Annotated in this window: 56 protein-coding genes, 1 tRNA gene and 1 pseudogene (1 of these 58 cut by a window edge); 38 read left to right on the forward strand and 20 right to left on the reverse strand. The window is 37.0% G+C overall.

All coding sequences use genetic code 11. The features are described from left to right. The first annotated feature begins 263 nt into the window (after nucleotides 1–263). The gene (gene gltX, locus EXS92_RS00150) at nucleotides 264–1,655 is read left to right on the forward strand and encodes a glutamate--tRNA ligase (protein ID WP_165515056.1); all 1,392 of its coding nucleotides are present in this window, start codon (nucleotides 264–266) and stop codon (nucleotides 1,653–1,655) included. A gap of 163 nt (nucleotides 1,656–1,818) precedes the next feature. On the opposite strand, the gene EXS92_RS00155 is transcribed toward gltX, so the two are convergent. Genes EXS92_RS00155 through modA form a run of 3 tightly spaced genes read right to left on the reverse strand, consistent with a single transcriptional unit; the run spans nucleotide 1,819 to nucleotide 4,049 of the window. Continuing rightward, nucleotides 1,819–2,616 carry an ATP-binding cassette domain-containing protein gene (locus EXS92_RS00155; protein WP_165515058.1) on the reverse strand — a complete coding sequence of 266 codons (798 nt, stop codon included), beginning with the start codon at nucleotides 2,614–2,616 and terminating at the stop codon, nucleotides 1,819–1,821. After that, on the reverse strand, nucleotides 2,613–3,287 hold the full coding sequence (gene modB / locus EXS92_RS00160; RefSeq protein ID WP_000349460.1) for a molybdate ABC transporter permease subunit: 675 nt from the start codon (nucleotides 3,285–3,287) through the stop codon (nucleotides 2,613–2,615). Before modB ends, EXS92_RS00155 begins: the two co-directional genes overlap by 4 nt. Before the next feature lie 21 nt (nucleotides 3,288–3,308). Continuing rightward, the gene (gene modA / locus EXS92_RS00165; RefSeq protein WP_165515060.1) at nucleotides 3,309–4,049 is read right to left on the reverse strand and encodes a molybdate ABC transporter substrate-binding protein; all 741 of its coding nucleotides are present in this window, start codon (nucleotides 4,047–4,049) and stop codon (nucleotides 3,309–3,311) included. A gap of 18 nt (nucleotides 4,050–4,067) precedes the next feature. Here modA and EXS92_RS07910 point away from each other — a divergent pair. From EXS92_RS07910 to EXS92_RS00290, 29 genes and pseudogenes are all read left to right on the forward strand, one after another. Next, a pseudogene (locus EXS92_RS07910) lies at nucleotides 4,068–4,224 on the forward strand (orotate phosphoribosyltransferase). Nucleotides 4,225–4,267: 43 nt separating this feature from the next. Continuing rightward, nucleotides 4,268–4,828 carry an outer membrane beta-barrel protein gene (locus EXS92_RS00170; RefSeq protein WP_000595776.1) on the forward strand — a complete coding sequence of 187 codons (561 nt, stop codon included), beginning with the start codon at nucleotides 4,268–4,270 and terminating at the stop codon, nucleotides 4,826–4,828. Continuing rightward, nucleotides 4,812–4,994, forward strand: coding sequence for a hypothetical protein (locus EXS92_RS07915; RefSeq protein ID WP_231625184.1), 183 nt, complete (start codon nucleotides 4,812–4,814; stop codon nucleotides 4,992–4,994). Before EXS92_RS00170 ends, EXS92_RS07915 begins: the two co-directional genes overlap by 17 nt. Nucleotides 4,995–5,146: 152 nt before the next feature. Next, nucleotides 5,147–6,397, forward strand: a complete 1,251-nt coding sequence (locus tag EXS92_RS00175; protein WP_108327171.1) for a cation:proton antiporter — start codon at nucleotides 5,147–5,149, stop codon at nucleotides 6,395–6,397. Nucleotides 6,398–6,494: 97 nt separating this feature from the next. After that, a complete protein-coding gene (locus EXS92_RS00180; RefSeq protein WP_165515066.1) occupies nucleotides 6,495–8,231 on the forward strand; it encodes a M3 family oligoendopeptidase in 1,737 nt (578 codons plus the stop codon). Then, on the forward strand, nucleotides 8,216–8,704 hold the full coding sequence (locus EXS92_RS00185) for a hypothetical protein (RefSeq protein WP_165515068.1): 489 nt from the start codon (nucleotides 8,216–8,218) through the stop codon (nucleotides 8,702–8,704). Before EXS92_RS00180 ends, EXS92_RS00185 begins: the two co-directional genes overlap by 16 nt. An 11-nt stretch (nucleotides 8,705–8,715) precedes the next feature. Further along, nucleotides 8,716–10,203: a DUF5644 domain-containing protein gene (locus EXS92_RS00190; protein ID WP_165515070.1), complete on the forward strand. Its 1,488-nt coding sequence runs from the start codon at nucleotides 8,716–8,718 to the stop codon at nucleotides 10,201–10,203. Nucleotide 10,204: 1 nt separating this feature from the next. After that, a complete protein-coding gene (locus EXS92_RS00195) occupies nucleotides 10,205–10,519 on the forward strand; it encodes a hypothetical protein (RefSeq protein ID WP_001861281.1) in 315 nt (104 codons plus the stop codon). Nucleotides 10,520–10,528: 9 nt separating this feature from the next. Next, entirely contained in the window at nucleotides 10,529–11,284 is a 756-nt protein-coding gene (locus tag EXS92_RS00200; RefSeq protein ID WP_165515073.1) for a TerB family tellurite resistance protein, read from the forward strand. A 37-nt stretch (nucleotides 11,285–11,321) separates the two neighbouring features. Continuing rightward, entirely contained in the window at nucleotides 11,322–13,217 is a 1,896-nt protein-coding gene (locus EXS92_RS00205; RefSeq protein WP_165515075.1) for a motility associated factor glycosyltransferase family protein, read from the forward strand. Nucleotides 13,218–13,264: 47 nt separating this feature from the next. Continuing rightward, the gene (locus EXS92_RS07920) at nucleotides 13,265–13,966 is read left to right on the forward strand and encodes a type I restriction endonuclease (RefSeq protein WP_242673967.1); all 702 of its coding nucleotides are present in this window, start codon (nucleotides 13,265–13,267) and stop codon (nucleotides 13,964–13,966) included. Nucleotides 13,967–14,139: 173 nt separating this feature from the next. Then, nucleotides 14,140–16,410, forward strand: coding sequence for a DEAD/DEAH box helicase family protein (locus tag EXS92_RS00210; protein WP_242673968.1), 2,271 nt, complete (start codon nucleotides 14,140–14,142; stop codon nucleotides 16,408–16,410). Next, on the forward strand, nucleotides 16,403–18,034 hold the full coding sequence (locus EXS92_RS00215) for an N-6 DNA methylase (RefSeq protein ID WP_165515077.1): 1,632 nt from the start codon (nucleotides 16,403–16,405) through the stop codon (nucleotides 18,032–18,034). The genes EXS92_RS00210 and EXS92_RS00215 overlap by 8 nt, the downstream gene beginning before the upstream one ends. Beyond that, nucleotides 18,027–19,271, forward strand: coding sequence for a restriction endonuclease subunit S (locus tag EXS92_RS00220; protein ID WP_165515079.1), 1,245 nt, complete (start codon nucleotides 18,027–18,029; stop codon nucleotides 19,269–19,271). Before EXS92_RS00215 ends, EXS92_RS00220 begins: the two co-directional genes overlap by 8 nt. Before the next feature lie 382 nt (nucleotides 19,272–19,653). Continuing rightward, nucleotides 19,654–19,731, forward strand: a tRNA-Pro gene (locus EXS92_RS00225). Nucleotides 19,732–19,824: 93 nt separating this feature from the next. Then, nucleotides 19,825–21,852 (forward strand): RNA degradosome polyphosphate kinase, encoded by a 2,028-nt coding sequence (locus tag EXS92_RS00230; RefSeq protein ID WP_165515082.1) that lies wholly within the window; start codon nucleotides 19,825–19,827, stop codon nucleotides 21,850–21,852. A 38-nt stretch (nucleotides 21,853–21,890) separates the two neighbouring features. Next, the gene (locus EXS92_RS00235; RefSeq protein WP_165515084.1) at nucleotides 21,891–22,946 is read left to right on the forward strand and encodes a quinone-dependent dihydroorotate dehydrogenase; all 1,056 of its coding nucleotides are present in this window, start codon (nucleotides 21,891–21,893) and stop codon (nucleotides 22,944–22,946) included. After that, nucleotides 22,943–24,277 (forward strand): zinc protease PqqE, encoded by a 1,335-nt coding sequence (gene pqqE, locus EXS92_RS00240; protein WP_165515086.1) that lies wholly within the window; start codon nucleotides 22,943–22,945, stop codon nucleotides 24,275–24,277. Before EXS92_RS00235 ends, pqqE begins: the two co-directional genes overlap by 4 nt. A gap of 14 nt (nucleotides 24,278–24,291) precedes the next feature. Further along, entirely contained in the window at nucleotides 24,292–25,194 is a 903-nt protein-coding gene (gene dapA / locus EXS92_RS00245) for a 4-hydroxy-tetrahydrodipicolinate synthase (protein WP_165515088.1), read from the forward strand. Beyond that, nucleotides 25,191–25,979, forward strand: a complete 789-nt coding sequence (locus tag EXS92_RS00250) for an enoyl-ACP reductase (RefSeq protein WP_139524182.1) — start codon at nucleotides 25,191–25,193, stop codon at nucleotides 25,977–25,979. The genes dapA and EXS92_RS00250 overlap by 4 nt, the downstream gene beginning before the upstream one ends. 9 nt (nucleotides 25,980–25,988) lie before the next feature. After that, nucleotides 25,989–26,597, forward strand: coding sequence for a hypothetical protein (locus tag EXS92_RS00255; protein WP_165515090.1), 609 nt, complete (start codon nucleotides 25,989–25,991; stop codon nucleotides 26,595–26,597). After that, a complete protein-coding gene (pgsA, locus tag EXS92_RS00260; RefSeq protein ID WP_000866197.1) occupies nucleotides 26,594–27,133 on the forward strand; it encodes a CDP-diacylglycerol--glycerol-3-phosphate 3-phosphatidyltransferase in 540 nt (179 codons plus the stop codon). Before EXS92_RS00255 ends, pgsA begins: the two co-directional genes overlap by 4 nt. Nucleotides 27,134–27,385: 252 nt before the next feature. Next, entirely contained in the window at nucleotides 27,386–28,828 is a 1,443-nt protein-coding gene (locus EXS92_RS00265) for an amino acid permease (protein WP_165515092.1), read from the forward strand. Between the two features lie 43 nt (nucleotides 28,829–28,871). Then, nucleotides 28,872–30,302 (forward strand): DegQ family serine endoprotease, encoded by a 1,431-nt coding sequence (locus EXS92_RS00270; RefSeq protein WP_165515094.1) that lies wholly within the window; start codon nucleotides 28,872–28,874, stop codon nucleotides 30,300–30,302. Nucleotides 30,303–30,323: 21 nt separating this feature from the next. Next, complete coding sequence (locus tag EXS92_RS00275; protein WP_165515096.1) at nucleotides 30,324–31,544, forward strand: bifunctional 2-C-methyl-D-erythritol 4-phosphate cytidylyltransferase/2-C-methyl-D-erythritol 2,4-cyclodiphosphate synthase; 1,221 nt, start codon at nucleotides 30,324–30,326, stop codon at nucleotides 31,542–31,544. Nucleotides 31,545–31,565: 21 nt separating this feature from the next. Next, nucleotides 31,566–32,462 (forward strand): OriC activity response regulator, encoded by an 897-nt coding sequence (locus tag EXS92_RS00280; protein ID WP_033612902.1) that lies wholly within the window; start codon nucleotides 31,566–31,568, stop codon nucleotides 32,460–32,462. A 225-nt stretch (nucleotides 32,463–32,687) separates the two neighbouring features. Then, nucleotides 32,688–32,900, forward strand: coding sequence for a helix-turn-helix domain-containing protein (locus tag EXS92_RS00285; protein WP_000973020.1), 213 nt, complete (start codon nucleotides 32,688–32,690; stop codon nucleotides 32,898–32,900). 48 nt (nucleotides 32,901–32,948) lie between these two features. Continuing rightward, complete coding sequence (locus EXS92_RS07925; protein WP_341848038.1) at nucleotides 32,949–33,368, forward strand: hypothetical protein; 420 nt, start codon at nucleotides 32,949–32,951, stop codon at nucleotides 33,366–33,368. Further along, nucleotides 33,361–34,368, forward strand: a complete 1,008-nt coding sequence (locus EXS92_RS00290; protein WP_242673969.1) for an Alw26I/Eco31I/Esp3I family type II restriction endonuclease — start codon at nucleotides 33,361–33,363, stop codon at nucleotides 34,366–34,368. Before EXS92_RS07925 ends, EXS92_RS00290 begins: the two co-directional genes overlap by 8 nt. A 1-nt stretch (nucleotide 34,369) precedes the next feature. Here EXS92_RS00290 and EXS92_RS00295 read toward each other — a convergent pair whose 3' ends face one another. From EXS92_RS00295 to EXS92_RS00305, 3 genes are all read right to left on the reverse strand, one after another. Further along, nucleotides 34,370–35,689: a DNA (cytosine-5-)-methyltransferase gene (locus EXS92_RS00295; RefSeq protein ID WP_021171622.1), complete on the reverse strand. Its 1,320-nt coding sequence runs from the start codon at nucleotides 35,687–35,689 to the stop codon at nucleotides 34,370–34,372. Between the two features lie 19 nt (nucleotides 35,690–35,708). Then, a complete protein-coding gene (locus EXS92_RS00300; protein WP_001914487.1) occupies nucleotides 35,709–37,304 on the reverse strand; it encodes an Alw26I/Eco31I/Esp3I family type II restriction adenine-specific DNA-methyltransferase in 1,596 nt (531 codons plus the stop codon). A gap of 62 nt (nucleotides 37,305–37,366) precedes the next feature. Continuing rightward, nucleotides 37,367–37,546, reverse strand: coding sequence for a hypothetical protein (locus EXS92_RS00305; protein ID WP_000761854.1), 180 nt, complete (start codon nucleotides 37,544–37,546; stop codon nucleotides 37,367–37,369). Between the two features lie 156 nt (nucleotides 37,547–37,702). On the opposite strand from EXS92_RS00305, the gene EXS92_RS00310 reads away from it, so the two are divergent. Together EXS92_RS00310 and EXS92_RS00315 are read left to right on the forward strand one after the other, a co-directional pair. Continuing rightward, the gene (locus tag EXS92_RS00310) at nucleotides 37,703–38,500 is read left to right on the forward strand and encodes an IS1595 family transposase (protein WP_001874647.1); all 798 of its coding nucleotides are present in this window, start codon (nucleotides 37,703–37,705) and stop codon (nucleotides 38,498–38,500) included. An 819-nt stretch (nucleotides 38,501–39,319) separates the two neighbouring features. Continuing rightward, nucleotides 39,320–40,186: a 5'-3' exonuclease gene (locus EXS92_RS00315; RefSeq protein WP_078262076.1), complete on the forward strand. Its 867-nt coding sequence runs from the start codon at nucleotides 39,320–39,322 to the stop codon at nucleotides 40,184–40,186. A 99-nt stretch (nucleotides 40,187–40,285) separates the two neighbouring features. On the opposite strand, the gene EXS92_RS00320 is transcribed toward EXS92_RS00315, so the two are convergent. After that, on the reverse strand, nucleotides 40,286–41,536 hold the full coding sequence (locus tag EXS92_RS00320; RefSeq protein ID WP_165515098.1) for an outer membrane family protein: 1,251 nt from the start codon (nucleotides 41,534–41,536) through the stop codon (nucleotides 40,286–40,288). Nucleotides 41,537–41,703: 167 nt separating this feature from the next. Here EXS92_RS00320 and EXS92_RS00325 point away from each other — a divergent pair, with 167 nt between their 5' ends. The 4 genes from EXS92_RS00325 (at nucleotide 41,704) to fur (ending at nucleotide 44,735) form a co-directional block, all read left to right on the forward strand. Next, the gene (locus EXS92_RS00325) at nucleotides 41,704–42,570 is read left to right on the forward strand and encodes a DnaJ C-terminal domain-containing protein (protein ID WP_165515100.1); all 867 of its coding nucleotides are present in this window, start codon (nucleotides 41,704–41,706) and stop codon (nucleotides 42,568–42,570) included. A gap of 9 nt (nucleotides 42,571–42,579) precedes the next feature. After that, nucleotides 42,580–42,951: a heat shock protein transcriptional repressor HspR gene (locus EXS92_RS00330; protein ID WP_000332994.1), complete on the forward strand. Its 372-nt coding sequence runs from the start codon at nucleotides 42,580–42,582 to the stop codon at nucleotides 42,949–42,951. Next, a complete protein-coding gene (locus tag EXS92_RS00335) occupies nucleotides 42,948–44,123 on the forward strand; it encodes a replication-associated recombination protein A (protein ID WP_165515102.1) in 1,176 nt (391 codons plus the stop codon). Before EXS92_RS00330 ends, EXS92_RS00335 begins: the two co-directional genes overlap by 4 nt. Before the next feature lie 159 nt (nucleotides 44,124–44,282). Then, nucleotides 44,283–44,735, forward strand: coding sequence for a ferric iron uptake transcriptional regulator (gene fur / locus EXS92_RS00340; protein WP_001253273.1), 453 nt, complete (start codon nucleotides 44,283–44,285; stop codon nucleotides 44,733–44,735). Between the two features lie 20 nt (nucleotides 44,736–44,755). Here the strand turns inward: fur and EXS92_RS00345 are convergent, their stop codons facing one another. The 13 genes from EXS92_RS00345 to rpsO form a co-directional block, all read right to left on the reverse strand. Next, complete coding sequence (locus tag EXS92_RS00345; protein WP_077652644.1) at nucleotides 44,756–45,259, reverse strand: DUF2147 domain-containing protein; 504 nt, start codon at nucleotides 45,257–45,259, stop codon at nucleotides 44,756–44,758. Beyond that, on the reverse strand, nucleotides 45,256–45,792 hold the full coding sequence (locus tag EXS92_RS00350; RefSeq protein ID WP_165515104.1) for a NanQ anomerase/TabA/YiaL family protein: 537 nt from the start codon (nucleotides 45,790–45,792) through the stop codon (nucleotides 45,256–45,258). Before EXS92_RS00350 ends, EXS92_RS00345 begins: the two co-directional genes overlap by 4 nt. Before the next feature lie 28 nt (nucleotides 45,793–45,820). Then, nucleotides 45,821–46,684, reverse strand: a complete 864-nt coding sequence (fliY, locus tag EXS92_RS00355; RefSeq protein WP_165515105.1) for a flagellar motor switch protein FliY — start codon at nucleotides 46,682–46,684, stop codon at nucleotides 45,821–45,823. A gap of 3 nt (nucleotides 46,685–46,687) precedes the next feature. Continuing rightward, nucleotides 46,688–47,752, reverse strand: coding sequence for a flagellar motor switch protein FliM (gene fliM / locus EXS92_RS00360; RefSeq protein ID WP_000763570.1), 1,065 nt, complete (start codon nucleotides 47,750–47,752; stop codon nucleotides 46,688–46,690). Next, entirely contained in the window at nucleotides 47,745–48,512 is a 768-nt protein-coding gene (locus EXS92_RS00365) for an RNA polymerase sigma factor FliA (RefSeq protein ID WP_165515107.1), read from the reverse strand. Before EXS92_RS00365 ends, fliM begins: the two co-directional genes overlap by 8 nt. Beyond that, nucleotides 48,490–48,804 (reverse strand): hypothetical protein, encoded by a 315-nt coding sequence (locus EXS92_RS00370; RefSeq protein ID WP_001265941.1) that lies wholly within the window; start codon nucleotides 48,802–48,804, stop codon nucleotides 48,490–48,492. The genes EXS92_RS00365 and EXS92_RS00370 overlap by 23 nt, the downstream gene beginning before the upstream one ends. A gap of 4 nt (nucleotides 48,805–48,808) precedes the next feature. Next, the gene (gene ylxH / locus EXS92_RS00375) at nucleotides 48,809–49,693 is read right to left on the reverse strand and encodes a flagellum site-determining protein YlxH (RefSeq protein WP_001064473.1); all 885 of its coding nucleotides are present in this window, start codon (nucleotides 49,691–49,693) and stop codon (nucleotides 48,809–48,811) included. Beyond that, nucleotides 49,690–51,066: a flagellar biosynthesis GTPase FlhF gene (flhF, locus tag EXS92_RS00380; protein WP_165515529.1), complete on the reverse strand. Its 1,377-nt coding sequence runs from the start codon at nucleotides 51,064–51,066 to the stop codon at nucleotides 49,690–49,692. Before flhF ends, ylxH begins: the two co-directional genes overlap by 4 nt. Then, the gene (folK, locus tag EXS92_RS00385) at nucleotides 51,063–51,551 is read right to left on the reverse strand and encodes a 2-amino-4-hydroxy-6-hydroxymethyldihydropteridine diphosphokinase (RefSeq protein ID WP_039089665.1); all 489 of its coding nucleotides are present in this window, start codon (nucleotides 51,549–51,551) and stop codon (nucleotides 51,063–51,065) included. The genes flhF and folK overlap by 4 nt, the downstream gene beginning before the upstream one ends. Continuing rightward, nucleotides 51,551–52,630, reverse strand: coding sequence for an aminopeptidase (locus EXS92_RS00390; RefSeq protein ID WP_165515109.1), 1,080 nt, complete (start codon nucleotides 52,628–52,630; stop codon nucleotides 51,551–51,553). Before EXS92_RS00390 ends, folK begins: the two co-directional genes overlap by 1 nt. Nucleotides 52,631–52,642: 12 nt before the next feature. Next, nucleotides 52,643–53,155 (reverse strand): type II 3-dehydroquinate dehydratase, encoded by a 513-nt coding sequence (aroQ, locus tag EXS92_RS00395; protein ID WP_033777360.1) that lies wholly within the window; start codon nucleotides 53,153–53,155, stop codon nucleotides 52,643–52,645. 129 nt (nucleotides 53,156–53,284) lie between these two features. After that, nucleotides 53,285–54,574 carry an O-antigen ligase family protein gene (locus EXS92_RS00400; protein WP_165515111.1) on the reverse strand — a complete coding sequence of 430 codons (1,290 nt, stop codon included), beginning with the start codon at nucleotides 54,572–54,574 and terminating at the stop codon, nucleotides 53,285–53,287. Between the two features lie 40 nt (nucleotides 54,575–54,614). Continuing rightward, nucleotides 54,615–54,887, reverse strand: a complete 273-nt coding sequence (gene rpsO, locus EXS92_RS00405; protein ID WP_001197108.1) for a 30S ribosomal protein S15 — start codon at nucleotides 54,885–54,887, stop codon at nucleotides 54,615–54,617. Nucleotides 54,888–55,021: 134 nt separating this feature from the next. On the opposite strand from rpsO, the gene flhA reads away from it, so the two are divergent. Together flhA and EXS92_RS00415 are read left to right on the forward strand one after the other, a co-directional pair. Beyond that, complete coding sequence (flhA, locus tag EXS92_RS00410) at nucleotides 55,022–57,223, forward strand: flagellar biosynthesis protein FlhA (RefSeq protein WP_001262822.1); 2,202 nt, start codon at nucleotides 55,022–55,024, stop codon at nucleotides 57,221–57,223. A 30-nt stretch (nucleotides 57,224–57,253) separates the two neighbouring features. After that, nucleotides 57,254–57,671, forward strand: the 5' portion of a protein-coding gene (locus tag EXS92_RS00415; protein ID WP_165515114.1) for a 3',5'-cyclic-nucleotide phosphodiesterase. Its footprint extends 626 nt past the window's final position; 418 of the gene's 1,044 nt are visible here — the first part of the coding sequence; its start codon is at nucleotides 57,254–57,256; the stop codon falls past the right edge of the window.

Consider the following 57,671-nt stretch of genomic DNA (forward strand, 5'->3'; position numbering starts at 1 on the left):
CTTGATTCAAAAAGGGGTTATTATGCTCAACGGCATGACTGATGGAATATTCAAACCCCACGCTCGCATACGCCCCATTTTCTTCAGCGATACAAAAAGATAAAAATAAAGACAAAGATAAAAAAGAAAATAAGGTTTTTTGCATGGGTTGATCCTAATCAAAAATAATCTCAATCATACACTAATTTTAATAGAAAAAAGTGAAACCATTTTTAAGCCATTTTTGAATACAATAAGAGTATTTTATTTTTAAGGTTAGAATAATGAGTTTGATCGTTACGCGCTTCGCTCCATCGCCCACTGGCTATCTCCACATAGGAGGCTTAAGAACAGCCATTTTCAATTATCTTTTTGCACGAGCCAATCAAGGAAAATTTTTTTTACGCATTGAAGACACGGATTTGAGCCGTAACTCTATAGAAGCGGCTAACGCCATTATAGAGGCTTTCAAATGGGTAGGGCTAGAATACGATGGAGAAATCCTCTACCAATCCAAACGCTTTGGAATTTATAAGGAATATATCCAAAAACTCTTAGATGAAGACAAAGCCTATTACTGCTACATGAGTAAAGATGAGTTGGACGCTTTGAGAGAAGAACAAAAGGCCAGGAAAGAAAACCCACGCTATGACAATCGTTATCGTGACTTTAAAGGCACGCCCCCTAAAGGCATAGAGCCTGTGGTAAGGATTAAAGTCCCACAAAATGAAATCATTGTTTTTAATGACGGGGTTAAAGGCGAAGTGAAAGTGAATACTAACGAATTAGACGATTTTATTATCGCCAGGAGCGATGGAACGCCCACTTATAACTTTGTGGTTATTATTGATGACGCTTTAATGGGGATTACTGATGTGATTAGAGGCGATGATCACCTTTCTAACACCCCTAAACAAATCGTTCTCTATAAGGCTTTAAATTTTAAAATCCCTAATTTTTTCCATGTGCCGATGATTTTGAATGAAGAAGGGCAAAAATTAAGCAAACGCCATGGGGCCACTAATGTGATGGACTATCAAGAAATGGGCTATCTTAAGGAAGCGTTAGTGAATTTTTTAGCGCGTTTGGGGTGGAGCTATCACGATAAAGAGGTTTTTAGCATGCAAGAATTACTGGAATGGTTTGACCCTAAAGATTTAAATTCTTCGCCCAGTTGCTTTAGCTGGCACAAGCTTAATTGGCTCAACGCTCATTATTTAAAAAACCAAAGCACGCAAGAATTGTTAGAACTTTTAAAGCCTTTTAGTTTTAGCGATCTTTCTCATTTAAACCCCGCTCAATTGGATCGCTTGTTGGACGCTCTCAAAGAGAGATCTCAAACTTTAAAAGAATTAGCGCTTAAAATAGATGAGGTTTTAATCGCTCCTGTGGAGTATGAAGAAAAGGTTTTTAAAAAGATCAATCAAGCGCTCGTTATGCCTTTGTTAGAAAAGTTTAAGCTGGAATTAAATGAAGTCAATTTCAACGATGAAAGTGCACTAGAAAACGCCATGCACAAAATCATTGAAGAAGAAAAGATTAAAGCGGGTAGTTTTATGCAGCCTTTAAGATTGGCCCTTTTGGGTAAGGGGGGCGGGATAGGCCTTAAAGAAGCGCTTTTTATTTTAGGCAAAACAGAGAGCGTCAAAAGAATAGAAGAATTTTTGAAAAACTAAAAGATTGGCTCTGTTTTCATTGGGTATTAGTCATAAAAGAGTTTGATTTTAGCGGTTGTTATGAGAGCGACTCCCTAAAACTTTAGCGTTGTTTCTAATACTAAAATGGGTGCATAAAGTTTAAAAATAAGAGGGTTTTAAGAGAAAAATGAAAAAAATATTTCTAAAATTTTTTGCCTTGATTGAAATCAAGCTTAAAAGTTGGGTTCAGACAATCTTTGGGCAAACTAATCGTTTGAGGAATAACCTCATAATGGCAATAATTTTCATCTTCAAAGAGAGGTTTTATCAATAAGCGGTTTGAAAAAAGCCGATTTTCTTGATTAGAATCAATAACGCCATTGTTTAAAAAGAGGGAAGTTTGCGCGAGTTTGGTGATTTCATTGGGGTTATGGCTTACCAATAACACGCTTAAATTTTCACGCTTGATAAAATCAAGCAAACCTTGTTGCACTTCGTTTTTTAAGGCGTTATCTAGGGCGTTTAAAGGCTCATCTAAAAGCAATAAATTCTTGGCTGCGATCAAAGCTCTTGCTAAAGCGACTCGTTGGGCTTGCCCGCCAGAGAGTTGAAGAATTTTTTGCTGGCTTAGATTTTCTAAACGCATCAAGCGTAACACTTCGTGGATTTTATTTGTATTTTTAGGGTGAGCAAAGGCGATGTTTTGATACACGTTTAAATGAGGGAATAGGGCGTAATCTTGAAACACAAAGCCGATTTTTCGTTGTTGTGGTTTTAAAAAAATCTTTTTTTGAGTGTCTAACCATACTGAATGATTGACTTCAATGTAGCCGCTATCCACCGCTTCAAGCCCCGCTAAAATGCGTAAAATCGTGCTTTTACCCGCTCCCGATTCTCCTAATAAAGCCACAACTTCTGCTTCTTTAATTTCTAAGTCTATATTCAAATCAAACGCGCCCCTAGATCCTAAAAGGCGTTTTTTAAATCGCGCTTTTATCATAAAAACGAGCTTTGTTTTTTATTCAAAAATAGGGTAACAAATAAGAGGCTAAAACTGATAAGCGTGAGCGTTAAGGCGTATTGATGGGCTTTAGAATAATTGAGCGCTTCAGCTTCGTTAAAGATCGCAATGCTAGCCACTCTTGTTTCTCCTAATATATCACCCCCAAGCATCATCACCACGCCAAATTCGCCTATAGTGTGCGTAAAAGTTGTAATGATAGCCATCAACACACTGGGTTTGATGTTGGGGAGTAGGACAAAAAAAAGGGTGTAATATTCCCCCTTACCCAAGCTATAACTGGCTTCTTTTAAAGAAGTTGGCAAGGAAATTAATGCGCTTTTAATAGGGCTTACCATAAAGGGTAAGGAAAAAATCACGCTCCCTAAAATAAGCCCTTGGAAACTAAAAACAAGTTTCACATTTAATACATCTTGTAAAAACGCTCCCAAAAAAGAAGAAGGCGAAAAGATTAAAAGGAGATAAAACCCTAGCACGCTTGGGGGTAAAACTAAAGGCATATACACAAGCGTTTCTGTTAAGCTCGTTAAAAGATTGCGTTTAAGGCTTAAAAAATAGCCTAAAAAAATCCCTATAGGGAGTAAAATAAGGGTGGTAATCAAAGCTAAAGAAAAGCTCAAACGCATGGTAATCAAAAACTCATGATCCATTGTTCGCCTTTTTTATGCGTTTCAATCCACAATATAGCCGTATTCTTTAAAGATAGCTCTAGCTTTAGGGCTGAATAAAAAATCTTTAAAAACTTTGGCTAAAGGGTTATTAGCCCCATTTTTAGTGATGATTAAGGCTTGTTCAATAGGGTTATAAAGGGCTTTATCAATGATGAAATAAGAGAGGTTTTTATCTTTTTTATCCATCAAGGATAACGCTCCAAAGCCTATTTGAGCGTTTTTAGTAGCGATGAATTGATGGGCTTGAGAAATAGAAGCGCCATAAATGATTTTAGATTTAAGACTGGAAGCGAGTTTTAAATTGTCTAATACTTCCATGCTGGCTTTTCCATAAGGGGCTAGTTTAGGATTAGCCATAGCGATATATTTAATTTTAGGGTCTTTAAGAATTTCTAAAGAATGTATTTTTAGATTTTCGCTCCATAAAACCAACACGCCTTTAGCATAGACTTCTTCTTTAAAAGGGGTTATTTTTTCATCATAAAGCTTTTTGGGTCTAATCATATCCGCTGAAATGAATAAATCAAAAGGGGCGTTTTGAGCGATTTGAGCGTAGAGTTTGCCTGAAGAATTAAAGCTAATCTTAACAGCATCTTTGGGGTGTTCTTTTTGAAATTCTTTAACAAGGGCTTTTAAAACGCGTGTGAGATTAGTAGCAGCAGCGATTTTTAAATCCTGTGCCAACAGAGCGCTTGAAAAAAATACGATTAAAAAGGCAAACGCTTTGAAAGTATTTTTCATAGAACTCCCTTTGATTAAATGATTGAAGTTGGTGATTATACCTATTTGTATCTTAAAAATTTGTATTTTAAAAGTTTGAGGTGGTTTTGTAGGTGTATCCCACTTATGATTTAATCAACATTTTCACCCTAAAACCCTCATCTTTGATAAAAAATTAAATCTTTTAGAAAAATAACCGATCTTAGGGTGTAACTTTAATTCAACAAGAAGGATTTATTATGATTAAAAGAATTGCTTGTATTTTAAGCTTGAGCGCGAGTTTAGCACTGGCTGGCGAAGTGAATGGGTTTTTCATGGGTGCGGGTTATCAGCAAGGTCGCTATGGCCCTTATAACAGCAATTACTCTGATTGGCGTCATGGCAATGATCTTTATGGTTTGAATTTCAAATTAGGTTTTGTAGGCTTTGCCAATAAATGGTTTGGGGCTAGGGTGTATGGCTTTTTAGATTGGTTTAACACTTCAGGGACTGAACACACCAAAACCAATTTGCTCACCTATGGTGGCGGTGGCGATTTGATTGTCAATCTCATTCCTTTGGATAAATTCGCTCTAGGTCTCATCGGTGGCGTTCAATTAGCCGGAAACACTTGGATGTTCCCTTATGATGTCAATCAAACGAGATTCCAGTTCTTATGGAATTTAGGCGGAAGAATGCGCGTTGGGGATCGCAGTGCGTTTGAAGCGGGCGTGAAATTCCCTATGGTTAATCAGGGCAGTAAAGATGTAGGGCTTATCCGCTACTATTCTTGGTATGTGGATTATGTCTTTACTTTCTAATTCATTCTTTCGTTCGCTCTTCTTCATCAAATTAAACCCTAGCCAACTCTTAAAAGGTTGGGGTTCAAAAATCTTTTTCATAAATAGAAAGTTTGCCTTGACGCGGTATAATCCTAGCGTTTCAATTTTTATTTTACTCAATAGGGTGTTTGGTGTTTGCGTTTGAAAGCGGGTTTAGTAAGATTTAAATAATAAATTACTTATATATATTTGATAGATATTATTTTATTTAATAGTGTTATTTAATAGATCAATTTATTAAGATAGTTTCGCTTTTATTTCTTTAGAACAAATTGATTCTACTGGGGAAAGGTTTTTATGGAAAACAGCACACTTTATATTGTTATTGCTGGCTTATGGCTTGCTGTAGGCTTTGGAATCTTTTTAAAGAAATTAGACATGCCGGTTATCATTGGTTACATTTGCACAGGAACGGTCTTAGCGGCTTTTTTTAAAATTAATGATTTTAATTTGTTGTCTGATATTGGTGAATTTGGTATCGTCTTTTTAATGTTTATGATAGGCATTGAGTTTAATTTTGACAAACTCAAATCCATCAAACAAGAAGTGCTGGTTTTTGGGCTTTTACAAGTGGTTTTATGCGCTTTAATCGCTTTTTTAGTGGGGTATTTTATTTTGGGTCTTTCACCCATTTTTTCCCTTGTTTTAGGCATGGGGCTTTCGCTCTCTTCAACCGCTATTGTGCTGAAATTCTTTGAAGATTCCAAACAGCTTAGCACGCCTATGGGAAAGAGCGCGGTGGGGATTTTGATTTTCCAAGATATTGCAGCCATTCCCATGCTTTTAATTTTGACTATTCTAGGCAGTAAAGATTCTAATGTTAATTTACTCATTCTTAAAACCTTTATTTCAGCAGGGATTATTTTAGTTCTTTTGTTATTGCCTGGAAAAAAAGGGGCTAATCTCATCTTAGAGCAAGCAAAAGACACGCGCCTGCCTGAAATTTTTATAGGCACGATCTTAGTGATTGTTTGTAGCGCGGCGGGGTTGAGCCATTTTTTTGGGTTTTCTATGTCTTTAGGGGCGTTCATTGTGGGCATGGCCATTTCTAAATCGCGCTATAAAATCAATGTCCAAGAAGAATTCGCGCAATTAAAGAACCTCTTTTTAGCCCTTTTTTTCATCACGATAGGGATGCAAATTAATGTGAGTTTCTTTATGGAGAAGTTCTTTGTTGTCATCTTTTTACTCATTTTAGTGATGAGTTTTAAGACGGCCATCATTTATGCGCTATTGCGTTTTTTTAGAGACGCTAAAACTGCCATAAAAACCGCTCTTTCTTTAGCGCAAATCGGGGAGTTTTCTTTCGTGATCTTTTTAAATTCAGGCTCGCACCAGCTCTTTAATTTGCAAGAAAAAAAAGGGATTCTTGGTTTTTTACACCAAAAGAATATCTTAAATATCGCTCAAAATGACATCCACCAGCTCCTTATTCTTATGGTGGTCTTTTCTATGTTAGCAACCCCTTTTATTTTAAAATACCTAGAATCTATCGCTCAATTTATTTTGCACCAAAAGAGCCAAGAAAATGAGCCGGCTAAAAAATAATGGCGCAAAAACCAAATGATAAGTTTGCTTGTATTGTCAGTGTTATGTTAAAATACAAGCGTATTTTAACTCCAAATTGATATAAAAAGAGGATTTCATGAAAGAGCAAGAATGGGATTTGAGTGCTTTATTTGAAAATAAAGAACGCGCAGAAGAATTTTTAAAAACCTTACAAACAGAAGCGCAAGAATTTGAGAGTGCTTATCAAAATAACCTTAAGAATTTAGACGCTACAAAATTTGCCAACACTCTTAAACATTACGAAAATTTGTTAGAAAAAATCTCTAGAGCGATGACTTACGCTCAATTACTCTTTGCTAAGAACACTAAAGAAGCGAAGTTTTATTCGCGATGCGAAATGGCTTGCGCAAACATCCAACAACACCTTTTATTCTTTGAAATTGAATTTAAGAATTTGGACGCCAAAAAACAACTTGCTTTCATTAAAAAATGCAAAGACCATGCTTTTTATCTAAACAACCTCATAGAAAAGAAAAAGCACACCTTAAATTTAGATGAAGAAAAGATCGCTCTAGCCCTTTCACCTGTGGGAGTGGGCGCGTTTAGCCGTCTTTTTGATGAGCATTTTTCTTCTTTAAAAATCCCTTTTGAAGAGCAAAATTTAAGCGAAGAAGAAATTTTAGCCCTCTTGCACAACTCCAAACGCAAGATCCGTAAAAAATCCCAAAAAGCTTTCAGCAAATCGTTAGAAAAATCCCGCCCTTTGCTCACTTACATTTTAAACATGGTGCGTAAAGACTTGCTTATTGAAACCAAGCTGAGAAAATACGACAAAAAAGAGAGTTTCCGCCACATTGACAACCAGATCTCGCAAGAGAGCGTGGATAGCATGATAGAGATTGTGAACGCTAATTTTTCTTTAGTGCATCGTTATTATCATCAAAAAGCGCAAATTTTAGGGCATAAACTCAAAGATTACGATCGCTACGCTCCTTTAAACGATGAAAGCATCACCATGACTTACTCTCAAGCTTTAGAAGAAGTGCTTAAAACCCTTAAAGCCTTTAGCCCTGAATTTCACAAAATCGCTTCTAAAGCGATCAAAGAGGGTTGGGTGGATTCACACCCTAAAGATTTTAAGCAAGGCGGGGCTTTTAGCCATGGTGCGGTGCCTAGCGCTCACCCTTATGTGTTGTTAAACTACACAGGAAACCGCCGAGACGCTTTCACTATCGCCCATGAATTTGGGCATATGATCCACCAAGAATTATCCAAAAAACAAGGCGTATTGAACATGGATACGCCCCTAACCACCGCAGAAACCGCTTCTGTCTTTTCTGAAATGTTGTTTTTTGAGCATTTGAAAAAGGGTTTAAAATCTGATGAACTCCTTTTCATGCTGGCCGGCAAGCTAGAAGATATTTTTTCTACCCTTTTTAGGCAAGTGGTGATGACTAATTTTGAAAGAAGAATCCATGAAATTGATGAAGAATTAGACACCAAAGATTTTGATCGAATCTGGTTTGAAGAAAATCAAAGAATGTTTGAAAAGAGCGTGAAACTCACTAAAAACTACCATTTGTGGTGGAGCTATATCCCCCATTTTATCCATTCGCCTTTTTATTGCTACGCTTATAGTTACGGGCAGCTTTTGACTTTAGCGCTTTATGGGCTTTATAAAAAAAGCGACGCTAAAGAATTTGTTAAAACTTACACGGAATTTTTGAGCTTAGGAGGGTCAAAAAGCCCTAAAGAATTAGTGTCCATGTTTGGCTTTGACATTGATAGCAAAGAATTTTGGGAAATTGGCATCCAAGAGGTGCGTCATTTGTTAGAAGAATTTGAAAGGTTGCTCGCATGCAAAGAGAATTAAGGCTTTTAAACAACAAGCATTGCATTGAATACTTGCAATTTCTGTCCAAAAACCATTTGAGTTTCAACCTTTTGTGCGAAAGAGATGCGATTGATTTTTCCCCCAAGCTCCCTAAAGAAATCCATGAAAAATTTGGCGCGTTAGTGCTGTTTGTTTTAGCCGGATACACCTTAGAAAGCTTGATGATTGATGCAAAAAGCGTGCAGTTTGAAGCTGGGTTTGGCCCTAACAATATTGGCAGCGTGGTTCAAGTAAAACTTCCTGGCATCATTCAAATCCTTATCAAAGAAAAAAATGAAAATATCGTTTTATTCAATCGTTGCGATTCGCTTGAATTGTTCCAAAAAGAAGAGTCGCTCATGCAAGAGCCAAAGAAAGACGAACGAGAGTCTAAAGAATGGTTGGATTCTAAAGAGGCTCTTTTTTCCAATTCCAAAAACCGCGCGATTTTAGAAAATCTACACAAAAGCTAAAGGACTGATGGATGAGCGTTTTGAAATTGCATGTAAAAGTCTTTCGTTTTGAAACCAATAAAGATTACAATCCAGCTTATGAGTCTTATTTTTTAGAATACCAAGAAGATCAATACCTTTTGGATCTTTTAAAACAACTCAAAGGCGTGAGCTATAGTGAAAATATCGCGCTTAAAATCAACCAAATTGCGGTGTTTGAAGACGCTAAAGTGAGCGATTTAGTGGCGTTTTTTTCTAAAGAATGGGTGCTAGATCCCCTATCCAAACGATACGCTTTAAAAGATTTAATGATTGATGAAAAGGCGGTTTTAAAAAACTATGAAGATTTTTTCAAACAAGTCCCCTACATCACTAAAGGCGAAAAAGAAGAATTAGAAAAATTTATTCAAATCAATTTTATCAACCCCCAAACGAACCCTAAATATCTGGGCGATGGCTTTTTCTTGTATGTTAAATGGCTGATGAAACGCTACCCCACAGAGCGGAATCGGTTATTAGAGATGATCTCTCAGCCTGAAAGCGGCGTGATGAATTTTTTAAGCGTGGCGCATTGCCTCTATAAAAACGATGATAATATTGACCATGAAATCTATGAATTGCAAGAAATCCTAACCAATTCCAAAATCAAGCCATGGAAAGATTTTTCTAAAAACCTTTTAAGCCTTTTTCAATACAACTCTAACCCCCCCAAAACGCCTAACCCCCCTAAAACTTGCGCGCTCTTTAACGCTTATGCGAAGCATTTAAACGCCCAAGCGCTTCTCAAAAGCGCTAAGCTCTATTTAGAAAGAATGGGGCAAAAAGTCATTGATCTGCCTTTTTGTTATGATGGGGGCTATTATGGGAAGATCATAAGCACGCATGATTTCCTCACGGCCTCTGCGTATAATCTATCTCTAGCTAAAGCCAATGGCGTTTCGCTCATTTTTTGCGAAGAAGATTCGTATTTGAATATTTTGCATGCTAAAGAAGTTTTAGACAACAACCCTGAAATCACCAACTCCGTCAATGAAAAATTAAAAAAATACCAGCTTGTTTATGAAAAAGGCGTTGAGGTCGTCTATCTTAATGAGTGGGTTAATGAATTTTTGGCATGGGAATTGAAAAGCCCTTTTGACGCGTTTTTAGGGGCTGAATTTTCTCGCATCAAACCAAGCGATCATTTTTTCAATAAAATCCATTTAAAAGCCCCCCATTTTTTAGAATCCTTTCAAAATTACGCCCCCCTTTTAGAAGTCAATGAAGCAAGCGGATTACTCCAGTGCGCGCATTTACGCTATTTGGGGATTGATTTGGGGGCGGATTTTTTAATCGCGCATTCTTTGGGGCTTTTTCACGCTTTTGAAAATTTAAGCTTAAAAGCTTCAAAGATTTATAAAAGAGATAATGACAACACCCCCACTTTGTTTTTACCTCAAATCGCGCTAATGGCTATGGGGGAAAAAAATAAGCAAGATTTAGGGCTTGATACGCATTATCATCAAGTTACTTTCATTTAAGATGAACGCTTTTTTAAAACTCGCGCTCGCTTCTTTGATGGGAGGGCTTTGGTATGCTTTCAATGGCGAAGGCTCTGAGATTGTCGCTATAGGGATTTTTGTGTTGATCTTGTTTGTTTTTTTCATCCGCCCTGTGAGTTTCCAAGACCCAGAAAAACGAGAAGAATACATAGAACGGCTTAAAAAAAACCATGAGAGGAAAATGATCTTACAAGACAAGCAAAAAGAAGAGCAAATGCGTCTTTATCAAGCCAAAAAAGAGCGAGAGAGCAGGCAAAAACAAGACCTCAAAGAACAAATGAAAAAATACTCATAAAGGAAAATCATGGAAATCATTTTATTAATTGTTGCGGCGGTTGTGTTGTTTTATTTTTACAACACTCTCAAAGAATATTTGAAAAACCCCCTAAACCCTAAAACCAAAACCGAAGAATACGACTTGAAAAATGACCCCTATTTGTTAGCGCAATCTAGCCCCCTAGACAAATTCAAGCAAACCCAAATAGGCGCGTATATGCGTCTTTTGAAATTTTTAGACATTCAAAAAAACGCTTTGGATAACGCTTTAAGAACGCTTTTTATCCATGAATTAGAGCAGCCCTTAAACAGCGAACAGCAAAATTTAGCCAAAGAGCTTCTCAATGAGCCTGTGGATCAAAAAGAAAATTTTGAATCCTTATGCCAAGAAATCGCCGACCACACGCATGGAGAATACACCAAACGCCTGAAATTAGTGGAATTTCTTATGTTATTAGCCTATGCTGATGGGATTTTGGATAGCAAAGAAAAAGAATTGTTTTTAGATGTTGGGGCGTTTTTACAGATAGACAATAAAGATTTTAACGAGCTTTATGATAATTTTGAACGCTTCAATGCAATAGAAATCCCTATGTCTTTAGAAGAAGCAAAAAATCTTTTTGAAATCCAAACTAATATAACCAAGCAAGATTTAGAGGAAAAAGCCCTAAATTTAAGCGCCCCCTACTACCACAAAATAAATGACAACAAACGCTACAGCGAACAAGATTTTATCTCTTTGAAAAAGATCGCCATCGCTTCCCAACTCTTAGAAAATGATTGAAAAGACTCCTAAGGGGTCTTGTGAAAAAGGCTATTGAATGCCCTTTTTAAAAGCCCTAGAATCTTTTGATGCGCCCTTTTTAGAAAAAGAAATTTCAAAGCGTTTTAGGGATAATTTAGTTTTTTTCAAATCTTATAATCCCCATCTGTTTAACGCTCTCAATACGCCTTTTAAAAATTATCAATTGCTTTTTGAAAAAAACCACTTCAATCTCTTATACACGCCCACAAACGCTTTAAGCTACCCTAAAAATCAAATGATAGAAATCGCTTTTAACATGGCTTCTAACCCCCTAAATAACCCCAGATGGTCATTAGACAATAACCACCTCTCTTTAAATTATTTAAAATCTCAAAACAACCCCAAACTCCCCCTAACCCTTAAAGCCACGCATGCGATCTTAAATTTTTTAAATAACCATCAAACGCCTTGCTCTTTAGAGAAATTCTTACCCCCAACCATGATTTATGGCGTTTTAGACGGCTTGTTTTTGGCCATTTTACAGGCTCAAAATTACCGCTTCCATTCGCTTTATTTGTTTGAAGAAAATTTAGATTTGTTTAAAATCAGCTGTTATTTTGTTCGTTATGAAGATTTGATTAAAAAAGGGGCTAAACTCTTTATTCAAGGGTTTTTTAACCCTAATGAATTAAAAATGGATTTTTTGAAACGCCCTATCACGCATTCTTTTTTAAAGCTAGAAATCATGCCCTATAAAAGCGCTTTTAATTCACGCATGCGAGAAAACATTCAAAGCTATTACAAACAAGCTTTAAGGGGTTGGGGGAGTTTTGAAGATGAATTACTGGGATTAAAAAACACGCTTAAAAACTTACCCCTATACCAAACTCTAAAGATTAAACCTAAAAAGATTAACGCCCCCATTTGCGTGGTGGGTAATGGGCCAAGCTTGGATTTATTGTTGGATTTTTTAAAAGAAAATGAAGATAATTTCATTATTTTTTCATGCGGAACCGCTTTAAAGCCTTTAAAAACGCATGGCGTTAAAGTGGATTTTCAAATAGAAGTGGAGCGCATAGACTATCTTAAAGAGGTTTTAGAAAAAGCCCCCCTAGAAGACACCCCCTTAATGGGGGCTAACATGCTCAATCCTAACGCTTTTAATTTAGCCAAAGAAGCGTTAATGTTTATGCGTGGGGGGAGCGCTTGCGCGTATATAAGCCCTTTAAGTATAGAATACGCAGCGCCTTTTGTGGGCAATGCCGGGGTGGCTTTAGCGGGTTTGATGAGCGATGAAATCTATTTGTGCGCTTTAGATTGTGCTTATATCAAAGGGTTTAAAAAGCACGCTAAAAATTCCTATTATGAAAATGAAAAAGAAATTGACACTTCATCTTTAATCAGCGTAGAGGGCAATTTTAAAGGTTATGAAACTTTTAGCGACTCGCTTTTTTTGCTCTCTAAAGAAAGGATTGAAGAAGCCCTTCATTATTACCAGCCTAAAAAAGTCTATAATTTAAGTTATGGGGCTAAAATCAAGCACGCTGTTAGCCTCAATCGCTCTCAAGTGAAATTGAAACAAATCAACAAACAAGAAGCTATCGCTCGCATTAAAAGCATGTTTAGCCCTAGAGATAACCATGCTAAAGATTTAAACAATTTACAAAAAAATCTTATGAGTTTTAAAGAAAGTTTTTTCACGCATTTAAACACGCCCTGTAAAACCAAGCAAGAAGTATTTGAATGGGTGGATAGCTTGAGTGGGTTTTGCCAAACAGCCAGCACTAAAACCCCCACCATAGGCATTTTATTTGAAGGGAGTGTCGCTCATATCTTACAAAGCGTCTTAATCGTTTCATTGCATCTTAAAGAAAATGAGCTGACGCATTTTATCAAATTCTCTCAAAACACCTTAAAACAATTCCTTAAAGAAGCTTGTTTGTTATTGCAAATGCAACTCAAACAACCATGATTTTTATTTTTACACTATAATAGCAACCTTAAATCAAAGGGGTGTTCATGCCATACAATGAAATCACAAGGGTTCAAGTCCCTGCCTTGATGTATTTAGCCAAGTTGGGCTATGATTTTATTCCTACTAATTCTAAAGAAAATAAGCCCAACCTAGACACCGCCACCAATATTTTAACCGATAGTTTCACTCAAGCCTTTAACCAACTAAACCCTAACCCCACTAAAAACGCAAAAGATTCGCTTGCTGAAATCAAAAAACGCTTGAATTACGATGATCTAGGCAAAAGCTTTTATGAATACTTGCTCAAAAGCGAGAATCAGATCATAGACTTTGATAACCCTAACAACAATCTTTATGAAATGATGGCTGAATTACCCTATAAATCCCTAAGAACTGATATAACCCTTTTTATCAACGGCTTGCCTTTGGTGAATATAGAAGTTAAGCAGCCTTACGCCGGACAAGGCATTAAAGAGGAAAAAGATCGCCATATCCAACGCTATGAAAACCCTGAAAACAAAGTTTTTTATAACCTCGCGCAAATCTGGCTTTTTAGCGATAACTTGCCCTATGATGGAAACAACCCCGATCAAGGTGCGTTTTATAGCGCTTCTTATTCGCCCATTTTCCAACGCTTTGTTGAAGCCAATAAGCTAGATATTACCCCCCCCCCCCCGAAAATCATCAAAATGATCAAAACCATCAAAACCATCGATCGCTTGAAGAAATTCAAAAACGCGTCTTAAACGAATTTAACCTTAAAGATACCGACTACCAAGAAAGCCCCAAAGACACCCCCACAAACTCCCTTTTAACTTCGTTTTGCTCTCAAAAAAGGCTTTGCTTTATCCTAAAATACGGCATCAGTTTCTTAAAAGAAAAATCAGAGTTTAAAAAACACATTTGGCGTTATGCGCAGATGTTTGCGAGCTTGAACGTTTTAAAAGAATTGCAAAAGCATTATGAAAATAACCCCAAAGACCCCCTAAAAGGCATCATCTGGCACACGCAAGGCAGCGGTAAAACCGCCTTAACCTATCATTTAACCAAACTCATAAAAGATTTTTTTAGCCCGCTAGGGAAAAAGACTAAATTTTATTTTATTGTGGATAGGTTGGATTTATTAGAGCAAGCCAAAAACGAGTTTTTAAAAAGAGGCCTTTGTGTGCATGAGGCAGAAAATAAAGAGGATTTGAGCCAAAAATTAAAAAACTCTAGCGTTTTTGAAGGCTCTCAAGGGAATGATGAAATCATCGTTGTGAATATCCAAAAATTCAAAGCCCCCAATGAAGAAAAAGCCCCCAATGAAGACCCTTCTAGTGCTCCTAAAGAAATTATTTCTAAAACAGAATTACAAGAAGCAGCAAAAGACAGCCGCAATTTACAAAGGGTGTTTATCATAGATGAAGCCCACAGGAGCTATGATCCTAAAGGTTGCTTTTACGCCAATTTGATAGAATGCGACAAAACAGCGGTAAAAATCGCCCTCACAGGCACGCCCCTATTAGAAGACAACGCGCAAGATAAAGCCACTAAAAACACTTTTGGCAACTACTTGCACACCTATTCTTATACAGAATCCATTAAAGACAGACACACCCTAAAACTCCAGTTAGAAATCATTGAAAAGAGCTACAAAGAAAAACTACAAGCAATCTATCGCCTTTTACAAGAAAGCATCACTATTGAAGATGTAGAGGTTAAAAAAGAATTTATTTTTAATCATGAAAGATACATTAAAGAAATGCTCTATTATATCATCAGAGATTTATTGAATTTCAGGCGTGTAAATAATGATGAACATTTAAAGGCTATGGTGGTTTGTTTTTCAAGTGATCAAGCCAGGTTAGCTAATTGTCTTTTTAATGAAATCCAAGAAAAAGTCTTACAAGAAAACCCCAACCTAAGGATTTTAAACAAACTCCAATCCAGCCTGATTTTGCATGACGAACAAGAAGTCAAAGAAAAGATTTATTCTTTTAAACATGGAGATACGGATATAGTCTTTGTGTTTAACATGCTTTTAACCGGCTTTGATTTACCCAATCTCAAACGCCTTTATATCCACAGAGAATTAAAAGATCATAATTTGCTCCAAGCCCTAGCCAGAGTGAATCGCCCTTATAACAACATATCTTTTGGCTACCTTATAGATTTTGTAGGGATTAAAGAAAATTATGACAAAACGACTGATGATTATTTGAAAGAATTAAACCAATTCAATCAAAGCGATTTTAATATTAAAGATAATCTCAAAGACATTTTTGCGGATCGTGAGGTTTTAGAACAAGACATTAAAAACGCCTATGGTGATCTTTTTGATTACCCCATTGACAATATAGGGGACATGACTAGCGCCATTGTGAATATGAGCGACATTAACGAGTTGCAAAAAGTTTCACACGCCATCAACATGCTCAAAGAGCGCTACAATTTAATCCGCACTTCTAATGATAAAAAAATCCTTTCATTAAAAGAAAAAATTGATATTGAAAAGATCAATAAAATCTCTTCAACGCTTCATAAAAAAGCCAAACACCTCCATGCGTTAAAAAATATCAATGAGCCTAAAAACCCAAACGATTTAATCATTTTAGAAGACCTCATCGCTCTTTTAGACTTTAAAATAGAGTATAAAGAAAGCAAAGAATTACACTTCAAAGAAAGCGAAGAAATTACCACCAAACAAAAGCAAGCTAAAGAGATTTTAGAAAAAATCCCGGATCAAAAAGATAAAGAAATCCAAAAGATTTATAAAGACTTTTCAAAACTGCTCCAAACGCCCGCAACAAGCCAGAATTTTGATGGGATTTCTCGTTCTTATAGCGCGATCATTTCACAACTCAAACGACACAACCAACAAACCACCCACCTATTAAATAAATACGATAATGCTTTAGCTTATGCGATCACGCACAAACGCCTCCACGAACGCCTCATGGAAAAAAACATTTCTAAGGGAATTTTCACGCTTTTAAGCGCCTTAAAAAGCGCTATTGATGAGCGTATTTCTAAGCGTCAAGAAATCTTAAACGAAGAATATCACCTAAAAAATGCCATAAGACTAGAATTAAGGAACGCTTTCAAAGAAAACCCCTCCTTAAAAGATTTAGAAAAAGAAAAAGAACTTATCATTCAAACCCTTTTTAACGAGCTACAAAACCACCATCAAGGAAATTTGAATGCCTAATAACGCTTTATTGCAAATCAAACAAGACACCCTAAGCCTCATTGATGATTTAAAAGTCACTTGCGCGAGTTTTGGTTTAGGGAACGACGGCAACGAATACAAGATCATCACGCAATGCTTTTTGTATAAATTCTTATGCGATAAATTTGAATTCCTTTTTGAACAAGAATTTCCTAACCAAACAATACAAGATTACAAAGACTTTAACGAAGAAGAAAAAGAAGATTTTTTCATTACCTTAATAGATAAAAGACTCCCCAAACTCGCCTATGATGATCTTTTAAGCTATCTTTTTGAAAAACATTTTAACGATAACGATTTGCACCTAAAGCTAGACACTATTTTTAATCGTATTTCTAGCAATAATGCCGAGCTTTTCAACACCAAAAGCACGGATGAAACCAATATCGCCCTATTTGAAAGCATCTCACAATACATTAATGAAGAGTCTAAAAGGGCTAATTTCACCAGAGTTTTACTAGACAAACTCAAAAATTTTGATTTCAAACAAGCTTTTTTAAACCTGCAAAACCAACAAGGCTATGATTTTTTCGCCCCCATTTTTGAATACTTACTCAAAGATTACAATAACGCCAGCGGAGGCAAATACGCCGAATACTACACCCCTTTAAGCATCGCTAGCATCATTGCTAAGCTTTTAGTTAATGAGCCAACTAAAAATGTCAAAATCTATGACCCAAGTGCAGGCACAGGAACGCTTTTAATGGCATTAGCCCACCAAATAGGCACGGATTCTTGCACCCTTTATGCCCAAGACATTTCGCAAAAATCCTTAAAAATGCTCAAACTCAACCTCATTTTAAACGACTTGACCCACTCTTTAAAATACGCCATTGAGGGAAACACTTTAACCAACCCCTACCATTCTAAAGAATGTAAAGGGAAAATGGATTACATCGTGAGTAACCCCCCTTTCAAGCTGGATTTTTCCAACGAGCATGCCGAGATTTCGCAAAACAAAAACGATTTTTTCTTAGGCGTGCCTAATATCCCTAAAAACGATAAAAGCAAAATGCCCATTTACACGCTCTTTTTCCAGCATTGCTTGAACATGCTTAGCTATAAGGGTAAGGGGGCTATAATCGTGCCAACCGGATTCATTAGTGCTAAAAGCGGGATAGAAAATAAGATTGTCAGGCATTTAGTGGATGAAAAGCTCGTTTATGGGGTGATTTGCATGCCCAGTCAAGTTTTTGCCAACACCGGCACTAATGTGAGCATCATCTTTTTTAAAAAAACGCCAAGTGTAAATGAAGTGGTTTTGATTGACGCTTCCAAACTCGGCGAAGAATACACCGAAAACAAAAACAAAAAAACGCGCTTAAGAGGGAGCGATATTGATTTAATTTTAGAAACTTTTCAAAATAAAACCCAAAAAGCGGATTTTTGCGCTCTGGTTTCTTTTGATAAAATCATAGAAAAAAATTATTCCCTAAACCCCGGGCAGTATTTCACTATAGAGGACACAAGCGAGAAAATAAGCCAAGCAGAGTTTGAAAACTTAATGCAACAATATTCAAGCGAATTGACAAGCCTTTTTGATGAAAGCCAGAGCTTGCAACAAGAAATTTTAGAAACTTTAAAAGGGGTTAGGTTTGAGTGAGTGGCAAACATTTTGTTTAAAAGATTTAGGAAAAATCGTAACAGGAAAAACCCCTAAAACTTCTAATTTAGATTTTTTTAATGGCAAATACATGTTTATTACGCCAAATGATTTGCATGGCACATATCGTATTATTAAAACATTAAGAACGCTTAGTGATAGTGGTTTAAAAAGCATACAGAACAACACAATAAATAATATAAGCATTCTTGTAGGGTGTATAGGTGATGTGGGTATGGTTCGCATGTGTTTTGATAAATGCGCAACAAATCAACAAATAAATTCTATTACAGACATTAAAGATTTTTGTAATCCATACTACTTGTACTACTATTTATCTAATAAAAAAGAACTTTTTAAAAATATAGCTCTCTCTACAGTTGTGCCAATTATTCCAAAAACAATTTTTCAAGAAATAGAAGTCTTATTGCCAAATATAGAAACACAACAAAAAATCGCCCGCACGCTTTCTATCCTAGACCAAAAAATAGAGAACAACCACAAAATCAATGAGCTTTTACACAAAATCCTAGAACTTCTTTATGAGCAATACTTCGTTCGTTTTGATTTTTTAGATGAAAACAACAAACCCTATCAAACTAGCGGCGGAAAAATGAAATTTTCTAAAGAATTAAACCGCCTTATCCCTAACGATTTTGAAGTTAAAACGCTAGGAGAATTAATGGATATTTTCAGCGGTTATTCTTTTCAATCAAATACATACAGCAACAACAAAAATGATCATATTTTAATCACAAATAAAAATGTTCAACATTCATTAGTTGATTTAAGCATTACAACTAACCTTTTATTTTTACCGAAAAAACTCCCTAAATATTGCCTATTAAAGCCAACAAATATTTTAATCACATTAACAGGACATATTGGACGCTGTGCCTTAGTGTTTTCAAAAAATTGCATTTTAAATCAGCGTGTCGGCGTAGTTTTACCAAAAGAAAAAGAACTAAACCCCTTTTATTATTCTTTGATAAGAAATCCCCTATTCTCAGCCATACTACAGAGAAACGCTATAGGATCATCTCAACAAAATTTGAGCCCTATTGACACCTTAAAAATTCAAATCCCTTTCAACCATAAAATAATCAAGCAATACTCAAAAACATGCGAAAATATCATTAAATTACTTGTATCCAACATGCAATCAACCCAAACCCTAACCGCGCTCAGAGATTTTCTGCTCCCCCTACTCCTAAAACAACAAGTCAAACCCCAATGAAAAATTTTAAAACAAATAGTAACCATAGATTTGACCCCAGCGCTCTTGTGCCAGAGCCAAAATTTTAGTATAATGGCGTTGCGGATACCATTAAAACTATGGTTACTAATAGTAATCTCATGTTAGGTTATCTCCTTTCGAGGTAACCACCCACTGTTACCCCCAACCCTAACATACTCCAAATACCGCAACCAAAGAGAAAACCAAGGGATTACTACTTGCGTTCGTTTATTATAGAATAAATCAACCCAAAAAACGCTAAAAAAATTTTAAGCGATCTTTCAGGGTTAAATGAAGTTTTATTCAAAAAATGAAGTTTTACAAAAAAGAGTTTTTAAACAACAACTAAGCAAATTCGCGCTACAATCTCTCTTTTTGATTGCGGAGTATGGCGCAGCCTGATTAGCGCGCACCCTTGGGGTGGGTGAGGTCGTGGGTTTGAATCCCGCTACTCCGACCATGACTTTTTAAAAAAGCTTCAACTATTATCATTTCATTATATAATCACACCAAGCAAACTGATTTTTAAACATGATGATTTAAAGGATTTCTATTGAATCGTTTCTTTAACCGAGAGCTTTCATGGTTAGCTTTTAACACAAGGGTTTTAAACGAAGCCAAAGATGAGAGCTTGCCTTTATTAGAGCGCTTGAAATTTTTAGCCATTTATGACACGAATTTAGACGAATTTTACATGATAAGAGTGGCCGGGCTTAAACAACTCTATGAGCATAAAATCGCCTCTAAAGGCATTGATGGCACAAACCCTGAAGAACAATTAGAAAAAATCAAGCATTATTTAGCGCATGAAATTGAAGAAAGGGAGTTGGAATTCCAAAAAATCCAAGCCCTACTCTTTAAAAAAGGGCTTTGTATCACCCCCTATAATGAATTGAATTTGGAGCAAAAAGCTAAGGCTAAAACCTATTTTAAAGAGCAACTTTATGCGTTAGTCTTGCCTTTTAAGTTGGATTCTTCGCACACTTTCCCGCCTTTAGCGAATTTGACTTTCGCGCTTTTTGCCCGCATTAAAGACAAAGAAACCCAAACCATCTCCTATGCGCTCATCAAACTCCCCTCTTTTATCTTCCGTTTTGTAGAGCTAGAAAAAGGCTTGTTTGTGCTGGCTGAAGAAATCGTAGAAGCGCATTTAGAAGAATTGTTTTTAGAGCATGAGATTTTAGATTGCATGGCGTTTAGGGTAACTTGCGATGCGGATATTGCCATCACTGAAGATGAAGCGCATGATTATGCGGATTTGATGAGTAAGAGTTTGAGGAAACGAAACCAAGGCGAAATCGTGCGCTTGCAAACCCAAAAAGGGAGTCAAGAGCTTTTAAAAACCCTTTTAGCGTCTTTAAGGAGTTTTCAAACCCATTCTTACAAAAAGCACAAGCTCACCGGCATGCATATCTATAAAAGCACGATCATGCTCAATTTAGGGGATTTGTGGGAATTGGTCAATCATAGCGATTTTAAAACCCTTAAATCACCCAATTTCACGCCCAAAATCCACCCTCATTTCAATGAAAACGATCTTTTCAAATCCATAGAAAAACAGGATCTGTTGCTGTTCCACCCTTATGAAAGTTTTGAACCTGTGATCGATTTAATAGAGCAAGCCGCTAATGATCCGACCACCCTTTCTATCAAAATGACGCTTTATCGTGTGGGCAAGCATTCCCCCATTGTCAAAGCCTTGATTGAAGCGGCGAGCAAGATTCAAGTGAGCGTTTTAGTGGAATTAAAAGCGCGTTTTGATGAAGAAAGCAATCTGCACTGGGCAAAAGCTTTAGAAAGGGCGGGCGCGTTAGTCGTTTATGGCGTTTTCAAACTCAAAGTGCATGCTAAAATGCTATTGATCACTAAAAAAACGGACAACCAGTTACGCCACTTCACCCATTTAAGCACGGGCAATTACAACCCTTTGAGCGCTAAAATCTATACCGATGTGAGTTTTTTTAGCGCTAAAAATGAAATCGCTAACGACATTATCAAGCTTTTCCATTCCTTGCTGACGAGCAGTGCGACTAGTAACGCATTAGAAACGCTTTTCATGGCGCCCAAACAGATCAAGCCTAAAATCATTGAACTCATTCAAAACGAAATGAATCACAAGCAAGAAGGCTATATCATTTTAAAAGCCAACGCCCTAGTGGATAGCGAAATCATTGAATGGCTCTATCAAGCCTCGCAAAAAGGGGTTAAAATCGATCTCATTATCAGAGGGATTTGCTGTTTAAAACCCCAAGTCAAGGACTTGAGCGAAAATATCAGGGTGTATTCTATCGTGGGGAAATATTTAGAACATGCACGCATTTATTATTTTAAACATGAAAATATTTATTTTTCTAGCGCGGATTTAATGCCTAGGAATTTAGAAAGGCGCGTGGAATTGCTCATTCCCGCCACAAACCCAAAGATCGCCAATAAATTGTTGCGTATTTTAGAAATCCAATTGAAAGACACCTTAAAACGCTACGAGTTAAATTCTAAAGGCCGTTACGCTAAAGTTTCAAACCCTAACGATCCTTTAAATTCACAGGATTATTTTGAAAAACAAGCCCTTAAAACCTTTTAAAGGGTTATCGTTCAAATCATCAAATATTAAGGATTAAAATGCTTTATTCATTAGTAAAAAAATATCTTTTTAGCCTAGACGCTGAAATCGCGCATGAAAAGGTTTGTCAAATTTTAAGAATATTTTCTAGATCGCCCTTTTTATGTAGTTTGATCCATTCTCAATGGGGTTATAAAAACCCAAAGCTTGAAAACGAAATTTTAGGCTTAAATTTCCCTAACCCCTTGGGCTTGGCCGCTGGTTTTGATAAAAACGCTTCCATGCTTAGGGCGTTGATCGCTTTTGGGTTTGGCTATTTAGAAGCAGGCACATTGACTAATATTGCGCAAAGCGGGAATGAAAAACCAAGGCTTTTTAGACACATTGAAGAAGAGTCCTTACAAAATGCGATGGGGTTTAATAATCATGGGGCGGTTTTAGGAGCGAGATCGTTCAATCGCTTCGCCCCCTATAAAACCCCTATTGGCATCAATTTAGGCAAAAACAAACACATAGAGCAAGCGCATGCCCTAGAAGATTACAAGGCGGTTTTAAATAAATGTTTAAACATTGGCGATTATTACACCTTCAACCTTTCTTCGCCCAACACCCCTAATTTAAGGGATTTACAAAACAAGGCGTTTGTGCATGAGCTTTTTTGCATGGCGAAAGAAACGACCCATAAGCCTTTATTTTTAAAAATCGCCCCGGATTTAGAAATAAACGACATGCTAGAAATCGTCAATAGCGCTATTGAAGCAGGAGCGCATGGGATTATTGCGACTAACACCACGATTAATAAAAGCCTGGTGTTCGCTCCTAAAGAAATGGGGGGCTTGAGCGGGAAATGCTTGACTAAAAAAAGCCGTGAAATCTTTAAAGAATTGGCTAAAGCTTTTTTTAATAAAAGCGTTCTTGTTTCTGTGGGGGGGATTAGCGATGCGAAAGAAGCTTATGAAAGGATTAAAATGGGAGCGAGTCTGTTACAAATTTATAGCGCTTTTATTTACAATGGGCCAAATTTATGCCAAAATATTCTTAAAGATTTGGTAAAATTACTCCAAAAAGATGGATTTTTGAGCGTTAAAGAGGCTATAGGAGCGGATTTAAGATGAAACATTTTTCTGTTAAAAGACTTTTGAGGCTTAGTTCTGTCTTGTTAGTCACTTTAGGAGCGAGCATGCACGCACAATCTTACTTACCCAAACATGAGAGCGTTACCTTAAAAAACGGGTTGCAAGTCGTAAGCGTCCCCTTAGAAAATAAAACCGGGGTTATAGAAGTGGATGTGCTTTATAAAGTCGGCTCTAGAAACGAAGTCATGGGCAAGAGCGGGATCGCTCACATGTTAGAGCATTTGAATTTTAAAAGCACCAAAAACCTTAAAGCCGGCGAATTTGATAAGATCGTTAAGCGTTTTGGGGGCGTGAGTAACGCTTCTACGAGTTTTGATATTACGCGCTACTTCATTAAAACCAGTCAGGCTAATTTGGATAAGTCTTTAGAATTGTTCGCTGAAACCATGGGGTCTTTGAATTTAAAAGAAGATGAATTTTTGCCTGAGCGTCAAGTGGTCGCTGAAGAAAGGCGATGGCGCACCGATAATTCCCCTATCGGCATGCTTTATTTCCGCTTTTTTAACACCGCTTATGTTTATCACCCCTACCATTGGACGCCCATTGGTTTTATGGACGATATTCAAAATTGGACTTTAAAAGACATTAAAAAATTCCATTCGCTCTATTATCAGCCTAAAAACGCTATCGTTTTAGTGGTGGGCGATGTCAATTCCCAAAAGGTTTTTGAACTGACTAAAAAGCATTTTGAATCCTTAAAGAACCTTGATGAAAAAGCTATCCCCACCCCTTACATGAAAGAACCTAAACAAGATGGGGCAAGAATGGCAGTCGTGCATAAAGATGGGGTCCATTTAGAATGGGTAGCGTTAGGGTATAAAGTGCCTGCTTTCAAGCATAAAGATCAAGTCGCCTTAGACGCGTTAAGCAAGCTTTTAGGCGAAGGCAAAAGCTCATGGTTGCAAAGCGAATTAGTGGATAAAAAACGCCTAGCTTCTCAAGCTTTCTCACACAACATGCAATTACAAGATGAAAGCGTGTTTTTATTCATTGCGGGGGGTAACCCTAATGTCAAAGCTGAAGCCTTACAAAAAGAAATCGTAGCGCTTTTAGAAAAGCTTAAAAAAGGCGAAATCACTCAAGCGGAATTAGACAAAATCAAAATCAATCAAAAAGCTGATTTTATTTCTAATTTAGAAAGTTCTAGCGATGTGGCGGGGCTTTTTGCAGACTATCTAGTGCAAAATGATCTTCAAGGCTTGACCGATTATCAGCAACAATTTTTGGATTTGAAAGTGAGCGATTTGGTGCGCGTGGCTAATGAATATTTTAAAGACACCCAATCAACCACCGTGTTTTTGAAACCTTAAAAGAGCCTTATCGCATGCAATTTCATTCATCTAGCGCGTTAATTACGCCTTTTAAAAAAGATTTGAGCGTTGATGAGGCCGCTTATGAAACCTTGATCAAGCGCCAAATTTTTCAGGGCATGGACGCATGCGTGCCTGTTGGCACGACAGGAGAATCCGCCACGCTCACCCACAAAGAGCATATGCGTTGCATTGAAATCGCCATAGAAACTTGCAAAAGCACTAAAACGCTCTCCAATTCACGCATGAAAGTGTTGGCCGGCGTGGGCAGTAACGCCACGAGCGAGTCCCTTTCTTTAGCAAAGTTCGCTCAAAAAATCGGTGCGGATGCGATTTTATGCGTAAGCCCTTATTATAACCGCCCCACCCAGCAAGGCTTGTTTGAACATTATAAAACTATCGCTCAATCGGTGGAAATCCCTGTCATGCTTTATGATGTGCCAAGCCGAACGGGCGTGTCTATTGAAATCCCAACCGCCCTTAAACTCTTTAGAGAAGTCCCTAACATTAAAGCCATTAAGGAAGCCTCTGGCTCTTTGAAAAGAGTAACAGAATTGCATTACTATGAAAAAGATTTTAAAATTTTTAGCGGGGAAGATTCGCTCAACCACTCTATCATGTTTTCAGGGGGGTGTGGCGTGATTTCAGTGACCGGTAATTTAATGCCCAATTTGATTTCACAGATGGTCAATTGCGCACTCGAACTTGAATACCAACAAGCCCTAGAAATCCAAAATAAGCTTTTTAGTTTGCATCAAGCCCTTTTTGTAGAAACAAATCCCATCCCCATTAAAATGGCTATGCATTTAGCCGGCTTGATTGAAAACCCAAGCTACAGACTGCCTTTAGTGGCCCCAAGCAAAGAAACGATTCAACTTTTAGAAAAAACTTTACAACAATATGAGGTAATTGCATGAATCATTCCAACCACATGAAAAATAAAACCCTAGTGATCAGCGGCGCGACGAGAGGGATTGGTAAGGCGATATTGTATCGCTTCGCTCAAAGCGGCGTGAATATCGCTTTCACTTACAATAGAAATGTTGAAGAAGCCAACAAAATCATAGAAGATGTGGAGCAAAAATATTCCATTAAAGCCAAAGCCTACCCCCTTAATGTTTTAGAGCCTGAGCAATACACGGAGCTTTTCAAACAAATTGACGCGGATTTTGACAGAGTGGATTTTTTTATTTCTAACGCTATTATTTATGGGCGTTCTGTCGTGGGCGGATTTGCACCGTTCATGCGATTAAAACCTAAAGGGTTAAACAATATTTACACAGCCACTGTGTTAGCGTTTGTGGTGGGGGCTCAAGAAGCGGCAAAACGCATGCAAAAAATAGGCGGCGGGGCGATCGTGAGCTTAAGCTCTACCGGGAATTTGGTCTATATGCCTAATTACGCCGGGCATGGCAATTCTAAAAACGCCGTAGAAACCATAGTCAAATACGCTGCTGTTGATTTAGGCGAGTTTAACATTAGAGTGAATGCAGTGAGTGGCGGGCCTATTGATACAGACGCTTTGAAAGCCTTCCCTGATTATGTGGAGATTAAAGAAAAAGTAGAAGAGCAATCGCCCCTAAAACGCATGGGCAATCCTAACGATCTAGCCGGAGCGGCTTATTTTTTATGCGATGAAACCCAAAGCGGTTGGCTTACAGGGCAAACGATCGTTGTGGATGGTGGGACTACTTTTAAATAAAGATTTTTTTTGAAAAACATTATCCATATCCACCAAAATAAAGAGTTGCAATTCATTAAAAAATGCTTGTTGGGCTATTTTTTCGCCCCTTTGTGTGGGGCTATCCTTTTGGTTTTTTCTATCGCTTTAAGCGGTGCGAAACCGCTCCAAGTTTCTAATCTCTTTAGTAGTCAATCGGCTTATATCGTCTTACTATCTCTTTTTTTATGCGCACTTGGGTTTATTGTGGGGGCGGTTGGTTTTTATAGGCTTTCTAAAATCACACGCCATCTGAGTTTTTTTGAAAATTTTGCTTTCAGTTTTTTAGCGGTGATTTTATGCGCTCTTTTAAGCTATCTTATCCCTAACGCTAGTAACGCTCTTTCGCTAATCGGTAATGGCGTTTCTATTTTCTATTTGCACAAACTCTATAGAGAATTGAGCCTTTACACGCAAGAAAGGTTTTTTTTAAGCGGGTTTAGGTTATTGCTTTTTAGTTTCATGCTGGCTCTTTTAGGGGTTTTAGCGCAAGCCTTAGGCGTTATCTTTTTAGGGGTGGCTGTGATTTTAATGTGTGTGGCGCTCAGTTTTTTAGGGCGTGCGTTTTTGAATTTTTCACAAGTCTTTTTGAAAGCATGAAAGTTTTAAAACTCCTGCCTAATTTTTTAACGATTTTACGCATTGTCTTATCCTTATTTTTATTATTTTTATTGTTAAACACGCGCACTTATTTTAGTTTTTTAACCCCCTTTCACATTAACATGATCTCTTCATTGGTTTTTTTGTTTGCCGCGCTCACGGATTTATTGGACGGCTATATCGCTAGAAGCTATAAAGCCAAATCGCGCTTTGGGGAAATCTTTGACCCTTTAGCGGATAAAATCCTTATTTTGAGCGCGTTTTTAGGGCTAGTTTATTTGGATCGTGTGAATGCGTGGATCCCGTTTGTGATTTTAGGGCGTGAATTTTTTATTTCAGGGCTTAGGGTTTTAGCCGCTAATGAAAAAAAGGATATTCCTGTCAATGCACTAGGCAAGTATAAAACCGTTTCTCAAGTCGTGGCGATTGGCGCTTTATTGGCTAACTTAACTTACTCTTATGTGCTTGTGGCCATAGCGGTTTTTTTAACCCTTTATTCGGGGATAGATTACACGATTAAATATTATAAATCTTAAGTTTTAAATTGATTTTATAATACTGATAATAAAACACAAAAGAATTGATGCCAGTCAAGCGATAGCTTTTTAAGAAAACGAGTTTAATAAAGTAACCAAAATCCCATTTTTAAAAAATTAAAAATATTAAAATTTAATAAGGCTTATCCAATTTGATTAAAACAAATCCTTATTTTTATTTAAAAAAAATCATTTTATTTTATTTTTGTTATAATTCAAGCTATTTTTATTTTCAATCTAAGGAGGTGTCGCATGGACAATCAAGAGATAACGCATCAAAATATCGCGCAAAAACAAGGCGAGCTTAAAAGAGACATGAAAATGCGCCATCTCTTAATGATTGCATTTGGGGGAGCGATTGGCACAGGGCTTTTTGTAGGCACTGGAGGTAATATTGCGAGCGCTGGCCCTTTAGGGACCTTGATCGCTTATTGTTTTGGAGGGCTTGTGGTTTATTGCATCATGCTCTCTTTAGGCGAATTGGCTAGCGTTTATCCCACTACGGGAAGTTTTGGGGATTATGCGGCTAAATTCATAGGCCCTGGCACGGGCTATATGGTTTTTTGGATGTATTGGCTTGGCTGGGTAATCACGGTGGCGTTAGAATACATCGCTATAGGCATGCTCATGCAACGCTGGTTTGTAAATATTCCCATCCATTATTGGGTCATTTCATGCATTGCGTTAGTTTTTTTATTGAACTTTTTTTCGGTTAAAATTTTTGCCGAGGGCGAGTTTTTCTTTAGCCTGATTAAAGTTTTAGCGGTGATCGCTTTTATAGGCATTGGCGTAATTGGGATCATTTATCAAATCTATTTGCATGGGTTTAGTTCTATTTTTGATAATTTCCATTTTGGCGATAGGGGGTTTTTCCCTAACGGGAGCGCGGCGGTTTTTAGCGCAATGCTCGCTGTCATTTTTGCTTTCACTGGCACAGAGGTGATTGGGGTGGCTGTGGGAGAGACTAAAAACGCTAGCGAAGTGATGCCCAAAGCGATTAAAGCGACCTTGTGGCGGATTGTCTTTTTCTTTTTAGGCTCTGTGTTTGTCATTTCTGTTTTTTTACCCATGAATGATTCTTCTATCGCGCAAAGCCCTTTTGTGAGCGTTTTAGAACGCGTTAATTTGCCTTTTATTGGCATGGGTATCCCTTATGTGGCTGATATAATGAACGCTGTTATCATTACGGCGATGTTTTCTACCGCTAATTCAGGGCTTTATGGAGCGAGCCGCATGATTTATGGGCTGTCCAAACAAAAGATGTTTTTTAAGGTTTTTTCCCAGCTCAACCGACAAGGCACGCCCACTTATGCGATGCTTTTTTCCCTTTCTTTTTCTCTCATAGGGCTTTTAGTCCAAATTTATGCCAAAGAAAATGTCGTGGAAGCCTTGATTAATGTGATCAGTTTCACGGTGATTATCGTGTGGGTTAGCGTGTCCATTTCGCAATATTCTTTCCGTAAGCAATACTTAAAAGCCGGGCATTCTTTAGAGGATTTGCCCTATAAAGCCCCTTTCCTGCCCTTTTTGCAACTCATAGGGATCACTGGGTGTATTATCGGCGTGATCGGTTCGGCTATGGATAAGGATCAACGCATCGGGATGATTTTGACGATTGTTTTTGCTGTTGTGTGTTACATTGGATACTATTTTACACAAAAAGCTAATGAAAATAACAAGAAAGATTTGATATAATCTTTTTTTAATTTTGAAATTGACATCAATCAAGGAAGTAACCATGATGAAAAAAACCCTTTTTATCTCTTTGGCTTTAGCGTTAAGCTTGAATGCGGGCAATATCCAAATCCAAAACATGCCCAAAGTGAAAGAGCGAATAAGCGTCCCCTCTAAAGAGGATACGATCTATTCTTACCACGATTCTATTAAGGATTCTATTAAAGCGGTGGTGAATATCTCTACTGAAAAGAAGATTAAAAATAGCTTTATAGGTGGCGGTGTGTTTAATGACCCCTTTTTCCAACAATTTTTTGGGGATTTGGGCGGCATGATCCCTAAAGAAAGAATGGAAAGGGCTTTAGGCAGCGGCGTAATCATTTCTAAAGATGGCTATATTGTAACTAATAACCATGTGATTGATGGTGCAGATAAGATTAAAGTTACCATTCCAGGGAGCAATAAAGAATATTCCGCCACTTTAGTAGGCACGGATTCTGAAAGCGATTTAGCGGTGATTCGCATCACTAAAGACAATCTGCCCACGATCAAATTCTCTGATTCTAACGATATTTCAGTGGGCGATTTGGTTTTTGCGATTGGTAACCCTTTTGGCGTGGGCGAAAGCGTTACGCAAGGCATTGTTTCAGCACTCAATAAAAGCGGGATTGGGATCAACAGCTATGAGAATTTCATTCAAACAGACGCTTCTATTAATCCTGGAAATTCCGGCGGTGCTTTGATTGATAGCCGTGGAGGGTTAGTAGGGATTAATACCGCTATTATCTCTAAAACTGGGGGTAACCACGGCATTGGCTTTGCCATCCCTTCTAACATGGTTAAAGATATTGTAACCCAACTCATTAAAACCGGTAAGATTGAGAGAGGTTACTTGGGCGTGGGCTTGCAAGATTTGAGTGGCGATTTGCAAAATTCTTATGACAATAAAGAAGGGGCGGTAGTCATTAGCGTAGAAAAAGACTCTCCGGCTAAAAAAGCAGGGATTTTGGTGTGGGATTTGATCACCGAAGTCAATGGGAAAAAGGTTAAAAACACGAACGAATTGAGGAATCTAATCGGCTCTATGCTACCCAATCAAAGAGTAACCTTAAAAGTCATTAGAGATAAAAAAGAACGCACCTTCACTCTCACTCTTGCTGAAAGGAAAAACCCCAACAAAAAAGAAACAATTTCTGCTCAAAACGGTGCACAAGGCCAATTGAACGGGCTTCAAGTAGAAGATTTAACTCAAAAAACCAAAAGGTCTATGCGTTTGAGCGATGATGTTCAAGGGGTTTTGGTCTCTCAAGTGAATGAAAATTCTCCAGCAGAACAAGCCGGCTTTAGGCAAGGCAACATTATCACAAAAATTGAAGAGGTTGAAGTTAAAAGCGTTGCGGATTTTAACCATGCTTTAGAAAAGTATAAAGGCAAACCCAAACGATTCTTAGTTTTAGATTTGAATCAAGGTTATAGGATCATTTTGGTGAAATGATAGAGGTGGGTTGTTAGTCGCATGTCTTTGATTAGAGTGAATGGGGAAGCTTTTAAACTCTCTTTAGAAAGTTTGGAAGAAGACTCTTTTGAAACTAAAGAAACGCTAGAAACGCTTGTTAAACAAACGAGCGTTGTTTTATTGGCCGCTGGGGAATCTAGGCGTTTTTCTCAAACAATCAAAAAACAATGGTTGCGCTCTAATCATACCCCCTTATGGCTCAGCGTTTATGAAAGCTTTAAAGAAGCCCTAGACTTTAAAGAAATCCTTTTAGTCGTAAGCGAATTGGATTATATTTATATCAAACGCCATTACCCTGAAATCAAGCTTGTAAAAGGCGGGGCATCAAGGCAAGAATCCGTGTGCAACGCTTTAAAAATAATTGATAGCGCTTACACGCTCACCAGCGATGTGGCTAGGGGTTTAGCGAATATGGAAGCGCTTAAAAGTTTGTTTTTGACCCTCCAACAAACGAGTCATTATTGCATCGCTCCTTACTTGCCTTGCTATGACACAGCGATCTATTATAACGAAGCTTTAGACAGAGAAGCGATCAAACTCATTCAAACCCCGCAATTAAGCCACACCAAAACGCTCCAATCAGCCCTAAATCAAGGGGATTTTAAAGATGAAAGCAGTGCGATTTTGCAAGCTTTCCCTGATCATGTGAGTTATATTGAAGGCAGTAAAAATTTGCACAAACTCACCACAAGCGACGATTTGAAACATTTCGCGCTCTTTTTCAACCCAGCAAAGGACACTTTTATAGGCATGGGTTTTGATACGCATGCATTCATTAAAGATAAGCCTATGGTTTTAGGGGGGGTTGTTTTAGATTGCGAGTTTGGGTTAAAGGCCCATAGCGATGGCGATGCTTTGTTGCATGCGGTTATTGATGCGATTTTAGGAGCGATTAAAGGGGGGGATATTGGCGAATGGTTCCCTGATAATGACCCGCAATACAAAAACGCCTCTTCTAAAGAGCTTTTAAAAATCGTGTTGGATTTTTCTCAAAGCATTGGGTTTGAATTGCTTGAAATGGGAGCGACCATCTTTAGCGAAATCCCTAAAATCACTCCTTACAAACCGGCGATTTTAGAGAATTTGAGCCAACTTTTAGGTTTAGAAAAATCTCAAATCAGCTTGAAAGCCACCACAATGGAAAAAATGGGGTTCATTGGCAAACAAGAAGGGCTGTTAGTCCAAGTGCATGTGAGCATGCGTTATAAACAAAAACTTTAAATGCGATAAAAGGAAGAATTGATGAAAATCTTAATCATTGAAGATGATTTAGCGCTAGCTAGGAGTATCTCTCATAATTTGCATGATTTGGGGCATTTTTGCGAGATCATCTCTAGCATTTCAGAAGAAAATAAAGAGCCTTATGATGTGATTTTAGTTTCTTCTAAAGTTTGCACTCAAGGGCGTTGCGAACATTTTGTGCGTTATAATTCCAAGCAAATCATTATCATGATGGCTTCGCATGTCAATGAAGATGGCGTGAATAAACCCATTCAAGCGGGAGCGAGAGATTATATTCTAAAACCTTTTAAAATGGATGAATTGTTGCGTAAGATCCAATACCACAGAGCTTATCAAGAAATGACCGCTCGCTTGGGATTTTATGAAAATTACTTGGATTTTATCCATGCGGAATTGCCCTTGCCTAAAGATTTTTCTTACAGGCCGCCCTTTATCATCCACACGCCCTCTCAAGAGCTTGCGAACGCTTATTTATTGCAATACGCTAAAGAAAGGCAAATGGATTTTTCTTTTTTCTCTTTAAAGGATACCACTTGGAAAGAGCTATACAAGAATAAAGACAAACTAGAACGCCCTTTTTACATCATGCATTTAGAAGAGCTTAAAAAAGACGAGCAATTGAAATTGCTAGAATTGGCCCGTTCATGCCCTATTGTTTTGTCTTATACTCATAAAGAACCCCTAGAATTTCCTAAAATTGTGAGCATTGAATGCGGCAATAAACCCCTATCTTTGTTCAGCAATAACACGACCTTTCTTTCCATTCAAGAATACGAAAAGGAAGCGATCAGGCATTTTTCTTCTACCTGCACGGACACGGAATTAGCCAACAAGCTTGGCATTAGCCGCAAAAGCCTTTGGGAAAAACGCCGGAAGTATAACTTACCTCGCAAATAAAAGAAAATCCTTAAGCCCTGTTTTTTGTGGGACATTGATCATAAAATGCAAGAATGCCAAAAGCGTTTTTACCGATATTATGTAGCAAACGCACCTAGATTTTAATTACTTTTAAAAAATAAAATTCTATTATATCTATAAAAAATAACGACTGTTACTTATAATCCGTTGCATTAAAAACACCAAAAGCATTACAATTGCCGAAATTTAGAGAAATGCGAGCTAATGATGATTTTACAAAATTTTGGCACAGCAATAAGACAGTTAAGAGAAAAAACTGGTTTAAGTCAAGAAAAATTTGCACTGTCAATCGATATGGATAGAACATATTATGCTTCTGTAGAAAACGGTAAAAGAAATATTTCTTTGAAAAATATTAAAAAAATTGCCGATGGTCTTGGCGTTTCTCTTGAAACACTATTTCAAAACCTAAAATAAATCAAATTTTCTTGCCTATCTAATTAAATAAATCCTTAAAGGACTGATGTGCCACGAAATACAAAATTATTACATCCAGATTTTATTAACTACATGTATTCTATTATAAACCATCCAAATTACAGCGGTCTTCCAATAAAAAATAAAAACAATGGAGAATATATATGGCTTGCACCAGCTGATACTGAAATAGGAAAAGACAGGATAAAATGGTGTATTAATAAAGCATATGAGCTAAAACTTATTGGTGATATAAGTCAATCATATCCAGGAATATATGCTGATGTGATGTTGAAAATTCATCCTACAAAATATAAAATTTGTCAAATTTGTGGAAAGAGTATGTCTTTATTTTATCATTATCCTAGCAAAAATTTTCTAAAATCATTGAACGACACATTTAATAGCTACTACACAATATGTGACCATATTTCTTTTATATGGGATGACCTTATGATGAATGGTTAACAAAATAGATTTGGCTAGTTTTTTTATTGAAAAAGGCGATTTAAATTTAAATCATCAAACAGCAACAAAAGATGAAATAATTAATAGTCTTGAATATGCTTGTAGAAAAGGCAATAAAAAGTGTCTTGGTCCAGGTGCTATGTCAAATTTTCCAGATAGATTTGATGGTTTTCATTCTTACAATAGATGTTGTAGAGAAATACAAGATTTAGGTAGGTCGCAAGAAAATTTAAGAACCTATACAAAAGATAGGAGAGCTTATGAATATTGGAGTGATGGCAATATTCACGCAGCAAACCAATTTATGGGAAGTAATTTTTTTAATGGAATATCAGCCGACCATATAGGACCAATTTCTCTCGGTTTTATACACGACCCTTTATATTTGCAACCAATGTTAAGTGGAGAAAATTCATCAAAAAGAGACAGATTAACAATAATAGATATAGAAAATATAATAAAAATTCAAAATAGAACAGGCGTGTATCCAATATCGTGGTATTCAATAAGATTATGGGACTATATACAGAATAACTACAAAAACAAGTCAGATAAAACATTATTGCTGTATAGGGATATGCTGAAACAAAATGTGATGAATTTTATGTTTATATTATATTCTATTTTGACTTTATGCCCAAAAAATGGTAAGAATTTTCTAATTCAAGCATTTTTAGAACCAAAACGCAATTATTTTAACTGGACTTATAACTTTAACAATATGGGGGAAATTGTTTCTCAAAAACCTAGACATTTTACTGTGAGAAATCAAGATGAGTTTGATAGGTATAAAAGAATAGCATTAGAATCCGTATTCGAATATAACAAAAAAGATAATCGTAAAAACAATAGCGATTTAAATAGCGGTGAATGTGTTAAATTGGCTCAAATTCGTCAATATATTGAAGCAAATGCTCCAAATGCACAGGTAATTACATTATTTAATGAACTTATGGCGATGATACAAATAAGATTGATTAGTAAATATCAAGAACTTTAAATCAATCTTGTATTTTTGCTATATAATCTTCATACGATAAGTGATTTCTTAAAAAATCAATAGTTGCAGTGTTGACATTATTTGATTTATATTTTGCACTTTCACTGCATTCAATTATTTCTAAATCTTTTATTGTGTCTTTTGCCGTAATTTGTTTTTTTGCTTCAATTGTAATTGGTTGCGGAAAAAGTTCGCTCGGCATAATATTTAAATCATCTCTTGCACATATAATTATAACTCTTCTTCTTTTTTGTGAAACACCAAACTCGTTTGCAGACATAACTCTACCATTTGTATTGTATCCTAATTCTGAAAATAATTGATGAATTTCTTTATATATTTTCCCTTTTTGGTAGCTCAAAAGCCCCTCTACATTTTCAAAAACTATTATTTTAGGCTTAACCTTTTTTATAACATCGATAAAATCACGAAAAAGCTGATTTCTTGGGTCATTATCAGCTCTAAAACCTGCCATAGAAAACCCTTGACAAGGCGGCCCACCACAAATAATATCCGCACCTTGTTCTAATGCAATACTACTTATTTTATTTTTTATTGCTTGTTGAGTAATATCTCCACACAAAACATTGATTTCAGGATTATTAACTTTTAGCGTAATGCAAGCACTTTTATCTATATCGTTGCCTAGTAGCGATATAATTCCAGCCTTTTTAAATCCTGTCGTCATTCCGCCTGCTCCACAAAATAAATCTACCGATTTATAGCAACCTATTTTATCTTTTATTTTTTTTCCAATCTGATAAGCTAAAAAAACAGGAACTGCATTTCCTACTTGATTAAGAATTTCTTTTTTATTTCCATAAAAATAATAATCATCTTGGAAAGTTTGAAATCTTGCTGCTTCCCTAACTGAAATTACTCTATTATGAATAGGATGAACATAAGTTCCGTTTCCTGGTCTATTAAAGCAAGTTGTTATTGTATAACTTGGTTTGTTGTAGTCAATTCTACCATACAATGTAGTTCTCCCACCAGTTTGTGCTATTTTTTGAAGTCTTTTTGATTTCTGTCTGGTTTCTTGTCTAATATGTTTCCAGTTTCCACCTTGTGGAACCGTTTCTATCATTTCTATATCTAAATCGCTTAATTTAGATGTTGTGTGATTTAATATATATCCATTATATAATGCGATATATTTTTTTATTATCATCATAGCAACCTTTGATTCAAAATCGTTCAAGTTATCCAAACAATTATAAGTTTCCACGCCTTTTTTCAGTATGCTTTCAGCGTATTCAATCGTGAATGTTGGAATTATATTTTTTATATCATTATAAAACTCTATTGTATATTTTTTCATTGTTTTGTTTCCTTATATTTTACAGCTCGTATGCTAAAATAGATAGTTTTTCTATTTCATCAAGTAGTTTATCATTTTTTGTTTCAAGATATTTTTTTGTTTTTTTAGATATTTGTTCTAAAAATTTTGAATTGATAGGAATTGGGAAATTATCTATTTCATAGTTATTTATATGATTATTTGTGCTTGTAAGTTTGAATAACCAATTTATAGTTTTTGAATTAAACAACCCAAGAATTGAATAAGTATCTATATTATATTTGTTTGGTGTAATATATATGAAATTACAAGAATTTGCTAATATATAATCTGTTGGAATATGAGCAAAAATAACTCTTCTATCTTTATGTATATTTGCAATTTGTTGACACGCTATTCTTACACATTTTATATATTCTTTTTTTTGTGTTTTTTTTATAAAATCTTGCGACACATAGTTTATTATACTATTTTCTTTTAAGCTAAACAACCCAATATCTCTTCCCCTAACCAACGGAATGCCATTCTTTATTTCATTAAAATATTTTCTATCGGCAGTTAAATCTAGCTCACCTCTAGAATTGATAATAAAATCCAAATCTTTAACGCTTGGAAATTTTCGCAATTTGTCTAGCGTTAAAAAGTCATTTTCTGAAATCGCAATAATAGCATTTCCATTATTTTTATTGATAATATTTTTTATTTTAACTGATATTGTTTCATTTGGCTTATTGCAAAAATCTGTAACTATATCAATGGTTTTTGTCTTTTTTGTTTTAGAAATCAGCAAGGAACATAATGCTTGTTTTGCATTAACAAATTTATTATTTTCTTGAATTATTTTTATAGAGTGAAGAAAATTATTTGTCAATATGTTTATTCTTAATTTTTCACAACTTTTATCAGCAAGCAACGAAGATGGAACAAGTAGTGATATAAACGAATTGCTATTGCTGTATTTTTCTAAGATTTCTTCTATAAAAATTTTATATAAATTTAAAACACCAGTATTTGAATATTTAAAATTCTTTTTAACAATTTTTGCAATGTCTCTATATTTTTCTTTATCGCTATTATAATCAGCTTCTCTCTTATATTGTTTTATTTCAGCTTTAAGATTTTTATATGGTGGATTTGTTGCTATGATGTCAAATCTTTTATTTTCAAAAACATCATCAATATTTATGTATTCAATTTTATTTTTTGACATATCAAAAACCAATCCCGAAGCTATATGGGAATCAAAATAAGTATCATCTAGCGTAATCTTCCAATAATCATAAACGATAAGCTGTAATGATTTTTTATAAAACCCCAATGCCTGTTTGTTTATATCGGCTACATATATATTATTGATTAGTTTTTTTGCTTCTTCTTGTGTTTTTATCATATTCCGAACTGCTTTTAGATACGAAAAAACAAAATTACCTGAACCTACACAAGGCTCTAAAAAAGTAAATTCATAAATCTTTTTAGGCTTCACATCTAACTTAGAAACCAGTTCAAACATCATCACATCTGTTAAATATAAATCTGTGTAATAACTACCTGTCCTTTTTTTTGTTAAGCTTTCTATCTCTTTTTCTGCTTGGTAACTATTTGTTCGTATATTGTTCCAAAGTGTTTCGTTGTTCATTTTTTACCAACCACTTCTTGCCTCCAAGTATCAACCACCTGAATTATATCATCATCTTTTGGTTATGATAATATATCAAGCACTGCTTTCATAGCAATAGGCTCGTTTGTTTCTCTTAGCCACTCCATATATGTTCGCTCTGAAATTCCTAGTCTGCTCGCCATTTCTCTTTTAGTTATATTTTTTATCTCTTTTGCTTCTATAAGCTTATGAATTTTATGAATTATTTGTGCTAATTTCATATCTTTCCTTTTATAATTTTGTGATTATACATTTTTAAATATAAAAAATCCATAAGTTTTTAAATTTATTACATTTATATGTAGATAATTTAGATTTATTTAATATATATAATATAAAAATTATAAAATAATTAAACTACACTAAAAGAAAACAAAATGACACAACATTTCTTGCTATCATCAAGAGCTAAACAACTTTCACTTCTACAAATAGCAAAGATGAGCGATAGTGAGGCGTTAAAAACATTTGCTGATATTAGGTGGCATAGCAATGGTGGAAATCCTATCTGCCCACACTGTGGTAATGCAGGTAAAATTTATCTCATCACTACAAGAAACGAATATAAATGCAATGAGTACCATAAGAGATTTAGCGTAACAAGAGGAACGCTTTTTCACTCTCATAAACTACCACTTCAAATTCTGCTTTGTGCTATCGTGTTATTTGTAAATGCAGTTAAGGGTATTTCGGCATTACAACTAAGCCATGATTTGGATATTCAGTATAAGAGTGCATTTGTATTATTGCATAAACTTCGTGAGAGCTTAATTAATTATCAAAGCGATGAGCCATTTAATGAAGTGTGCGAGATAGATGGTGTATATGTAGGCAACTACATAAGACCAAAGAATAATATAAATGATAGAATAGACAGACGAAAGACATTTAAGCCTAATAAGAGAGTGGTCATCTCACTTCGTCAAAGAGATGAGATAGGTAGTAGTGCCAATAAGAGTAGGACTTTCGTATTAAAGAGCGAAAATGCTTTTGACATAAACAACATAGTTCGTAAGTATATCTTGCGTGGTAGTGAAGTGCATACCGATGAAAATGTATGGTATAGTGATTTGTCAGATCACTATACTCACAAGGTGGTAAATCACGCTATTGAATATATGGGAAGTAGTGGCGAGAATAACAATCAGGCAGAGAACTACAATGCCATAAACTAAGCACGCTATATTTATTAAACTATGCAAATGAGATAAGTTATAGAGAGAACACTAGACGACTTAATAATGGAGCTATCTTTAAAGATATTTTAGGTAAATGCCTTAATAAACCTATCTCAAATGAATTTTGTGGATACTAGCAAGGCAATTATAGAGTAAGCGAAAAGCCTGGTGCTTAAATAATCTTATAAGTTATAGAAGTCTTGTTTTATTATGTTTCTTTGTTTTAGTTTGCTTATTGCATAGTAGATATTTTGTCTAAATTTGGCTATAAAATGGTTATCTGCGGTAGAATTTGCGAATAGATAATCAACTTATCTCATCTATGGTGCTAGGCTTGTTTTTAAGACACTCTAAGATTTTTTTGATTAGCTCACCACACCTAAAATACGAAACAGCTCTAACGCTTTTACTTTTGATTTCATTTAGTTTAAAATTTGGCTCGAATATATTAGTATTGTTTTACCTATTGTTTCAAGATCGTTTATAAGCGTTTTTATTAGCTCTTTTTGGTGCGTGATTTGCCCTTGGAGCTCTGAATGCTTGGCTGCAAGGGCTGAAATAATGTGAGATTGTAGCATTTTTTATTTCTTTTGATTTTTTTTTAAAATTTAAAAGGAATTTTAGCGGTAAAAGTAATTAAAATCTAGGTGCGTTTGCTACATAATATCAAAAGAGCTAAAACAAGCAATAATCTCTTAAAATTTAGCGTATTTAATGAGAATAGAGCTAATTATTATTAAAATAACTTATTATTTGCTATATATTTACTATAATAGTTTAACTTTTGAAAAGAGAAATTCAACTTAAGGATTAACCATTAGACAAGCGTTTAACAAAACAAGATTCACGCATTCAAGAACTCTTTTACTGGACATTGATTGCGTTATCCCTAATATTGTTAGGCGTTTGCTCTCTAATAAAACGCTCCCCAAAAGATTCGCCGCTTATAGCTTGCAAGAAGTGGGCGTTATTTTTCTCACCACTCAAATTTTATCTATCATGCGCAAAACCCGTTGCTCTAAAACGCTTTTTTTTATCACTAGGGGCAGAGAGAGTTTCCGCTACCAGCTGTGCGATCATTACAAACAAAAACGCCACCAATTTGATGAAGGTTTTAGATCCCTTTTAAAAGCTCTCAAAATCGCTTTAGTGGAAAAATACCCTCTAAAAAAAGGGGCTAAAATCCAGGGCGAACATTGTTTTGAATATGAAGCCGATGATATTATCTCTTTTTACAAAAAGAAAGACCCCAACAATTATGTGATAGCCAGCATGGATAAGGATATTTTGTATTCCAATAGAGGCTCTCATTTCAACCTCAAAACGAACGCCTTTTTTAATGTGAGTCAAAAAGAAGCCCATTTTTTTGCTTATTACCAATGCGTTGTGGGGGATAAGGGGGATAATATTAAGGGGGTTAAAGGGATTGGCGGCTTCAACTATAAAGATTTTTTAAACGAAGACGCTAAAGAGCATGAACTATGGGAGCAGATCATTCAAGCGTTCAAAATTAAAGAAGATTTGAGCGACAGCGAAGCCAAAGAAAAGGCTCTATTAAACATGCGTTTAGTCAATATGCACCAGATGACCCACCATGGCGTGATCAAACTATGGGAGCCTGAATTTAAAAAAGCTTTTTTCCCTAAAAAACCCCAAAGACCTGATTTTAAAAGAATTTCTTAAAACACTTTTAAAACAAAAACTTCTTTTAATATTGATTTTTTAAAAAAGAAATTATCGCTTGCTTTTGGCAAGCCCTTTGCTATTGATTGTTGGCATTTTTTAAAACAAAAACTTCCCAAAAAAGACAAAAGAACTATCTCCAAGGCTTTTTCTCGTGGCTTTAGAATTATAAGCATACACATACCCCCCACCCATATCAAAAGACAAATCCCTATAAGTCCAAACCCTAAAACTGCTCATCAAAGAATATTCTTGGTAATCCCCAAAAGCCACCATCGCATCTAAACGCACCCTTTTAGTCTTAAGCCCTAAAAAAACATAGCCTGAAATGCTAGAATTAGCAAAATAAATCGCTGGCACACCGGGCGCGTTGATCCCACGACCATAGAATTTGGTTCTGTCGTTAAAAGTCCATAGATAGCCCTTATTGTTCCTTGCCGGAACGATATAAAAACCCGTTCCAAAATTAAAAATTTGGTATTTAAAAGTTTGATCGATCAAAAACAAGCCGGCATTTTTAGTGCTTGTAGCCGCATCAGTGTTGCCGTATTGGTACATGCCATGCACTAGAGTGCGCGAAGTGAGACCCTTAGCTAAAGAAGCGTCATACTCCAACTTACCCCCCACCTGCACTAAAACATTTTGAGTGGGCAAAGGCAAGCGGGTGTCCGTTAAAATAAAAGGAACCACTTTAAGATTTTCATGCCTGTATTCTGTGCCTAAAACAAACACTTCCCCCCCCACATACAAGCGTTTAGACACAGGGTCATAAGACGCTAGAGCGTTTAGGGAAGTAGCGATCCGATTCCCTTGCTCTTTATTGATCTGATGCCCATTATAAAGCATGCTATCCATAAAAATCCCAAAATAACGCATGGAATTTTGCTTAAAAGCCACAGAGATCCCTTGAATATTGCCCCCTATCCAATCAAAATCCACAAAATCGGTATTGAAACGCCCTAAAGCGATTTTAAAACGCTGGTTAGTGTATTGAAGATACGCATCAGAAACATCGCCAGCGCTCAAATAAGGTTTAACGTTGTTAGGGTTACCAAAAAAATTCCCTAGACTGATGTAAAGGTTAGCCAAACGCTGTTTGTTATAAATATTCCAAGCCCCAATAGCCCCAATACCAAAGGACCACCCATTGCTATAAGAAAAATCCACCCCAAGACGCGCTAAAGCCCCCACATAGCTATGAGGGTTTTTTTGCGTCCCTTGATTATACAATAGCCCCAGATAGCCAAAAGGTTTGATGGCGATTTCTAAAGCTTTCAAAGACAGGCCATTACAAAAAAGGATCCCTAACGCTAAATAATAATATCTTTTCTTATTTTTCTTATATTGCATTAAAAACTCATCGTGGATTTAAACTCAATATTTTAGTTAAAATTCCTTTTAATTGCGCTGAAACGGGTTTAAAATCTCAATGACCACTAAACATTATCAATAAACTTGATTGACTAACACTAAAGATTTATGATAGTATTCTAATAAAACTATTTTAAAGGTGATCCATGAGTAAGAGTTTATACCAAACTTTAAACGTGAGCGAAAACGCCAGCCAAGATGAAATCAAAAAATCCTACCGCCGTTTAGCCAGGCAATACCACCCGGATTTGAATAAAACCAAAGAAGCCGAAGAGAAATTCAAAGAAATCAACGCCGCTTATGAAATTTTGAGCGACGAAGAAAAACGCCGCCAATACGATCAGTTTGGCGACAACATGTTTGGGGGGCAGAATTTCAGCGATTTTGCCAGAAGCCGTGGTCCTAGTGAAGATTTAGACGATATTTTAAGCTCTATTTTTGGGAAAGGAGGCTTTTCGCAAAGATTTTCTCAAAACTCGCAAGGCTTTTCTGGCTTTAATTTTTCCAATTTCGCCCCTGAAAATTTAGACATGACCGCCACTTTAAATGTCTCTGTTTTAGACACCCTTTTAGGCAATAAAAAACAAGTGAGTGTCAATAATGAGACTTTTAGCCTTAAAATCCCTATCGGCGTGGAAGAGGGCGAAAAAATCAGGGTTCGCAACAAAGGGAAAACGGGGCGAACGGGTAAGGGCGATTTGCTCTTAGAGATCCATATTGAAGAAGATGAAATTTACAGGCGCGAGAAAGACGATATTATCCAAATCTTTGATTTACCCTTAAAGACGGCTCTTTTTGGAGGGAAAATTGAAATCGCTACTTGGCATAAAACCTTAACCCTAACCATTCCCCCCAACACCAAAGCGATGCAAAAATTCCGCATTAAAGAAAAAGGGATCAAAAACAGAAAAACTTCGCATGTGGGGGATTTGTATTTGCAAGCTCGTTTGATCTTACCTAAAACGGAGACGCTTTCTAATGAGTTAAAAGCGTTATTAGAAAAAGAATTGTAAGGAGGAATCGTGTGCGATTATGATGAACCGCTTTATTTAATCAGTGTTGTGGCTAAAATCTTAGGCGTGCACCCTCAAACCTTGCGCCAGTATGAAAAAGAGGGTTTGATAGAGCCTAGCAGGACTGATGGGAAAATGCGTTTGTATTCCCAACGAGACATGGACAAAATCAAAACGATTTTACGCCTTACAAGGGATATGGGGGTTAATCTAGCGGGCGTGGATATTATCTTGCGCTTAAAAGAAAAGCTTGATGAATTAGACAATCTCAATAAAGAACTGCAAGACGCTCTGCACAAACACTCTAAAAACACCAAAACCCCAACGAAAAATTTGAACACCCCTACGAATTTTTACGAATTGATTTTATTTAAAAAATGAGCCTGACTGTGCTTTTAAACCCAAAAAGCCTAGAAGATTTTTTAGGCCAAGAGCATTTAATAGGGAAAGACACCCCCTTATTTAAAGCCTTAAAATCCAAACACTTCCCCCATGCCTTTTTCTATGGCCCTCCTGGCGTGGGTAAAACAAGCCTGGCTCAAATCATCGCTCGCTCCCTAGAGCGCCCCATTCTTTCATTTAATGCGACGGATTTCAAATTAGAGGATTTACGCCTTAAGCTTAAAAATTACCAAAACACCCTTTTAAAGCCTGTTGTTTTTATTGATGAAACCCACAGACTGAATAAAACCCAACAGGAATTTTTACTCCCCATTATGGAAAAAGATCACGCTCTAATCTTAGGGGCTAGCACGCAAGATCCTAATTACAGCCTAAGCCATGCGATCCGCTCAAGAAGTTTTATTTTTGAATTGACCCCCCTAAACAAGAGCGATTTAGACAAGCTTTGCACTAAAGCTTTAACATTGCTCAAAAAACAAATAGAGCCTAGCGCTAAAACCTATCTTTTAAACAACAGCGCTGGCGATGCCAGAGCGTTATTAAACCTTTTAGATTTGAGCGCTAAAATAGAAGATCCTATCACTTTAGAAACGCTGCAATCCTTACGGCCTCATAGCCTAAATGACGGATCTTATAGTGATGATACGCATTATAATCTTACTAGCGCTTTAATCAAGTCTTTAAGAGGGAGCGATGAAAACGCTTCCATTTATTATTTGGTGCGCTTGATTGCTGGCGGGGAAAACCCGGAATTTATCGCCAGAAGGCTGGTGGTTTTTGCGAGCGAAGATATTGGTAACGCTAACCCAAACGCCCTTAATTTAGCCGCTTCTTGCTTGCTTTCAGTCAAACAAATCGGCTACCCTGAAGCGCGCATCATTTTAAGCCAATGCGTGATTTATCTGGCTTGTTCGCCTAAATCCAACACGGCTTATAGAGCGATCAATCAGGCTTTGGATTGCGTTCAAAAGGGCTTGCTCTACCCTATTCCTAAACACCTACTGCCTAACGCTAAAGACTATCTTTACCCACATGATTATAACGGCTATGTCAAACAAGATTATTTAGAAAAACCCCTCAATTTGGTTTCTTCTCAAGGCATAGGATTTGAAAAAACCCTTTTAGAATGGCTTGATAAAATAAGAAATTGATCTTATAAGTTACATTAAAATGCGACAATAGTAATAAAAAATCAATATTTTTTGATTAAATTAAAATAATAATGAGTTTTATCTATGTTTCATCGCATTATTATTGTATAATAATATTCTAGTTATAAAAATCATTTTACGGATAAGGAAAATATCAGCATGAGAAGGTTAGAAACTTTGGAATCCATTTTAGAGCGCTTGAGGATGTCTATCAAAAAAAACGGACTCAAAAATTCAAAACAAAGAGAAGAAGTGGTGAGCGTTTTGTATCGCAGCGGCACACACTTAAGCCCTGAAGAAATCACGCATTCTATCCGCCAAAAGGACAAAAACACCAGCATTTCTTCAGTCTATCGCATTTTGAATTTCTTAGAAAAAGAAAATTTTATCTGTGTTTTAGAAACTTCAAAAAGCGGTCGGCGCTATGAAATTGCGGCTAAAGAACACCATGATCACATCATTTGTTTGCATTGCGGTAAGATCATTGAATTTGCAGACCCTGAAATTGAAAACCGCCAGAATGAAGTCGTTAAAAAATATCAAGCCAAGCTGATTAGCCATGACATGAAAATGTTTGTGTGGTGTAAAGAATGCCAAGAGAGTGAATGTTAAAAGGTTTTAAAAAAGCTAGCTTAGATAGGGCTATCTTTAATGGTTTTAAGGACTTCGTCCAAGTTAAAACGCTTGAGCTTTAGATTTTTGATTTCTTCATCGCTCAGGCGTTTCCAGGTGAAGGTTTTGCCCACATACCCCCATTTGTCATAGCTTGAAGTGAATTCCAAATCCCCGTTTGAATTTTGAGTGACTCTCACATGGTAGGTCTTGCCGTCATAAAAATTATACGCCTTACCGCCTTTATAAGATCGTTTTCCAACCTTAATCAAATCGCTTAAAAACACCACGCCTTTATCGCTGCGATTCCTTAGCTTTGGGTTAGGGTTAAGCTTGTCTTTTTTGGCTTTAGAGCCATCCACATCAGAAATACCATAGGCATAGAACTTCCCATTATGCTCAAAAAACTCCACAAAAGAGCTTTTCATGTATAAAAATTCCTGAGTTTGATAAACTCCAGGCAACTCTACAGCCCCTAAAAAACAACAAAAAACTAACGCTACAATAAGACTCACCAATTTCATAATTTTAATTTGATCAATCCTTTAGGCACTTTAACGACCGCTTTAAAAATCGGCTCTTCCCTATATTTTTCAAAAGACTCCCCATAGAACCTCAACGCATGCGCATCGCTTTCAAAAAAAATAGCCAGCATGCCCGCATTCAAACGCAAAAAAGAAGCTTCACTAACCGGCTCATAAACGATCAAATCTCTTTTTTCATCATAAGAGGTTTTAATGACAGCCCTATTTATATCTGCCACTTTAGCCCCCTCAATGCCTTTGATGATCAATTGGAAATCCACATATTGTCGGTGGCTTTCAAAAAAGCCTTTCTCGCTTTCTTTAGCATGCTCTAAACAATAACTCTGCTCTATGCTAAAAATGCCATGCCCTAAAGGCACTTGAAATTCTGTATTAGGATCGAGGTTTAAAACCCTTTGATTCGCTTTACTACCCTTTTGCATGATCTCTTTTAAATACGCATGCAAAATTTCTAATTCTTGCGTTTTTTTAAACAAATGCCCAAGAGAGCTTAATTCCCCAAAAATAGCCATAATCCTTCCTTCTTTACTTTAAAATGGTTTAATTTTTCAGTTGCTCTAAGCGTTCCTTTTTAGTGCCAATATCTGTGATCTGAATGCCAAAATTCCCATCCACGATCACCACTTCGCCCTTAGCGATCACCTTGTCATCTACAAGAATTTCCAAAGGGTCATTCACCAATTGATCCAACTCTACCACGCTCCCTATATCCATAGAAACCACATCTTTTAAAATCATCTTTTTTTGCCCGATACGCACCTTAACGTTCAATTTCACGTCTAAAAGCATGCTGATATTGCGGATCTCTATGTTTTCTAAAGACGCGTCATGGGTTTTAGCTTCTTCAGTAGCACTCTTTGTCGTTTCTTCTTTTTCTTCTTTATGCGTTTTTTCAAATTGGCGCTCAAAAGCCTCCGTAGTCAATAAAACGATTTGGCTTTCTTTGATGGCTTCCATTTTAAAAGAAAACACCATCGCTTTAGTATAATCTTCTTTTTTAGGAATCTCTTTAGCGATTTCAGCGTTCGTGGTAGTGAAATTGAGTTTGGGGAGCAATTCTTGAGACTTCAAACTTGTAGCGATCGCGCCAAAAATATTAGAAGCCATTTCTTTAAAAGCGTCTAAATCGTCATTATCCATTTCTTCCTTACTCGCTCCCTCACCTCCTAGCATCAAATCGCTCAAAGCGGTAACTAAATCTACCGGAGCCAATAACTCAACAGGACTCTCTTCTTTTTCAATCGCGCTAATTTTAACTCTTGCATAAGGCACGCTGATTAATTTCAAAAAAGATTCGTCGCTACTAGAAATTTCTTTTTCTAATCCCACGCTTGGAGCCTTACCCACTAACCCTTCTAAAGTAGAGACAACCTCTTGAATAAAAATTTTAATAAAATCTTGCATTTCTCACTCTTCTTCTATTTTCATAATATCGCCCACTTTGCCTCTGCGCTGCTCTTCTAGCATTTCTAAAATTTCTTTAGTGCGTTCTTTTTCGCTATAGATCACTTCTTTAATTTGAATAGTTTTCCTATACCCTTGAAACCCCACACTCGCTAAATAACGCTTTTTTTTATGCACATACACGCTCACTTCATCGTTAGCGATTTTATTCAACCGGATAGTATCCCCCACATCTAAATCCAGCATTTCTTTCAAACTCAATTCCACCGCGCCCAAAAACACCATCATATCCACGCTCACCCCGCTCAATAGCGCTTGCAATTCCTTATTACGGCTCTTTTTGGAGTTCGTCTCTGAAAGCATCAAATCCCTACTCCCCATTTTAGAAAGAATACTCTCAATGGAAATCACCGGGTAACAAATATTCATCATCCCACGGCTATGCCCAATGATAATCTCTAAAACCACCATGATAGAAATTTCATTTTGAGCGACGATTTGGACCACATTCGCGCTGGATTCTTTAGCGTCAATGGTAGGATACATCTCCACCACAGGCGACCACACTTCTTTTAAAATTTGCATCACCTGGCGTAAAATCGTATCCAATAAATTCAATTCAATATCGCTAAACTCCCTATTTTGATCATACGCACTCCCCTTGCCCCCTAATAGCCTGTCAATCATAGGGAAAGCGATACTAGGATTAATCTCTAAAACCCCCGTTCCCCCCATAGGCTTCATGGAAAAGACATTAAAACTCGTAGGGCTAGGCAAACTCATCAAAAATTCGCCATAAGTCATTTGATCCACGCTATGGAGCTGGATCTCTACAATAGAACGCATGATAGAAGAAATTTGACTGGAAAGATTCCTAGCCATTTTATCATGGATGCTCCTAAAAGAGCGCAGTTGCTCCTTACTCACACGATTAGGGCGTTTGAAATCATAGAGGGTTACGCTACGCTGCGGGATAATATCTTTTTTTTGGACATTTTGAATATCCACATTTTCATCAACGACTTCTAAAAGCGCATCAATTTCTTCTTGGCTTAAAATATCAGCCATGATCCACTCCTAAGGATTTACGCACCTTTTTAATCGCTTCTTTAATGATTTGAGAAATGCGCGATTCAGTGATGCCTAAAATCTCTTTAATCTCGCTCAAATTCAACTCTTCAAAGTAATAAAGCTGGATAAGGATTTGCTCTCGTTCGCTCATTTGATTCAATACTTTTTGGACATGCTCTAACAGCTCTTCTGCTTCAATCTTTTTAGTGATTTCATCTTGCTCAATCGCATTGAATTGCTCATCTATTGGCACTAACGCATAAATATCTGAAGCCGTTTTAGCTTCTCTAATCTTTTCAATATTTTCTCCTAGAGCTTCTGCTAAATACGCATCGCTAGGCTCTTTCCCATGCTCATTAAGGTGTTTGGTAATTTCAGCATCAATGCTTTTAATGAGTTTCCTGCTAGAGCGAGAAATCACATCTAAAGAACGCAAATAATCTAGCATCGCCCCATTGACACGAGTTTTAGCATACCCCCAAAAAGAATCGTTTAACGCGCTCTCATAACGCCTGGCTAATTTAATCAATTCTTCAGTGCCAATGGAAACCAGATCGTTAAAATCAATAGAGCTGGGCAAGCGCTCTTTTAAACGAAACGCCATCGCGCGCACGGCCGGTAAATACTGGATAGCGAGATCGTCTTGATGGTGGTGTTGTTGCTTATCATAGGCGTTCAAAACCTTTTCTATATTTTTTTCGCTGGTTTCAGTTTTTTGAATTCCTTTGGGCATTCTATTTTCCATCATCAAAATCATAACTTCTAATGTATTCTAAAATACTAGCCACTTCTTTTTCTCTGTTCTTAAACTCATGGTTGAAACGAAGCAAGCTCTCTTCAGTGCCTTTTTTGTCAAAAAGACAAATATCTAAATCCGTGCAAGCGATAAAAATAGACGCAAACAACAACGCGATCAAGTATCCCCCAAGCGTGGATAACACCGTCCATAATAAAATGCTCTCTGGCTCATTGAATTTCAACACCGAAAACACTAACCCTAAAAAAAACCCTACCACAACAGAAAAATGGATAAAATTTTGAACTCTCATCAGTCTACCCCAAATACTTCAAAAGCCTTTTAAAAAAGCTTTTCAAACCTTCTTTTGGTATTTCTAAAGCGCCGGTTTCTAATTTAGAAACCAAAAGACCCGCTATCTGATCAATGGATTGCGAAAACAAATCATTAGGGGCTATTTTTCTCAAAATTTTGCGCTCCCTCACATAGCGTTTCAATAAGGAGCTGTTTTCAATCGCTCCTAAGTAATGCAATTCTAATGAAGCGATATTGTTTTTAGCCACCTTAAACAGCCTTTCATAAGTCGCCCTACCCTCTTTAGGTTGGGCTACCATGTTAGCGATAAGGAACAATTCATCTTTATTCTTGGAGTTGATTTTAATGCATGCATACGCATCCGTAATCGCTGAAGGATCGGGTGTGGTAACAATCACCACACAATCGCTCGCATTCAAAAACGCTTGTGTCGTGGCTCCAATCCCAGCGCCCGTATCAATCACAATATAATCTAAAGAGCTTAAAACCCCCTCTTCATCCACGAATTGATCTAAAGCTTCCGCGCCGCTAATGTATTTTAAAATTTCTTCACCGCTATCCCCAGGAATTAAGCAAAGCCCGGGTTCAATCTCGCAAATGATTTCTTGCAATTTGGCTTCACCTTTTAAGGCATGCAAGATATTTTTATGGGTTTTCACCCCAAAAATGACGTCTAAATTCGCTAAACCAATATCCGCATCAAACACCCCTACCTTATAACCTTTCTTGTATAAAGAGTAAGCTAAATTAGCGCTAATGTTGGATTTCCCCACGCCCCCCTTACCGCTTGTGATAGCGATGAATTTGGTATTCCCCTTATTATCAAAAAAACTTTTGGGGTTTTTAAGATTCATCAAATTATCCAAGCGGCTCGCTTGATTGTTCATGCTTGTTCCTTATTAGGGTTACTAAAGCCATCTAGCATGCAATCCACTAAATATTCATTAGTAGCCACTTTCAAATCCATAGGCACTTCTTGCCCAACAGAAAGATAGCTGATAGGTTTTTGGCTTTCATGCACTAAAGAAAACAAATTCCCTAACCCCCTACTCTCATCTAATTTCGTAAAGATTAAAGTGTCAATCCCTAACACCCCAAAAGAATCATAAATATCTTTCATGTCTTCATACTTAGTGGTAACTGAAAGCACTAAGGACACATCAATATTATAACCCCCATCTATAAATTCCTTCAAACCGGCAATCTTTTCTTTATCGTATTGCGAATGCCCTGTCGTATCCACTAGAATAAAATCGCAATATTCCAAAGCTTCAATTTCTTTAGCAAAATCCTTAGCATCAATCACCGCTTCTATACTCATTTTCATTTTATTAGCATACCAGCTTAATTGTTCCAAAGCCCCAATGCGATAATTGTCTAAAGTGATAATGCCCACCTTGTATTTTTTCGCTAGCATCCTAGAATAGCGTGCGGCTAATTTGGCTAAAGTCGTCGTTTTCCCCACGCCTGTTGGCCCTACAAGCATTAAGATGCGTTTTTGCCTTAAATTCAAATCTTCAGGGCGACACAGGATCATTTTACGCAACACTTCTCTAAAATAGCGCTTGATCGTTACGGAATTTTCCCGCATGCGTAAAGGCATCAATTCCAGGCTCAATTGCATGATTTCATCTAAATGGCTGGGTTTCATGCCGCTTTGTTTGGCCAGTTTGTAAATTTCGGCAAATTCTTGAGGGATATTGACAGAATTGGGGTTTTTCTCATCCCAAAACATGTTTTGAATGAGTTTTAAGCTGTCTCTGATTTTACTTAATTGCGCATTAATATCTTTAATTTCTTCTTCTTGTTTGACTTCTCTTTTTTCTCTTTCTTTTTTATGATTAGCTTCATCTTTTAAGGCTTGCAATAAAGCGTCCTGCTTATTAGCCTCTAATGGCATATCCTCTAACGGAGCGTCTTTTTCTAAAAGAGTTTTATTTTTTGAAAAACTATAGTTGCGCTGATTAGATGAAACCCCGGCGAGTTTGCGCATTTCTTCTACAGTGCTTGAAAGCTGCATGACCACATCTTCTTCATTCAATTCTTCATCATACAAACTCTCTGGAATGAGGGGGGCTTTAGGGGGCTTGTTTTCGCTCTCTTCTTCAACCGCCACAACGATTTCATAAAGCCCAGAAGAAGTGAGCGTTTTTTTACGGATTTCTTGGGTTTTAAACACCAGCGTATCCACCCCATGGTGGCTTTGAGCGATCTTTAAAGCTTCAGCGGCCGTCTCCCCACTATAGGTATAGAATTTCACCACTCCCCTCTTTTAAAAAGGATTTGTTGTAAAGTTAAAGGCACTAACACCGAGTCTCTTTCACTCCATTTAGGGTGAGGTAAAGTCAAATCGTTCTGCCTTAAAATGACTTGGTTGAAAGCGATAATGTCAATATCCAAAGTTCTTGGAGCGTCTTTAAAATCGCGCTTCCTTTTGCGCCCAAAACGCCTTTCTATATAAAAAACCAAAGCAAAAAAATGGCGTAAACTTAAAGATGTTTTAAGGATAATCGTAGCGTTATAAAAGTTAGGTTGATTAGTGTAACCAAAAGGCGGATTGATATAAATGGGCGAAGAAAAAATTTTCCCAATCTTACTATGATTTTTAAAATATAAAAAACAATTTTTTAATATTTTTAAAGGATTTTTAAGATTAGATCCCAACCCTAAAACCACCCTGTTAGAAAAATCAAGCCTTTTTTTAAAAAGGCTTGGGAAAAAGCGGTTAGTAAGGATCTCTCGCATCACAAAAGCTCTGCCCTAGAATTTTTAATCACCACTAAATCCTCAATGCGCACCCCAAAAAACCCAGGGATATAAATCCCAGGCTCTACAGAAAACACCATGCCCTCTTCTAAAATGGTTTCACTGCGCGATGAAATATAGGGAAGCTCATGGATGTCTAAGCCAATGCCATGCCCGGTGCTGTGAGTGAAATACTGCCCATAACCATAATCGCTAATCACCCCCCTAGCTAAGCTGTCCGCTTCTTTACCGGTCATGCCCGCTCTAATGCCTAAAATAGCCTTTTCTTGCGCTTCTTTCACAATGTCATAGATCTTTTGACGCTCTTTATCCTTGAAACTCTGCTCCCTTTTGAACACAAAGTCTTTAGGGTCAAAAAAAGCCGTGCGAGTCCTATCAGAGCAATAGCGTTCGTATTTGATCCCCATATCCAAAAGAATGCTATGATCCGCTTTTAAAAAATCCTTCGCGCTAGGCAAGGCATGGGGTTTGCTCGCGTTCGCATTCAAGGCTAAAATAGGCTCAAAACTCAGATCATAAACCCCCTCTTTAGTCAAAAAGTCTTTAACCTTATGCTGCAAATACCGCTCGCTCAATGACTCTTTTTCATCAAAAATCTTTTTCACATACTCGGCAAAATTTTCAAAAGCTTCAACATTCAGCGCTTGAGATTTTTTGAGGAGTTGGATCTCATGTTCGTTTTTAATGATGCGTTTTTGGCGGTGGTAACTAGGCACGCCCTCTAAAATAACCTTGTTCCCAACCGCTGAATCCAAACGCTTGTAGGTTTGTAAATTCACTTGATTGGGATCAAAGAAGAGCTTTTTAACCGAACTCTTTGTGATCAAGTCAATCGCACTTTGGACTAAATCGCTAGACTCTATCACTTCCGCTAAAACGCCCTTTTTAGGCTGAAGGCTTTCTCTAGCTTCTTGGGTGTAACGAGAATCAGTGATAAAGAACGAGCGATCCTCTAATTGCAAAAACAAAGCGTTATCGCAACTATAAGCGCATTCAAAAAACATCGCATTTTCATTGAGCGTGAAATGCGATTCTCTTTCTATTTCTAATCCTCTCATCAATAACCCCTTTTACTTTTGATTGTTGATCGGGTTATTGGGGTTATTAGGGTCGTTTTTTTGGGCTTCTTGGAAAGCTTTCATCTCAGCTAAAATATTCACCATTGCCATTAAAGCCATGTTGTAACCAAGCGGGCCAAATCCCATGATCACGCCTCCACAAGCCGCTCCGGTGTAAGAATTTTTCCTGAACTCTTCTCTGGCTTGAATGTTAGTGAGATGCACTTCAATAACGGGTTTGCCCGCTAGCATGATCGCATCTGCAATCGCAATAGAAGTGTGCGAAAACGCTCCAGGGTTAATGATGATCCCTTCATAATCGCTGCCCACGCTCTCTTGAATTTTGTCAATGATTTCGCCCTCAAAATTGGTTTGAAAAAACTCTAATTCCACATCTAAATTGCCTTGTTTCACGAAAGTTTGCATGATTTCATGGATTTGGTCTAAGGTTACCATGCCATAAAGTCTTGGGTCTCTGTGTCCTAACATGTTTAAATTAGGCCCTTGAATCACTAAAATTTTCATTAATTTATTTCTCCTTGTTGAATATGGAATGAAACCGCATTATAGCATAAGTTTTTATCTTACCCCTTAAATCCCCTAAGAACGCATTGTCAAGAAACTACCGCTTGACTAGCGTTAAATTTTTTGATGCTAAAAAGCGCTTTTATCCTTTTTTAAAAAAACAGCCATCATGGTCATTCCTACAAAAAAACTTCCCGTAATGAAGAAATCAAAGGGGTCAAACCCGATGCCAAAAATGAGGTAAAAAGTGAGTGTCGTTAATATAAAAAACGATATTAAAGAATTTTGCTTGATCCCGCTCCAAAAAATCTTTACAATAACTAATAAAAAAAAGAGCCAGATTAAAAAGCCTATGATCCCCCTAGTGGCTAAAACATGAATGATTTGATTGTCATACCTTTCATAACAAAGAATCAAATCTTTGGCTCTATAAGACTTTGATAAGGATAAAATCTCTTCTAACCTCTGGCATTTCTCGCTAGCGGCCATACCAAAAAAGGGCCTTAAACGCAAAACCGTTAGGGCTTCTTTCCAGCGCTCCAAACGCCACCCGATGCTGCTATCAGCGTCCTTTTTAGCGTAGCGTTTCAAATCCTCTTCAAAGCTTTGATTTTGAACCCTAGATTGCTCTATGACTTTGCGTTTTTCTAAAGCGTTACTCCCCACATACAAAGCGCTCAAAATCAGACTCACAACCACCATATAACCTAATGGTTTGAACGATTTTTTGGCGTATAAAATAAAGCAAGAAAGGATTAAAAAAGTAGCCACAAAAGCGATTGTCGCGCTCCTTGTGGCACTTAAAATAACGACTAAAAACCCCACGAAAACAGAAAGGGTGAAAAAAAGTTTCTCTTTTTGATTGTGCGAATAGAGCGCATAAATATAACAGCCTAAAATGGACACGCTCACTAAAACCACATACTCCTTAACCGTGCTAAACCCTTGCGCTCTGGGCATGTTAAAATAAATTTTTTGCACTAATGAAAGCAGGCCGTTGATGAAATTTGCCACAGCCATGCTATAAAAAAGGATTTTTTGATCCAATTTGATCCTTAAACGGCTAGCAAAAAGCAAGCATAACGCCCCACAAGCGTAAGTTAAAGACATGTTTAGAGCGAATAAATTGTAGCGGAAAGTTTGGCTATCATACATGTTAAACATGTTAGGGAAGATGCTTAAAAACACGCCTAAAAAAGCCAGAGTGAGCCATTTAAAGGGCATGGTTTTTAAATGATTAATCGTGAAGGTTTCTTTCAAAGACGCTTGGAAATAACACCTAAAAAACAAAAAAACCATTAAAACAATCAATAAGACTTGCGTTAAAGGTTTTTTAAACGAAGTGAGAAAGAAAAGGGCAAAGATTAGAGTGAAAACAGAGTCCGCACTAAAAAAGGCTTTCAAACGCTCTTTCAACACAAACTCGCCATGATTTAAAATCCCCTAAAACCGATAAAAACTACCTGTCTTTAATGCCTAGCTTTTCAATCAAAACCACATAACGGGCATGATCGGTGCGTTTGATGTATTTCAACAAGTTGCGTCTTTGAGCGACTAATTTTAAAAGCCCTAAACGACTGGAATGATCTTTAGGGTTAGTTTTTAAATGCTCGGTTAAAAGCTTGATCCTTTCATTCAACAACGCCACTTGCACCTCACAAGAACCGGTATCGTTTGCTTTAGTGGCAAACGCCTTAATGATTTCTTGTTTTTTCTCCAGATTCAAAGCCATAACGACCTCCTAATTGGTAATTTAATAAAGATCGCATTATAGCGTAAAATAAGCTTTTTTGCGCCATACTCTTAAACTTTATATTATAATAAGAGACAAACACACCTACCAAATTAAGGCATTGATTTTAGATTATGGCAAACGAACGCTCCAAATTAGCTTTTAAAAAGGCTTTCCCTGTCTTTAAACGCTTCTTGCAATCCAAAGATTTAGCCCTCGTGGTCTTTGTGATCGCTATTTTAGCGATCATTATCGTGCCGTTACCGCCTTTTGTGTTGGATTTTTTACTCACGATTTCTATCGCGCTATCGGTGTTAATCATTTTAATCGGGCTTTATATTGACAAGCCTACTGATTTTAGCGCTTTCCCTACTTTGCTTCTCATTGTAACCTTATACCGTTTGGCTTTAAATGTGGCGACCACTAGAATGATTTTAACCCAAGGCTATAAAGGGCCTAGCGCGGTGAGCGATATTATCACGGCGTTTGGGGAATTTAGCGTGAGCGGGAATTATGTGATTGGGGCGATTATCTTTAGTATTTTAGTGCTAGTGAATCTATTAGTGGTTACTAATGGCTCTACTCGGGTGACTGAAGTGAGGGCACGATTTGCCCTAGACGCTATGCCAGGAAAGCAAATGGCGATTGATGCGGATTTAAACTCAGGGCTTATTGATGATAAGGAAGCCAAAAAACGGCGCGCCGCTCTAAGCCAAGAAGCGGATTTTTATGGTGCGATGGATGGCGCGTCTAAATTCGTCAAAGGCGATGCGATCGCTTCTATCATTATCACGCTTATCAATATTATTGGAGGGTTTTTAGTGGGTGTGTTCCAAAGGGATATGAGCCTAAGCTTTAGCGCTAGCACTTTCACTATCCTAACCATTGGCGATGGGCTTGTGGGGCAAATCCCTGCTTTAATCATTGCGACAGCGACCGGTATCGTCGCCACTCGCACCACGCAAAACGAAGAAGAGGACTTCGCTTCTAAGCTCATCACGCAACTTACGAATAAAAGCAAAACTTTAGTGATTGTGGGGGCGATTTTATTGCTTTTTGCCACCATTCCTGGACTCCCTACCTTTTCTTTAGCGTTTGTAGGGACCCTCTTTTTATTCATCGCATGGCTGATTAGTAGGGAGGGAAAGGACGGGCTGCTCACTAAATTAGAAAATTATTTGAGTCAAAAATTCGGCTTGGATTTGAGCGAAAAACCCCACAGCTCCAAAATCAAACCCCACGCCCCCACCACAAAAACTAAAACCCAAGAAGAGATTAAAAGAGAAGAAGAGCAAGCCATTGATGAAGTGTTAAAAATTGAATTTTTAGAACTGGCTTTAGGCTATCAGCTCATTAGCTTAGCGGACATGAAACAAGGGGGCGATTTGTTAGAAAGGATTAGGGGCATTAGAAAAAAGATAGCGAGCGATTATGGGTTTTTGATGCCTCAAATTAGAATTAGGGATAATTTACAACTCCCCCCAACGCATTATGAAATCAAGCTTAAGGGCATTGTGATTGGTGAGGGCATGGTGATGCCGGATAAGTTTTTAGCCATGAATACCGGTTTTGTGAATAAAGAAATTGAAGGCATTCCTACTAAAGAGCCGGCTTTTGGAATGGACGCTTTATGGATTGACGCTAAAAATAAAGAAGAAGCCATCATTCAAGGCTACACTATCATTGATCCAAGCACCGTTATTGCGACGCACACCAGCGAATTAGTGAAAAAATACGCTGAAGATTTTATCACTAAAGATGAAGTGAAATCCCTTTTAGAGCGCTTGGCTAAAGACTATCCTACGATTGTAGAAGAGAGTAAAAAAATCCCCACCGGCGCGATCCGCTCAGTCTTGCAAGCCTTGTTGCATGAAAAAATCCCCATTAAAGACATGCTCACTATTTTAGAAACGATTACCGATATTGCCCCATTGGTTCAAAACGATGTGAATATCTTAACCGAACAAGTGAGGGCGAGGCTTTCTAGGGTGATCACTAACGCTTTTAAATCTGAAGACGGGCGTTTGAAATTTTTAACCTTTTCTACCGATAGCGAACAATTTTTGCTCAATAAATTGCGAGAAAATGGCGCTTCTAAGAGCTTGCTACTCAATGTGGGCGAATTGCAAAAACTCATTGAAGGGGTTTCTGAAGAGGCTATGAAAGTCTTGCAAAAAGGGATCGCTCCGGTGATTTTGATCGTAGAGCCTAATTTAAGAAAAGCCCTTTCCAATCAAATGGAGCAGGCCAGGATTGATGTGGTCGTGCTAAGCCATGCGGAATTGGATCCTAACTCTAATTTTGAAGCCTTAGGCACGATCCATATTAACTTTTAATGGATAAATAATTGATAAAAAAGGAGAATGATGCAAGTTTACCACCTTTCACACATTGATTTAGACGGCTATGCATGCCAGCTTGTTTCAAAACAATTTTTTAAGAATATCCAATGCTATAACGCTAATTACGGGCGTGAAGTCTCAGCGAGAATTTATGAGATTCTAAACGCGATCGCTCAATCTAAAGAGAGTGAATTCCTTATTTTGATTAGCGATTTGAATTTGAATTTAAGCGAAGCAGAGTATTTGCAAGATAAAATCCAAGAACACCGCTTGCAAAATAAAGACATTCAAATCCAGCTTTTGGATCACCATATCAGCGGTAAGGAAGTGGCTGAGAGTTTCCATTGGTATTTTTTAGACACGAACCGTTGCGCGACTAAAATCGTGTATGAATTTTTGAAAAAACATTACGCTATTTTAGAGCCAAAAAACACGCTATGGC

Origin of the sequence: Helicobacter pylori (assembly GCF_011175115.1) — a bacterium.
GTDB classification, from domain to species: domain Bacteria; phylum Campylobacterota; class Campylobacteria; order Campylobacterales; family Helicobacteraceae; genus Helicobacter; species Helicobacter pylori_DF.

What these genes read in the sequence shown, in the direction of transcription:
- pqqE (WP_165515086.1), top strand. Translation starts at nt 22,943, where the DNA reads ATGAAACATTTTTCTGTTAAAAGACTTTTGAGGCTTAGTTCTGTCTTG.
- EXS92_RS00170 (WP_000595776.1), top strand. Translation starts at nt 4,268, where the DNA reads ATGATTAAAAGAATTGCTTGTATTTTAAGCTTGAGCGCGAGTTTAGCA.
- EXS92_RS00235 (WP_165515084.1), top strand. Translation starts at nt 21,891, where the DNA reads ATGCTTTATTCATTAGTAAAAAAATATCTTTTTAGCCTAGACGCTGAA.
- EXS92_RS00370 (WP_001265941.1), bottom strand. Translation starts at nt 48,804, where the DNA reads ATGAGAGTTCAAAATTTTATCCATTTTTCTGTTGTGGTAGGGTTTTTT.
- ylxH (WP_001064473.1), bottom strand. Translation starts at nt 49,693, where the DNA reads ATGAACAATCAAGCGAGCCGCTTGGATAATTTGATGAATCTTAAAAAC.
- EXS92_RS00325 (WP_165515100.1), top strand. Translation starts at nt 41,704, where the DNA reads ATGAGTAAGAGTTTATACCAAACTTTAAACGTGAGCGAAAACGCCAGC.
- EXS92_RS00365 (WP_165515107.1), bottom strand. Translation starts at nt 48,512, where the DNA reads ATGATTTTGATGATGGAAAATAGAATGCCCAAAGGAATTCAAAAAACT.
- modB (WP_000349460.1), bottom strand. Translation starts at nt 3,287, where the DNA reads ATGGATCATGAGTTTTTGATTACCATGCGTTTGAGCTTTTCTTTAGCT.
- fliY (WP_165515105.1), bottom strand. Translation starts at nt 46,684, where the DNA reads ATGCAAGATTTTATTAAAATTTTTATTCAAGAGGTTGTCTCTACTTTA.
- gltX (WP_165515056.1), top strand. Translation starts at nt 264, where the DNA reads ATGAGTTTGATCGTTACGCGCTTCGCTCCATCGCCCACTGGCTATCTC.
- EXS92_RS00390 (WP_165515109.1), bottom strand. Translation starts at nt 52,630, where the DNA reads ATGAGAGGATTAGAAATAGAAAGAGAATCGCATTTCACGCTCAATGAA.
- EXS92_RS00345 (WP_077652644.1), bottom strand. Translation starts at nt 45,259, where the DNA reads ATGAAATTGGTGAGTCTTATTGTAGCGTTAGTTTTTTGTTGTTTTTTA.
- pgsA (WP_000866197.1), top strand. Translation starts at nt 26,594, where the DNA reads ATGAAAGTTTTAAAACTCCTGCCTAATTTTTTAACGATTTTACGCATT.
- EXS92_RS00195 (WP_001861281.1), top strand. Translation starts at nt 10,205, where the DNA reads ATGAACGCTTTTTTAAAACTCGCGCTCGCTTCTTTGATGGGAGGGCTT.
- EXS92_RS00265 (WP_165515092.1), top strand. Translation starts at nt 27,386, where the DNA reads ATGGACAATCAAGAGATAACGCATCAAAATATCGCGCAAAAACAAGGC.
- EXS92_RS00295 (WP_021171622.1), bottom strand. Translation starts at nt 35,689, where the DNA reads ATGAAAAAATATACAATAGAGTTTTATAATGATATAAAAAATATAATT.
- EXS92_RS00185 (WP_165515068.1), top strand. Translation starts at nt 8,216, where the DNA reads ATGCAAAGAGAATTAAGGCTTTTAAACAACAAGCATTGCATTGAATAC.
- EXS92_RS00200 (WP_165515073.1), top strand. Translation starts at nt 10,529, where the DNA reads ATGGAAATCATTTTATTAATTGTTGCGGCGGTTGTGTTGTTTTATTTT.
- EXS92_RS00180 (WP_165515066.1), top strand. Translation starts at nt 6,495, where the DNA reads ATGAAAGAGCAAGAATGGGATTTGAGTGCTTTATTTGAAAATAAAGAA.
- EXS92_RS00270 (WP_165515094.1), top strand. Translation starts at nt 28,872, where the DNA reads ATGATGAAAAAAACCCTTTTTATCTCTTTGGCTTTAGCGTTAAGCTTG.
- EXS92_RS00300 (WP_001914487.1), bottom strand. Translation starts at nt 37,304, where the DNA reads ATGAACAACGAAACACTTTGGAACAATATACGAACAAATAGTTACCAA.
- EXS92_RS00190 (WP_165515070.1), top strand. Translation starts at nt 8,716, where the DNA reads ATGAGCGTTTTGAAATTGCATGTAAAAGTCTTTCGTTTTGAAACCAAT.
- fliM (WP_000763570.1), bottom strand. Translation starts at nt 47,752, where the DNA reads ATGGCTGATATTTTAAGCCAAGAAGAAATTGATGCGCTTTTAGAAGTC.
- EXS92_RS00290 (WP_242673969.1), top strand. Translation starts at nt 33,361, where the DNA reads ATGGTTAACAAAATAGATTTGGCTAGTTTTTTTATTGAAAAAGGCGAT.
- EXS92_RS00335 (WP_165515102.1), top strand. Translation starts at nt 42,948, where the DNA reads ATGAGCCTGACTGTGCTTTTAAACCCAAAAAGCCTAGAAGATTTTTTA.
- EXS92_RS00205 (WP_165515075.1), top strand. Translation starts at nt 11,322, where the DNA reads ATGCCCTTTTTAAAAGCCCTAGAATCTTTTGATGCGCCCTTTTTAGAA.
- EXS92_RS00175 (WP_108327171.1), top strand. Translation starts at nt 5,147, where the DNA reads ATGGAAAACAGCACACTTTATATTGTTATTGCTGGCTTATGGCTTGCT.
- modA (WP_165515060.1), bottom strand. Translation starts at nt 4,049, where the DNA reads ATGAAAAATACTTTCAAAGCGTTTGCCTTTTTAATCGTATTTTTTTCA.
- rpsO (WP_001197108.1), bottom strand. Translation starts at nt 54,887, where the DNA reads ATGGCTTTGAATCTGGAGAAAAAACAAGAAATCATTAAGGCGTTTGCC.
- flhA (WP_001262822.1), top strand. Translation starts at nt 55,022, where the DNA reads ATGGCAAACGAACGCTCCAAATTAGCTTTTAAAAAGGCTTTCCCTGTC.
- EXS92_RS00250 (WP_139524182.1), top strand. Translation starts at nt 25,191, where the DNA reads ATGAATCATTCCAACCACATGAAAAATAAAACCCTAGTGATCAGCGGC.
- dapA (WP_165515088.1), top strand. Translation starts at nt 24,292, where the DNA reads ATGCAATTTCATTCATCTAGCGCGTTAATTACGCCTTTTAAAAAAGAT.
- fur (WP_001253273.1), top strand. Translation starts at nt 44,283, where the DNA reads ATGAGAAGGTTAGAAACTTTGGAATCCATTTTAGAGCGCTTGAGGATG.
- EXS92_RS00215 (WP_165515077.1), top strand. Translation starts at nt 16,403, where the DNA reads ATGCCTAATAACGCTTTATTGCAAATCAAACAAGACACCCTAAGCCTC.
- EXS92_RS00210 (WP_242673968.1), top strand. Translation starts at nt 14,140, where the DNA reads ATGTTTGCGAGCTTGAACGTTTTAAAAGAATTGCAAAAGCATTATGAA.
- EXS92_RS00310 (WP_001874647.1), top strand. Translation starts at nt 37,703, where the DNA reads ATGACACAACATTTCTTGCTATCATCAAGAGCTAAACAACTTTCACTT.
- aroQ (WP_033777360.1), bottom strand. Translation starts at nt 53,155, where the DNA reads ATGAAAATTTTAGTGATTCAAGGGCCTAATTTAAACATGTTAGGACAC.
- folK (WP_039089665.1), bottom strand. Translation starts at nt 51,551, where the DNA reads ATGCGAGAGATCCTTACTAACCGCTTTTTCCCAAGCCTTTTTAAAAAA.
- EXS92_RS00280 (WP_033612902.1), top strand. Translation starts at nt 31,566, where the DNA reads ATGAAAATCTTAATCATTGAAGATGATTTAGCGCTAGCTAGGAGTATC.
- EXS92_RS00350 (WP_165515104.1), bottom strand. Translation starts at nt 45,792, where the DNA reads ATGGCTATTTTTGGGGAATTAAGCTCTCTTGGGCATTTGTTTAAAAAA.
- EXS92_RS00285 (WP_000973020.1), top strand. Translation starts at nt 32,688, where the DNA reads ATGATGATTTTACAAAATTTTGGCACAGCAATAAGACAGTTAAGAGAA.
- EXS92_RS00275 (WP_165515096.1), top strand. Translation starts at nt 30,324, where the DNA reads ATGTCTTTGATTAGAGTGAATGGGGAAGCTTTTAAACTCTCTTTAGAA.
- EXS92_RS00305 (WP_000761854.1), bottom strand. Translation starts at nt 37,546, where the DNA reads ATGAAATTAGCACAAATAATTCATAAAATTCATAAGCTTATAGAAGCA.
- EXS92_RS07915 (WP_231625184.1), top strand. Translation starts at nt 4,812, where the DNA reads ATGTCTTTACTTTCTAATTCATTCTTTCGTTCGCTCTTCTTCATCAAA.
- EXS92_RS00320 (WP_165515098.1), bottom strand. Translation starts at nt 41,536, where the DNA reads ATGCAATATAAGAAAAATAAGAAAAGATATTATTATTTAGCGTTAGGG.
- EXS92_RS07920 (WP_242673967.1), top strand. Translation starts at nt 13,265, where the DNA reads ATGCCATACAATGAAATCACAAGGGTTCAAGTCCCTGCCTTGATGTAT.
- EXS92_RS00155 (WP_165515058.1), bottom strand. Translation starts at nt 2,616, where the DNA reads ATGATAAAAGCGCGATTTAAAAAACGCCTTTTAGGATCTAGGGGCGCG.